Source organism: Romboutsia faecis, from assembly GCF_014323405.1.
In the GTDB taxonomy this organism is placed as follows: Bacteria; Bacillota; Clostridia; order Peptostreptococcales; family Peptostreptococcaceae; genus Romboutsia_E; species Romboutsia_E faecis.
The window spans coordinates 1-57,671 of the sequence record NZ_JACRWE010000010.1; the positions used below are offsets into that span (position 1 = coordinate 1).

A 57,671-nucleotide genomic window follows, 5' to 3' on the forward strand; every position below is an offset into this window, starting at 1 on the left:
GGTTACCCACGCGTTACTCACCCGTCCGCCGCTCTTTACCGAAGTAAATCGCTCGACTTGCATGTGTTAGGCACGCCGCCAGCGTTCATCCTGAGCCAGGATCAAACTCTCAAATAAAAGTTGATGGGCTCAGATACTGTTATATATCTGGCTTTGTTTGGTTGTTTCGAATAATTCTTATAAAGAATTAGTTATATAAATTAACCTACTGTTTAATTTTCAAAGTTCTTATTTTGTGCTGTTCTTGAGCACTTATTTATAATAACATCTATATATTATTTCGTCAACACTTTTTAAAAAGTTTTTTAGTTTTTTTATAATTACTTTAAAATAATAGCTTATATCAGCATATTTTCTCTGATATAAGCTATTATTTTCATTTTATTCATTTTTATACCCATCTTCACCAAAATATTTTTGTATCCCTGCATATATAGACCAAGCTATTTTTTCTTGATATTTTTCATCATTTAATAGTTTAGCTTCTTTTTCATTTGATAGAAAGCCACATTCAATTAGCACTGATGGCATTTTACAATTCTTCAATAAGTAAAGATTATTTCTTGGCTTTATTACTCTATTATTACTCTCATCTACAACTCTTTTCAATTCATCCTGTATATTCTTAGCCAACACTCTGCTATCTTCCATCCCCTCTGGATAAAAAGTTTGAGCTCCTGAATACTTAGATTCAGTAAAGTAATTAAGATGTATAGAAACAAACATATCGGCATTCGAATCATCTGCTATCTTCTTACGATTTTTCAAATTTTCATTATACTTTTGTCTTATCGTTTTATTCTCACTCTCCTCATATAAGCTACTATCATCATCTCTAGTTAATATAACTAATCCACCACTAGCTTCTATAAGCTCTTTTAATTTAAGAGTAATAGCTAAATTAACATCTTTTTCATATATAGTCTTGTCATCACTAGAAGTCCCTGAATCAATACCTCCATGTCCAGCATCTAATACAATAGTCTTATTAGTTATAGGCATATAACTAATCGTCTCTTCAGACACTTCTCTTATTTTTAATATGCAAACTACGGTTAAGATTAAGGCTATCACTCCAAAAACTATGTACTTTATGTATTTTCTCACAATATCACCCTGTACATTTATATTAAAAAAGACTTTGGAATATTCCAAAGTCTTTGTACAAGTATATGAATAAAATTATCTCTTTGAGAATTGTGGAGCTCTTCTTGCTGCCTTTAATCCATATTTCTTTCTTTCTTTCATTCTAGCATCTCTAGTTAAGAATCCTTCTTTCTTTAAAGCAGGTCTTAAATCAGTGTCAGCTTTTAATAAAGCTCTAGATATACCATGTCTTATAGCACCAGCTTGTCCAGTGAATCCTCCACCTTCAACTTTTACTATTACATCGTATTTAGCTTCATTATTAGTTAATACTAATGGTTGCTTAACATCTCTTATTAATGTTTCGTAGTTGAAGTATTCTTCAACATTTCTTCCATTTACTATTATATTTCCTTCACCTGCTACTAATCTAACTCTAGCAACAGAGCTTTTTCTTCTTCCAGTTCCGTAGTATTGAACGTTTGCCATGATAACTCCTCCTTTCACCCGTTAATTATTATTTAAAGTTTAAAACTTCTGGATTTTGAGCTGCATGATCATGGTTTGGTCCTGCGAATACTCTTAATCTAGTCATCATTCTGCTTCTTAATTTGTTCTTTGGTAACATTCCGCTTACAGCGTGAGCTACAACTTCTTCAGGCTTCTTAGCCATCATTTCTTTGTATGGTATTTCTACTAAACCACCTACATAACCAGTGTGGTATCTGTACATTTTTTGTTCTAATTTCTTTCCTGTTAAAACTACCTTCTCAGCGTTAACAACAACAACGAAGTCTCCTCCGTCAACGTGTGGTGTGAAAGTAACCTTATTTTTTCCTCTTAATACTGTCGCTATTTCAGTTGCTAAACGACCTAATGTTTTTCCTTCAGCGTCAACGATGTACCATTTTCTTTGTACATCAGCTGGCTTAGCTATATAACTTTTCATAGTTGTCCCTCCTTAACTTTTTTCCTTTAAAATTTTACCGTTTATGTCAAGTCCGGGGCAAGTGGACTTATTAACACACTCCTACTAATTTTAATATATGCATACTTGTGTGTCAAGCTAATAATCAACTTTTTTAAGAAATAATCCATGTGCCGGTGCTGTATGACCAGTTTTAGATCTACTCTTTGAGTTAATTATATCAGATAAATTCTCTTTTATCCTGCCTCTGCCTATATCTACTAACGTCCCTACTATTATTCTTACCATATTATATAAAAATCCATTACCTTCGATTTCTAAAATTATTAAATCTTCGTCTTTAGTTATCTCTATATCATATATAGTTCTAACTGTATCTACTACAGAAGATCCCGAACTCATAAAACCCTTGAAATCATGTCTTCCAACTAAATATTTAGCTTGTTCGCACATTTTATCAAAATCAAGTTCATATCTTACATGATATGATGTATCTTTATATATGGGACTTCTATAAGGACTATTATAAATTAAATATCTATACCTCTTACCTTTTGCACTATATCTAGAGTGAAACTCTTCTTCAACTTCCTTACAGCTAATTATAGCTATATCTTTAGGCAGTTTTGCATTTAGTGCATTTGGTATTCTGTCTGTAGGTATCTCAGAGTTTAGTTTAAAATTTGCCACTTGTCCTAATGCATGAACTCCTGCATCAGTTCTCCCAGAGCCAGTAATCTTTACTTCTTCCTTTGTTATTTCATAAATGGCCTTTTCTATTGTGCCTTGTATCCCTAAAGAGTCAGGTTGCTTTTGCCATCCACAATAGTTAGCCCCATTATACTGTATTTTTATCATTAAGTTTCTCATGTTGTACCTCATTTATATAAATCTAGTAACTATTATACTCCCTAAATACATAAATTGTAATACATAAGATACATAATCAGCTTTCGATAAAACAGATTCTTTCATCTTAGTTCTATTATATCCACCCCTATAGCATCTAGCTTCCATAGCTGTTCCTAATTCTTCTGCTCTTCTAAATGCACTTACAAATAAAGGGACTAATAGTGGAACTAAATTTTTAGCTCTATTTATAAGATTATTACTTTCAAAATCTGCCCCCCTAGACATTTGTGCCTTCATTATCTTATCAGTTTCATCCAATAATGTAGGAATAAATCTAAGAGCTATTGTCATCATCATAGCTAATTCATGCACAGGTAACCCTATGTTTTTAAAAGGATTTAGAAGCCTTTCTATGCCATCTGTAAGATCCATAGGAGATGTAGTTAGAGTTAATAACGATGTTCCTAATACAAGCAGTGTAAGCCTAATAGCCATAAATATAGCCTGACTTATACCTTCTTGAGTTACTCTTAAAAATCCAAATGACAATATAAGCTTTTCTCCCGGCAAGAAGAATATATTTATAACAAATGTAAATAATATAATCCATCTAAGAGGTTTAAGCCCCTTTAGAATGTATTTAAACGGTATATTAGATAACTTTATTATTTCTAATAAAGATACTATCACTATTGAGTATGGCCAAAATTTATTAATTATAAATAATGAAATCATAAATATAAATGTAGCTACAAGTTTTACTCTTGAATCTAATTTATGAACAATGGACTCTGTAGGGTAATGCTGACCAATAGTTATATCTTTTAACATTTTCCTTTTCCTCTCATAACTCTTAATATTTCTTCTTTAGCTTCATCTATAGTCAATATATCCTGACGTATATTAAAACCTCTTTCTCTAAGTTTTATAGCTAACTCTATAGTTTGAGGTATATCTAGACCTATTTCTTTTAACCTAATTGCATTAGAATTAAAAACTTCTCTTGGAGTACCCATAAACTCTATTTTACCATGATTCATAACTATTATAGTTTTAGCTAGTTTCGCCATATCATCCATACTGTGAGATGATAATATTATTGTTATATTATGTTCTCTATGAAGAGTTTTTATAAGCTCAAAGATTTCATCCCTTCCTCCTGGATCAAGACCTGCAGTTGGTTCATCTAAAATTAAAACTTCTGGGTTCATAGCTATAACCCCAGCTATTGCTACCCTACGTTTCTGACCGCCAGATAGTTCAAAAGGTGACTTTTCTTTATATTCTTCATATTTTAATCCTACAGCCTCCATAGAATCTTTTACTCTTTTTTTAACTTCAGCTTCATCTAAGCCTAAATTAGTCGGTCCAAACGCTATATCCTTTTCAACAGTTTCTTCAAAAAGTTGATATTCTGGGTATTGAAAAACAACCCCTACTCTCTTTCTTATCTCTGTTAGATTAAGTTCTGGATCAGTTATATTAAAATCATTTATATATATTTCTCCAGATGAAGGCTTTAGAAGACCATTTAAATGCTGTATTAATGTAGACTTACCTGAACCAGTATGACCAATTATACCTACAAAATCTCTATCTTGTATTTCAAAGCTAATATCATCTAACGCCTTACTTGCAAAAGGCATACCTTCATTATATATATATGTTAAATTCTTTATTACAATTGACATAATTTCATCACCATCTCATCTACTGTTAATATATCAGAGTCTATATTTAAACCTTCTTTATTTAGTTCTTTTGATAACTCCGTCATATAAGGCACATCTAAACCTATGTTTTTTAACATATCTATTTTAGAAAACACCTGTCTAGGTGTACCTTCCAATATTTTTTTACCTTTTTCCATAACTATAACTCTATCTGCATCCACTGCTTCTTCCATAAAATGCGTTATGTGTATTACACTGATATTTTCTTCTTTATTAAGTCTTTTTATTGTACTCATAACCTCTTTTCTACCTGATGGATCAAGCATAGCTGTTGCTTCATCAAATATTACGCATTTAGGCTTCATAGCTATTATACCCGCTATAGCAACTCTTTGCTTTTGTCCTCCAGATAGTAAATGTGGCTGTCTATCTCTTAGTTCATATATACCTACACTTTTAAGAGATTCATCTACCCTTTTTCTTATTTCTGCTGGCTCTATTCCTAGATTTTCAGGTCCGAAAGCTACATCTTCCTCAACTACTGTAGCAACAATTTGATTATCAGGATTTTGGAATACCATACCTGCAGTCTGTCTTATATCCCATAATTTTTCTTCATCTCTTGTATCCATATTATCTATAAGTATATTACCCTTTGTAGGCATAAGAATTGCATTCAAATTTTTAGATAATGTAGATTTACCTGATCCATTATGCCCTATTATCACTAAAAATTCACCTTTTTTTATATCTAAACTCAAATCTTCTATTGCTTTAAAGCTTTCTTCTTCTGTTATATATTCAAATGAAATATTGTTAACTTCTACTATATTACTCATTAAATCTACTCCTTTTCATTAGGTAGCAATATAAAACCATTTTAAGTAGTATTATATCATAACCATATAAAAAAAGATAATTCTTAATATACAAAATTTACTTCTTAAATATCGATGAAATATTCGACTTTTAATAAAAAATAGCATAAAAAAAGATTAAGCAAAAGCTTAATCTTTTTCTATACTATACTAATTCTATAAAAGCCATTTCAGCAGCGTCGCCTCTTCTTGGTCCTTTTTTGATTATTCTAGTGTATCCACCATTTCTCTCAGCATACTTTGGAGCTATATCAGTGAATAAGTTGTTAACTACAGTTTCATCCATAACGTAAGCTAAAACTTGTCTTCTAGCGTGAAGATCTCCTCTTTTAGCAAGAGTTATCATCTTTTCAGCCATTCTACGAGTTTCTTTTGCTCTTGTTACTGTAGTTTCTATTCTACCACTTCTTAGTAAGTCAGTTACTAAGTTTCTTAACATAAGGTTTCTGTGTGAAGTCACACGTCCTAATTTACGGTAATTAGCCATGCCAATCCCTCCTTTGCTCACTATTCTTCGCTTGGTTTAAGACCTAGTCCAAGTTCTTCTAACTTTTGGATAACTTCCTCAAGTGACTTTTTACCAAGGTTTCTAACCTTCATCATATCGTCCTCAGACTTATTAGCTAGTTCTTCAACTGTATTTATTCCCGCTCTCTTTAAACAGTTGTAAGATCTAACTGATAAATCTAATTCTTCTATAGTCATTTCAAGAACTTTTTCTTTTTGATCTTCTTCTTTTTCTACCATTATTTCAACATTGCTTACATGCTCTGTTAAATCAATGAATAGATTTAAATGTTCAACTAATACTTTAGCAGCTAAAGATATTCCTTCTTGAGGATTTATACTACCATTAGTTTGCACTTCAAGTATTAATTTATCATAATCTGTTTTTTGACCTACTCTTGTATTTTCAACATGGTAGCTCACTTTTTCAACAGGAGTATATATTGAATCTACAGGTAAAACACCTATAGGCATATTCTCTGTCTTATTTTCTTCAGCAGAAACATAGCCTCTACCTTTATCTATAGATATTTCCATATTAAGCTTAGCATTATCATCTAGCGTAGCTATTTGTAAATCCTTGCTTAATATTTCAACATCTGGAGGACATATAATATCTGATCCTTTGATAGAGCATGGTCCTTGTGCTTCTATTTTAAGAGTTCTACTTCCTTCTCCATCAATAGTAGCCGAAAGCTCTTTTAAAGATAATATTATTTCAGTAACATCTTCTTTAACACCTGGTATTGTTGAGAATTCGTGAAGAACTCCATCTATTTTTATAGAATTTACAGCAACACCTGGTAAAGATGATAATAATACTCTTCTTAAAGCATTTCCTATAGTTATACCATAACCTCTTTCTAGAGGTTCTATAACGAATTTTCCATATCTATAGTCTTCGCTAAGTTCTATTATATCTACTTTAGGTTTTTCTATTTCTATCATGGACAAAAACCCTCCTTCAATTTATTAATCCACTGAGGGTAAACAATTTTAAAAATTAATTTTAAAATTTGCTTATTACTTAGAGTAAAGCTCTACTATTAAGTGTTCAGCTATTTCAAGATCTATATCTTCTCTTGTTGGCATAGCAACAACTTTAGCAGACATTCCTTCTAAGTTTGCATCTAACCACTTAGGAGCTACTTTTGATGCATTAGCTTCTACTAAAGCTTTGAACTTAGCAGAAGTTTTAGAGTTTTCTTTAACTGCTATAACATCATCAGCTTTAACAGTTATAGATGGTATATCTACCTTGTTTCCATTTAAAGTGAAGTGACCGTGAGTTACTAATTGTCTAGCTTCTTTTCTAGATGAAGCTAATCCCATTCTGTAAACTACATTGTCTAATCTTCTTTCTAATAGGCTTAATAAATTTTCCCCTGTTATACCAGGCATTTTATCAGCACGTTCATATAAGTTTCTGAATTGAGTTTCTAAAACTCCGTATATTCTCTTAACTTTTTGTTTTTCTCTTAATTGTAAACCATAGTTAGAAACTTTCTTTCTTCCTTGTCCATGTTGTCCAGGAGCATAGTTTCTTTTTTCTATAGCACATTTATCTGTATGACATCTTTCGCCTTTAAGGAATAATTTCATTCCTTCTCTACGGCATTGTCTACAAGATGCACCTGTATATCTTGCCATGTCTTTACACCTCCTAATTAATTCTGTATATAATTACACTCTTCTTCTTTTTGGTGGTCTACATCCGTTGTGTGGGATTGGAGTAACGTCTTTTATCATAGTTACTTCTAGTCCAGTAGCTTGTAAAGCTCTTATAGCAGCTTCTCTTCCTGAACCAGGACCTTTTACGAATACTTCTACAGTTTTTAAACCGTGTTCCATTGCAGCTTTAGCAGCAGTTTCTGCAGCCATTTGAGATGCGAAAGGAGTAGCTTTTCTTGATCCTTTGAATCCTAATTGTCCAGAAGATGCCCAAGATATAGCATTCCCATGAACGTCAGTTAAAGTTATTATAGTATTGTTAAAAGTTGATTGTATATGCGCATGTCCACGTTCGATGTTTTTACGCTCTCTTCTTCTAACACGTGTAGCTTTCTTTTTTGGTTTAGCCATTGTCATTTCCCTCCTATCTACTTATTATTTTTTCTTCTTACGAGATACAGTTTTTCTAGGACCTTTTCTAGTTCTAGCATTAGTTTTAGTTCTTTGACCTCTTAAAGGAAGACCTTTAGCATGTCTTAAACCTCTGTAACATTTTATATCTCTTAATCTCTTTATGTTTAAAGCGATTTCTCTTCTTAAGTCACCTTCAACTAAGAAATCAGCATCTATTATTTTTCTTAATTCATTAACTTGATCGTCTGATAAATCCTTTATTCTTGTGTCAGGATTTATATCAGCTTTAGCTAATATTTCGTTAGCAGTAGCTTTTCCTATACCATATATATAAGTTAAGCCTATTTCTGCTCTTTTTTCTCTAGGTAAATCTACCCCAGCTATTCTTGCCATGATTCGCACCTCCTACACATGTTTTATTTAAATTGTTTTGACGTTTTTACGCCCTTTTGTTAACATCACAGTTTACTATTATACTATAAAAGTTAACAAATTACTAGTAATAATTTCTTATCCTTGCTTTTGCTTGTGCTTAGGATTTTCGCAGATAACCATTACTTTACCTTTTCTTTTTATAACCTTGCATTTTTCACACATTGGTTTTACTGATGGTCTTACTTTCATTATTAATCCCTCCTTAGACTACTAAATAAGATAGCCTACTTCTTACGCCAAGTGATTCTTCCTCTTGTAAGGTCATATGGAGAAAGTTCAACATTTACCTTATCACCTTCAAGAATTCTTATGAAGTTCATTCTTAGCTTTCCAGATAAATGGCATAATACCTCATGTCCATTTTCTAATCTTACTTTGAACATAGCATTAGGTAAGTTTTCAATAACTGTACCTTCTAATTCTATTACATCTTTTTTGGCCATTAAATAACCAGACCTCCATTCAACTAATCAAAGATCAACTCTTTTGATTTAGTAAGTTCAGCTCTTAAAAAAGCATCTGTTATCGTATCAGACGCTATTTTATTTTTAACTTTATCATTTAAAAAACTATAAACTTTTAAGTGCTTAACTTTTTTTAGCTTAGGTCTGTCAAGTTTTCTTTTTTTTCCATCAGCTATGAGAACATATTCATGGTCAACTATTTTTACTACGAAGAATAATTTTCCTGTTTCTCTACCTGATAAACCTTTTACAACTTGACCTACTCTTATTTTTTCTGATAGCACTTTTTTCACCTACCTTGAGACTAGAGCTTAGTTAATATAAGCGGTTCATCCTCAGTAATTGCTATCGTATGCTCATAATGAGCTGAGTTTTTACCGTCGATAGTGACGATCGTCCATCCATCCGATAGAGTCTTTACATGATAACGACCAGCGTTAATCATAGGCTCTATAGCAAGTACCATTCCTTCTTTAAGTCTTGGACCTTTTCCTGGAGGACCATAGTTAGGAATTTGAGGATCTTCATGAAGTTCTGTGCCTACTCCATGACCTACTAAATCTCTAACAACTGAGAAACCTTGTTTCTCTACGTGTGCTTGTATTGCGTGTGAGATATCCGAAAGTCTATATCCTAGTTTAGCAAATTTTATGCCTTCATAGAAGCTTTCTTTTGTTACTTCTATTAATTTCCTATTTTCTTCAGATATAATACCTACACCATGCGTTTTTGCAGAGTCGGCATGATATCCTTTATAATAGGCTCCTATATCTATACTAATAATGTCTCCCTCTTTAACTATCTGATTCCCTGGAATTCCATGTACAACTTGTTCATTTATAGATGCACATATAGTTCCCGGAAAACCACCATAGCCTTTAAAAGATGGGATAGCATTGTATTTTCTTATATTCTCTTCAGCTATTTTATCTAACTCTAAAGTAGATATTCCCGGAGTAATAGCTTCCTTTAATAGTTCATGAGTTTCAGCAACAATTTTGCCTGCTTCTCTCATGAATTCTATTTCTTTTTTTGATTTAATAATAATCATTATTTTTCACTTCCTAGAGCAGCAACTATATCTCCAAATACTTCATCTATAGATTGTTGACCATTTATGTTTGATAATATACCTACTTTAGCATAATAATCAGCTAATGGTTTAGTTTCGTCTAGATAAACTTGTATTCTCTTTGATACAGTTTCTTCATTATCATCCGCTCTTTGGTATAACTCCCCTTGGCATACATTACATACACCTTCAATTTTAGGAGGATTAAACTCAACATGATACGTAGCACCGCAAGATTTACAAATTCTTCTTCCAACTGCTCTTGAAACTAATATATTCTTATCAACTTCTATATTTATAACGTTGCTTAATTCTATATTATTTTCTTTTAAAAACGTATCTAATTGTTCAGCTTGAGATACATTTCTTGGGAATCCATCTAACATAAATCCATTTTCACAGTCAGCTTGAGTTATTCTATCAGTAACTAAACCTACAGTTAACTCATCTGGAACTAATAATCCTTGATCCATGTATTCTTTAGCTTTTTTTCCAAGATCTGTTCCTTCTTTTATATTCTTTCTGAATATATCTCCTGTTGATATATGAGGTATGTTATATTTTTCTACTATACCAGCCGCCTGAGTACCTTTACCAGCACCAGGAGGTCCAAGTAATATTATTCTCATATTATCATCTCCTTATTTTAAGAAACCTTGATAGCTTCTCATAACTAAGTTTGATTCTAATTGTCTCTTAAGTTCTAAAGCAACTCCAACAACTATTAGTAACGATGTACCTGCTAAATTTATTTGCACATTCATAAAATGTGTAACAAATGCTGGTATTAAAGATATAATAGCTAGGAATATAGCCCCTGCTAGAGTTAATCTTGATAATATTCTATTTAAATAATCTATAGTAGGTCTTCCTGGTCTAATACCTGGTATAAAACCACCGTTATTTTTCATGTTATTTGCTATATCTTCTGTATTAAATGATACAGTTGTATAGAAATAAGCAAAGAATACTATAAGCAGAACTTCAAGTGATCTAAATATCCAAAATCCTATGTCACTATTTGGACTTAAGTATGTTTGGACAAAGTTTTGAGCATCAGATCCCATAAACATAGCAATAGTTTGTGGAAAAGCTAAAAGTGAACTAGCAAAAATTACCGGAATAACTCCTGATTGGTTAACTTTCATTGGTATATGAGAACTTTGTCCTCCATATGTTTTTCTTCCAACAACTCTTTTAGCATATTGTACTGGTATCTTTCTAGTAGCCTCTTGTATATACGTAACTGCCATTATTGTAAGAAGTATTACTACTACTAACATTGCTGCAGCCCATATAGCTAACTTACCATTTTGCACTTTATTGATAGCACTCATAATATCAATTGGTACTCTTGAGATAATACCTACAAATATTATTATTGAACTACCATTACCTAAACCTTTTTCTGTAATCTTATCTCCTATCCACATTAATAACATACTAGCTGATACTAATGTTAAGATAATTGTTGAAATAAAGAATACATTATCAGCTTTAAGTGCTCCTAAGCCTTTGATAACACCTAGCGTGATACCAATAGCTTGTACAAGAGCTAGTGCTAATGCTGTATATTTAGTGTACTTATTGATTTTTTTCTTCCCTTCTTCACCTGATTTTTGAAGTTCATCCAGACTTTCAAAACCAATAGTTAGAAGTTGTAAAATAATCGAAGCAGTGATATATGGTCCTATCCCCAAAGCAAATAGTGTAAAGTTACTAAATGCTCCCCCTGTGAACATATTATACAGGGAAAGTAGGCTATTTTTACCTACCATCTCCTTTATAATACTTGTGTCCACTCCAGGAACAGGTATAGTCGCACCTATCCTAAATACTACAATCATCATTAAAGTAAATAATATTTTTTTTCTTACGTCTTTAATTTTCCAAGCTTGTTTTAACTGTGATAGCACGTTAACTCACCCCGCCTGTAGTGGTTTGGAGTTTGCAGATAGATTAAACTAATTCTGCTTTTCCACCAGCTTTTTCTATTTTTTCTTGAGCTGAAGCAGTAAACTTAGCAGCTTTAACAGTTACAGCTTTCTCTAAGTTTCCGTTTCCTAAAACTTTTATACCGTCTTTAGCTATTTTGCTTATAGCTCCAGTAGATTTTAAAACTTCTGCAGTTATTTCTGTTCCGTTTTCAAATCTGTTTAATAACTCAACGTTAACTTCAGTGTATTCTTTTCTGAATGGATTTTTGAAACCTCTCTTAGGAAGTCTTCTTGCAAGTGGCATTTGTCCACCTTCGAATCCAACTCTTACTCCACCACCTGAACGAGACTTTTGTCCTTTTTGTCCACGTCCTGCAGTTTTACCTTGTCCAGTTGCAGTACCTCTACCTAATCTCTTCTTAGATCTTACTGCACCTTCAGCAGGTCTTAATTCATGTAGTTTCATGGTCAGCACCTCCTTTTATTACTAGTCAATTATTATTCAGCTATTTCAGTTACTTCAACTAAATGCTTAACTTTGTTTATCATCCCTCTTGTTTGGGCATTATCTTCTTTAACAACTACTTGTTCTCTTTTTCTTAATCCTAACGCTTCTACGTTTTTTCTTTGGTTAGGAGTAGTTCCTATTGTACTTCTAACTAATTTTATTTGTAATTTAGCCATCTTACACTACCTCCTTACCCTAGAAGATCTTCAACTTTTTTACCTCTTAATTTAGCTATTTGTTCAGCTGTCTTAAGAGAGTTAAGTCCTTCTATTGTAGCATTTACCATATTTCTTGGGTTGTTAGATCCTAAAGATTTAGCTCTAACATCTTTTAATCCAGCTAATTCAAGTACAGCTCTAGCAGGTCCCCCAGCTATAACTCCTGTACCCTCTTGAGCAGGCATTATTAATATTTTTCCAGCACCAAAGTGTCCGTTAACTTGATGAGGAATTGTTGTACCAACCATTGGTACTTCTATAAGATTCTTTTTAGCATCTTCTACTGCTTTCTTTATAGCATCTGGAACTTCCATAGCTTTTCCAGTACCTACACCAACGTGTCCATTTTCGTCTCCAACAACAACTAAAGCTGCGAATCTGAAGTTTCTACCACCTTTAACAACTTTAGTAACACGTCTTACTTCAACAACTTTCTCTTGTAGGTCAAGTTGTCTTGCATCTATCGGCTTACGACGTAGCATGTGATTTCCCTCCTTTGTTTCTAATCTAATTAGAATTTAAGACCAGCTTCTCTAGCACCTTCAGCTAACTCTTGTATTCTTCCGTGATATAAGTATCCACCTCTGTCAAATACAACTTCAGTGATTCCTTTTTCTACAGCTTTCTTAGCGATCATTTGACCAACCATTTTAGCTGCTTCTTTATTTCCACCATGACTTACAGCGCTCTTAACTTCTGCTTCTAAAGAAGATGCAGAAACAAGAGTAACTCTGTTTGTATCATCTATTATTTGAGCATATATATTGTTTGAACTTCTAAATACACATAATCTTGGTCTTTGAGTAGTTCCAGATATTTTCTTACGAACTCTCTTATGTCTTTGAAGTCTTTTTGCGTTTTTATCAGCTTTCTTTAACATGAGATCACTCCTTTCTTAACGTTTAGGTTTGGTATTATTTCTTACCAGTTTTACCTTCTTTACGTCTTACAACTTCACCAGCGTATCTTATACCTTTACCTTTGTATGGCTCTGGCTTTCTCCAGTCTCTTATCTTAGCAGCGTAGTTTCCTACTAATTGCTTGTCTATACCTTTAACTATTAACTCAGTTTGGTTAGGAGCTTCAACAGTTATTCCTTCTGGATCTTCCATTTCTACTGGATGAGAGTATCCTAAGTTCATAACTAATTTCTTTCCTTGCTTTTGAGCTCTGTATCCAACACCAACTAATTCTAATTTCTTTTCGAATCCATTAGTAACACCAACTACCATATTATCTATTAACGTTCTTGTTAATCCGTGTAATGATCTATGTTGCTTGTTGTTAGTAGGTCTTTCAACAGTTATAGTATTTTCTTCTTGCTTTATTGTTAATGCACCATCAAATTGCTTGCTTAAAGTTCCCTTAGGTCCTTTAACAGTAACTAAGTTTTCAGCAGTTATAGTTACTTCAACACCAGCTGGTACAGTTATTGGCTTAACACCTATTCTTGACATAGTCGCACCTCCTTACACTGTTCGTTTATATTACCAAACGTAGCAGATTACTTCTCCACCAACATTTTCTTTTCTTGCTTGCTTGTCAGTTAATATACCTTTTGAAGTAGATATAACTGATATACCTAATCCATTTAATACTTTTGGTATTTCATGGTTAGCAGCGTAAACTCTCATACCTGGCTTAGATATTCTCTTAAGTCCTGATATAACTCTTTCGCCTGATTGTCCGTACTTTAATTGTATTCTTATTATTCCTTGCTTTCCATCTTCTATAACATCGTAACCTCTAACGAAACCTTCTTCTAATAAGATTCTAGCTAGTTCTTTCTTCATATTAGAAGCAGGAACGTCAACAGTTTCATGCTTAACAACGTTAGCATTTCTTATACGAGTAAGCATATCTGCAATTGGATCTGTCATTGTCATATTGAAAACCTCCTTCCATTTGTTAACTGGTTTCTACCAGCTTGCTTTTCTAACACCAGGTATTTGACCTTTATAAGCTAATTCTCTAAAGCATATACGGCATATACCGAATTTTCTTAATACTGAATGTGGTCTTCCACATATGCTACATCTAGTGTACTCTCTAGTAGCGTACTTTTGCTTCTTTTGTTGTTTAACAACCATTGCTTTTCTTGCCACTGGAATTCCCTCCTTTGATTTGCTTAGAAAATGTCATTTTCTAAGCTTACTTAGAAAACGGCATTCCTAATAATTTTAATAATTCACGAGCTTCTTCGTCTGTCTTAGCAGTTGTAACGAATATTATATCCATTCCTCTTACTTTATCTACTTTATCGTACTCTATTTCAGGGAATATTAATTGCTCTTTAACACCTAAAGCGTAGTTTCCTCTTCCATCAAATGCATTAGCATTAACTCCTCTGAAGTCTCTAACTCTTGGTAAAGATACAGATACTAATTTGTCCATGAAGTAGAACATTTTGTCTGCTCTTAAAGTAACTTTAGCACCTATTGGCATACCTTCTCTTAATTTGAAGTTTGCAACAGATTTTCTTGCTTTAGTTGTAACTGGTTTTTGACCAGATATTATTGCCATCTCTTCAACAGCTTTTTCTAAGCCTTTTGGATTTTCTCTAGCGTCACCTATACCCATGTTTATAACTATTTTATCTAACTTAGGTATTTCCATAACGTTCTTGTATCCAAATTTCTCCATTAAAGCAGGAGCAACTTCTTTCATATATTTTTCTTGTAATCTAGAAGCCATTTAAGGTCCCTCCTTTCAAGCTATATTATATTTCTTTTCCGCTCTTTACTGATACTCTTACTTTTTTGCCTTCTTTAACTTCAAATCTAACTCTTGTACCTTTTCCTGTTTCAGGATCTAATGGCATAACGTTAGATATATGAATTGGGGCTTCTTTATTTATTATTCCACCTTGTGGATTCATAGCACTTGGCTTTTGGTGTTTAGTTATTACGTTAACACCTTCAACTAATACTCTATTAGCTTTTGGCATTACCTTAACAACAGTACCTTTTTTACCTTTATCTTTTCCTGCTATTACTACAACAGTGTCGCCTTTTTTAACACGCATCATGTCCTATTGCACCTCCTTATTATAGTACTTCTGGAGCAAGAGAAACTATCTTCATGAAATCATTATCTCTTAACTCTCTAGCAACAGGCCCGAATATACGAGTTCCTACTGGAGTCTTATCATCTTTGATTATTACTGCAGCATTCTCATCGAAAGCTATATAACTTCCATCATTACGTCTGATGCCTTTTTTGCTTCTTACTATAACAGCTTTAACAACTTTACCTTTTTTTACAACTCCACCTGGTGTTGCACTTTTAACACTAGCAACTATTACGTCGCCTATGTTTCCATATCTTCTTTTACTTCCACCTAGTACACGAATACAAAGTATTTCTTTTGCACCAGAGTTATCCGCAACTTTTAAACGTGTCTCTTGTTGTACCATATCGTAATCCCTCCTTTTCCAAAAAACTACTTAACTTTTTCAACAACTTCTACTAGTCTGAATCTCTTATCCTTAGATAAAGGTCTAGTTTCCATTATTTTAACTCTATCTCCGATTCTACATACGTTGTTCTCATCATGAGCCTTGAACTTTTTAGTTCTCTTAACTGGCTTATTATATAATGGATGACGTACGAAATCTTCAACAGCAACAACTATAGTTTTGTCCATTTTGTCACTTACAACACGGCCTATTCTTACTTTTCTTCTTCCTCTTTCCATGTTAAAAAGCCTCCTTTCCAATTAAGCTCTAGTTTCGTTTAACTTTCTTTCAGCAAGGATAGTTTTTACTCTAGCTATATCCTTTTTCACAAACTTAATTCTTGCTGTGTTTTCTAATTGACCAGTAGCTAATTGGAATCTTAAGCTAAATAATTCACTTTTGAAGTCATTTAATCTATTCATTAGCTCTTCGCTTGTTAAATCTCTTAATTCTTTAGCTTTCATCCTATTCACCACCCTTTACTTCTAAATCTTCTTTCTTTACAAACTTACATTTAACAGGAAGTTTGTGCATTGCAAGTCTCATAGCTTCTCTTGCTTTAGCTTCATCTACACCAGCTAGTTCGAACATTACTCTTCCTGGCTTAACTACTGCTACCCAGTATTCTGGTGAACCTTTACCAGCACCCATACGAGTTTCAGCAGGTTTTCTTGTTACAGGCTTGTGAGGGAATATTTTTATCCAAACTTTCCCGCCTCTTTTTATATATCTAGTCATCGCGATTCTGGCAGCTTCTATTTGGTTAGAAGTTATCCAAGAAGCTTCCATAGCCATTAATCCGAATTCACCATAAGTAACTTTGTTACCTTTTTGAGCTTTACCAGCCATACTTCCTCTGTGAACTCTACGACGTTTTACTCTCTTTGGCATTAACATGAGAATTTCCTCCTTCCTTGAACCTTACTAATTTTAGTTTTCTTTGTTTTCAGTTCTTTGAGGTCTTTGAGGTCTTTGTCCTTGAGGTCTTTGCCCTCTGTTGTTTCCTCTGTCGTTTCCTCTAGAATTGTTTCTTCTATTATCGTTTCTTCTATCGTTTCTCTTGTTGTTTCTTCTATCGTTTCTTCTTTCTTCTCTTGGGTTTACTCCGTTTTTAGTTGGTAAAACTTCTCCGTTGCATACCCAAACTTTGATACCTATTTTTCCGTAAGTAGTATCAGCTTCAGCAAATCCGTAATCGATATCAGATCTTAATGTTTGTAAAGGCACGTTTCCTTCGCTGTATCCTTCAGTTCTAGCCATTTCAGCTCCACCTAATCTTCCAGATGCAGAAACTTTTATACCTTTAGCTCCTGATTTTAATGCTCTTTGTATAGCTTGTTTCATAGCTCTTCTGAAAGCTACCCTTCTTTCGATAGCTAATGCTATGTTTTCAGCTACTAATTGAGCGTTTTTATCGATGCTTCTTACTTCAACGATATTAACTATAACATTTTTCTTTGTCATTTTTTCTAATTCTGCTTTTAAAGCTTCTATACCAGCACCAGCTCTTCCTATAACTACACCTGGCTTAGCAACGTGTAAGTCTAATTTTAACTTGTTTGCTGATCTTTCTATTTCTATCTTAGCAACTCCAGCAGAGTATAATTTATTCTTTAAGAATTTACGTACATTGTGGTCTTCTAATATTAAGTTTCCGAACTCTTTTTTATCAGTTGTAAACCATCTTGAATCCCAATCTTTTATAACACCGACTCTCAGTCCGTGTGGGTTAACCTTTTGTCCCATTGTTTTCCCTCCTATCTATTTATTATTTTTTTTCTTTAACAACAACTTCTATGTGAGAAGTTCTTTTTCTTATCATAGTAGCTCTACCCATAGCTCTAGGCATAAATCTCTTTATTGTAGGTCCTTGGTTAGCAACTATTGAATCTATATATAATTTCTCAACGTCCATCTCGTGGTTATTTTCAGCGTTAGCTTTAGCAGATTTAACAACCTTAGCTATTATTGAAGCAGCTCCTCTTGGAGTATACTTTAATATTGCTAATGCTTCATCAACATTTTTTCCTCTTACAAGGTCACATACTTGACCTGCTTTTCTTGGAGATACACGTACAAATTTTGCAGTAGCTTTTGCTTCCATTGTGTTCTTCCTCCTTCCCTAGTCAAAATATATAATTATTTTCTTTTGTTAGATTTTTCGTCGTCCTTGTGTCCTTTGAAAGTTCTTGTAGAAACGAATTCACCTAATTTGTGTCCAACCATATCTTCTGTTATAAAAACAGGAACATGTCTTCTTCCATCATGTACAGCTATAGTATGCTCTACCATTTGAGGGAATATTGTTGAACTTCTTGACCAAGTTTTTATTACTTCTTTATTTCCGCTTTCATTCATAGCTTCAACCTTCTTTAAAAGTCTAGCATGTATAAAAGGTCCTTTTTTAGTTGATCTTGACATATAATATCCTCCTTTCCCGGGCAAATAAATTAAAATTTATTATTTAGTTCTTCTTGATACTATTAACTTATCAGAAGCTTTGTTTTTCTTTCTAGTTTTGTATCCAAGAGCTGGTTTACCCCATGGAGTAACTGGTGATGGTCTACCGATTGGAGATCTACCTTCACCACCACCGTGTGGATGGTCATTAGGGTTCATTACAGAACCTCTTACAGTAGGTCTTATACCCATATGTCTTTTTCTACCTGCTTTACCGATAACTACGTTACCATGCTCTATATTACCAACTTGTCCTATAGTAGCTTTACAGTTTATGCTTACATATCTCATTTCACCTGATGGTAATCTAAGTAATGCATGCTTTCCTTCTTTAGCCATTAATTGAGCTGAAACACCAGCAGATCTAACTAACTGAGCTCCTTTTCCTGGCTTTAATTCTATGTTGTGTACCACTGTACCAACTGGCATATCTTTTAATGCCATTGCATTTCCTGGTTTTATATCAGCAGTTGGTCCTGATAATACAGTATCTCCAACTTTTAATCCAACAGGAGCTAAGATATATCTTTTTTCACCATCTGCATAGTTTAATAAAGCTATGTTAGCAGTTCTGTTTGGATCGTATTCTATTGTAGCAACCTTCGCAGGTATACCATCTTTATTTCTCTTGAAATCTATTATTCTATATTTTCTTCTGTTTCCTCCACCTCTGTGACGAACAGTTATTTTCCCGTGTGCATTTCTACCAGAGTTTTTCTTTAATGAAACTAAAAGAGATTTTTCTGGTTCATTGCAAGTTATTTCATCAGAAACTAAAACTGTCATTTGTCTTAGGGCAGGAGAAGTTGGTTTAAACTTTTTTATAGCCATCTGTTTTCCCTCCTTTGTTAATTAGGGGTATTACATACCTTGGAAGAATTCTATTTCTTTGCTATCAGCAGCTAATTTAACTACTGCTTTTTTGAAGCTTGCAGTTCTTCCTTCAGATCTACCCATTCTTTTAACTTTTCCATCGTAGTTCATTGTGTTTACTTTTTCAACGTTAACTCCGAAAACTTTTTCTATAGCTTTCTTTATTTCAGTTTTGTTAGCAGACTTTGCCACTACAAAAGTATATTTTTTCTCAACCATGTCAGCCATACTTTGTTCAGTTACAACTGGCTTTATTATTATATCATGTGGATTAGTCATTATGCGTACACCTCCTCCACTTTTTTAACAGCGTCTGTTGTTATTATGAATGAATCATATTTTAATATATCATAAACGTTTATAGTGTTAACTGTAGCAGTTGCAACACCTTCTACGTTAGCAGCTGATTTTATAACGTTAGTGTTATTTTCAGCAGTTACTACTAAAGCTTTTTTAGCAGCATTTACATTCTTTAATATTTGAACGAATTCTTTAGTCTTAGGAGCTTCCATGTTGAAAGAATCTAATACTATTATTTCGTTGTTTTGTACTTTAGAAGTTAAAGCACTCTTCATAGCTAATCTTCTAACTTTTCTTGGTAAAGTATAGTTGTAGTTTCTTGGCTTTGGTGCGAAAGCAACTCCACCACCAACCCATTGTACAGCTCTTATAGAACCTTGTCTAGCTCTACCAGTTCCTTTTTGTTTCCAAGGTTTTCTTCCGCCACCTCTAACTTCTGCTCTAGTTTTAGCAGATTGAGTACCTTGTCTCTTGTTTGCTAATTGGTTTTTAACAACTTCGTATAAAACGTGTTCATTAACTTCTACGTTGAATATAGAATCAGCTAATTCTATTTCTCCAACATTTTGTCCATTAATATTTAATACATTTAATTTTGGCATTATGCTTCCTCCTTTCTTAGGTTAGTTATTATTTAGAAGCTTTAACTGCTTCTTTTATAGTTACTACTGAACCTTTAGCTCCTGGTATAGCACCTTTAACTAATATAAGGTTCTTTTCAGCATCTATTCTAACTACTTCTAAGTTTTGAACAGTAACTTTAACGCTACCCATGTGTCCAGCTAATTTTTTGTTTTTAAATACTCTACCAGGGAATGAACAAGCACCCATTGAACCTGGTCTTCTGTGATATCTAGAACCGTGAGATTCTGGTCCTCTAGATTGTCCATGTCTCTTTATTGGACCTTGGAATCCTTTACCTTTAGATATTCCAGTTACATCTATCATTTCTCCTGCAGCGAATAAGTCAGCTTTTATTTCTTGTCCAACAGTATATCCTTCTACAGAGTCAACTCTAAATTCTTTTAAGTGTTTCTTTAAAGTATTAGCAGCAGCTAAGTGTCCTTTTTGAGGCTTGTTTAAAGATTTCTCTTTAACATCTCCGAAACCAACTTGAACTGCATTGTATCCGTCTTTTTCAACAGTTTTTATTTGAGTTATAACAACAGGTCCTGCTTCAACAACTGTTACTGGCACTACTGCACCAACTTCAGTGAATATTTGAGTCATACCTATTTTTTTACCTAATATTCCTTTCATATTAGCACCTCCTATAATCTTACAGCGGATTACCATTTAGGTAATCATTCTAAGATAGTTACCTTATAGGATAAGTATCTTAGGTGTTTGTTCTTATAATTTTATTTCTATATCAACACCAGCTGGTAAGTCTAATCTCATTAATGAGTCAACTGTTTTAGGTGTTGGGTTAGCTATGTCTATTAATCTCTTGTGAGTTCTTATTTCGAATTGCTCTCTAGAGTCTTTGTATTTATGCACAGCTCTTAATATTGTCACTATTTGCTTTTCAGTTGGTAGTGGCACAGGTCCTGAAACTTGTGATCCAGCTTTTTTAGCAGTTTCTACTATTTTCCCAGCTGAAAAATCTAATAATTTGTGATCATATGACTTTAATCTTATTCTTATCTTTTCTTTAGCCATTTTATTTCCCTCCTTTTATAGAACTTTTTTGATTCTTAAGTTTTTAACTCGCCGATACCGATACACACCTCCGGGTGTGTTGTGTTTATGAAAACTAATATCAACTCATTTTCTACCAAGATTCATTATAAGTTTTTCGTTTCTCTCAAGCACACTATTATATTTTATATTATTATTTACATTTTTTCAAGTTTTTTTTATCATTTTACCAATATTATTTTATCACATAAAATTTTTTTACAAACTTGATTTAATTTCTCTAACAAAGCACTTACTTAGTATATATCTTTTAATTAATATTGTCAACAACATATGTATACTATATACTTCCTTTTATTACAAATCAAAAAAAGAGGAGGTATACCCCCCTCTTTTATATATAAATAATTTCTTAATAAGAGATTATTCCATTATAGAAGCAACAACACCTGATGCTACTGTTCTTCCACCTTCTCTTATTGCGAATCTTAATCCTTCTTCAACACATATAGAGTTTATTAAATCAACTTCTATAGTTACGTTATCTCCAGGCATTACCATTTCTATTCCTTCTGGTAATTTACAAGCACCTGTTACGTCAGTTGTTCTGAAGTAGAATTGTGGTCTGTATCCATCGAAGAATGGAGTATGTCTTCCACCTTCTTCTTTTTTAAGAACGTATATTTCTGCCATGAATTTAGTGTGAGCTTTAACTGTTCCTGGCTTAGCTAATACTTGTCCTCTTTCTATATCAGTTCTTTGAACACCTCTTAATAATGCTCCTATGTTATCTCCAGCTTCTGCTTGATCTAGTAATTTTCTGAACATTTCTACTCCAGTAACTACTATCTTTCTTGGCTCTTCAGTTAATCCAACTACTTCTACTTCGTCTTGAACTTTTAAGATACCTCTTTCAACTCTACCTGTAGCAACTGTTCCTCTACCTGTTATAGAGAATACGTCTTCTACTGGCATTAAGAAGTCTTTATCAACATCTCTTTCTGGAGCTGGTATATATTCGTCTATTATTTCGAATAATTCTACTATTTTATCTCCCCAAGCTGAAGTTGGATCTTCTAAAGCCATTAAAGCTGATCCTCTTACTATTGGAGTGTCATCTCCTGGGAATTCGTACTCATTTAATAAGTCTCTTATTTCCATTTCAACTAACTCTAATAATTCTTCATCGTCTACCATATCACATTTGTTTAAGAATACTACTATGTATGGTACACCAACTTGTCTTGATAATAATATATGCTCTCTTGTTTGAGGCATTGGTCCATCAGTTGCTGAACAAACTAATATAGCACCGTCCATTTGAGCAGCACCTGTTATCATGTTCTTAACGTAGTCAGCATGTCCTGGACAGTCAACGTGAGCATAGTGTCTGTTTGGAGTTTCATACTCAACGTGAGCAGTTGATATTGTGATACCTCTTTCTCTTTCTTCTGGAGCTTTATCTATGTTAGCAAAGTCTACAGCTTCTCCTAATTGGTATCTTTCGTGTAAAGTTTTTGTTATAGCAGCTGTTAATGTAGTTTTACCGTGGTCAACGTGACCTATAGTTCCTATATTAACGTGTGGTTTACTTCTTTCAAATTTAGCTTTAGCCATTTTGAAATACCTCCCTAATATATTTTTATGTAAGGTGAGAACTAACCCACCTTACTGTTTTTAAAATTTATATAATTAACTTTATAAAAAGTTATTATTTACCTTCAGCTATTTTCTTAGCAACTGAAGCTGGAACTTGCTCATAGTGGTCGAATATCATAGTGTATGTTGCACGACCTTGAGTAGTTGATCTTAACTCAGTAGAGTATCCGAACATTTCTGAAAGTGGAACGAATGCATTTATAACTTGTGCACCATTTCTAGCTTCCATACCTTGTATTAAACCTCTCTTAGAGTTTAATCCACCCATAACGTCTCCCATGTATTCTTCTGGAGTAACAACTTCAACTTTGAAGAATGGCTCAAGTAATACAGAGTTACCTTTCTTAAGAGCGTCCTTCATAGCCATTGATCCTGCCATTTTGAATGCCATTTCTGATGAATCGACTTCATGGTAAGAACCATCGTATAATTCAACAGCAACGTCAACAACTGGGTATCCAGCAACTATACCAGCTGCCATAGCACCTTGTATACCTGCATCTGTCGGTCCAACGTATTCTTTTGGAACAGATCCACCAACAGTTTTGTTTTCAAACTTGTATCCTGAACCTGGCTCTTGAGGATTAACTCTGATCTTAACGTGACCATATTGTCCTCTACCACCTGATTGCTTAGAGTACTTGTATTCAACATCAACTGGTTGAGTTATAGTTTCTCTGTAAGCAACTTGTGGAGCACCAACGTTAGCTTCAACTTTGAATTCTCTTAATAATCTATCAACGATTATTTCTAAGTGTAATTCACCCATACCTGAGATTATAGTTTGTCCTGTTTCTTCATCAGTCTTAACTACGAAAGTTGGATCTTCCTCAGCTAATTTTTGAAGAGCTATACCCATTTTTTCTTGAGCAGCCTTAGATTTAGGCTCTATAGCAACAGATATAACTGGTTCAGGGAATTCCATTGATTCAAGTATTATTGGGTTAGCTGGATCACATAAAGTATCTCCAGTAGTAGTATCTTTTAAACCTACTGCTGCAGCTATATCTCCAGCGTATACTTCAGTTATTTCTTCTCTTGTATTAGCATGCATTTGAAGGATACGACCTATTCTTTCTCTCTTACCTTTAGTAGAGTTAAGAACATAAGATCCACCTTGCATTATTCCAGAGTAAACTCTGAAGAATGCTAACTTACCAACGAATGGGTCAGTCATTATTTTGAATGCTAAAGCTGAGAATGGTTCTTCATCAGATGAATGTCTTTCAGACTCTTCTCCATTTTCTAATACACCTTTTATAGCTGGTATATCAGTTGGAGCTGGTAAGTAATCAACAACACCATCTAATAATAACTGAACACCTTTATTTCTGTATGCAGAACCACAGAATACTGGGTTCATTTCACATGCTATAGTAGCTTTTCTTATAGCAGCTTTTATTTCTTCTACAGTGAACTCTTCACCTTCAAGATACTTCATCATTAACTCTTCATCAGTTTCAGCTACAGCTTCAACTAATTTTTCTCTCCACTCAGCAGCTAATTCTTTCATATCTTCTGGTATTTCAGTTTTTTCTATTTCTTTTCCTAAGTCATCTTTGTATATGTGAGCACACATTTCTACTAAGTCAACTTCACCTTGTAACCAATCTTCTTTACCTATTGGTAATTGAACTGGTACAGCATTTGCATTTAATCTGTCTTTCATCATTTGTACAACATTGTAGAAATCTGCACCCATGATATCCATCTTATTTACGAATGCCATTCTAGGTACTCCGTAGTTATCAGCTTGTCTCCATACGTTCTCAGATTGAGGCTCAACCCCACCTTTAGCACAGAATACTGCAACTGATCCGTCAAGAACTCTTAAAGATCTTTCAACCTCAACTGTGAAATCGACGTGTCCTGGAGTATCTATTATATTTATTCTATGACCGTTCCATTGAGCAGTTGTAGCAGCAGAAGTTATTGTTATACCTCTCTCCTTTTCTTGCTCCATCCAGTCCATTTGAGAAGCTCCTTCGTGAGTTTCTCCTATTTTATGAGTTTGCCCAGTATAGAACAGGATTCTTTCTGTAGTAGTAGTTTTCCCTGCATCTATATGAGCCATGATTCCTATATTTCTAGTTTTCTCTAAAGGAAACTTTCTAGTCATGGTTATCCTCCTTATGATATCCTATTCTCTTAAGGTTATCAGTCTGTTCTATTTATTAGAATCTGTAGTGAGCAAATGCTTTATTAGCTTCTGCCATCTTATGAGTATCTTCTTTCTTCTTAACAGAAGCTCCTGTGTTGTTAGCAGCATCCATTATTTCTTTAGCAAGCTTTTCAACCATACCTTTTTCTCCACGAGCTCTAGTATAGTTTACTAACCATCTTAAACCTAAAGTTTGTCTTCTTTCAGGTCTAACTTCAACTGGTACTTGGTAGTTAGCTCCACCAACTCTTCTTGCTTTAACTTCTAAAACAGGCATTATGTTTTCCATAGCAGTATTGAATACTTCTAAAGCATCTTCTCCTGTTTTTTCAGCTATCATAGCGAAAGCATCATAAACTATTGTTTGAGCTTTCCCTTTTTTCCCATCTATCATTAAGTTGTTTATTAACTTAGTTACTACCTTACTTCCATACATTGGATCTGGTAAAACTTCTCTTTTTGGAACATTACCTTTTCTTGGCATTTTGCTTCCCTCCTTAATTATTTAATCTTAAATCATAGGTACTCGACATTTTATAATGCCGTGATGCCATAAATATGTCTATATATTTAAAGCACCGCACTATAATCAATTGTTAATTTTTATTATTTCTTTGCAGCTTTAGGTCTCTTAGCACCGTACTTAGATCTAGCTTGCATTCTCTTATCAACACCTGCAGTATCTAAAGTACCTCTTAGTATGTGGTATCTAACCCCTGGAAGGTCTTTTACTCTTCCTCCTCTTATAAGAACAACACTATGTTCTTGTAAGTTGTGTCCTTCTCCTGGTATATAAGCAGAAACTTCTATACCATTAGTTAATCTAACTCTGGCAACTTTTCTTAAAGCTGAGTTAGGTTTCTTAGGAGTAACTGTTTTTACTGAAGTACAAACTCCTCTTTTTTGTGGAGCACTTGCATCAGTAGTTTTTTTGTTTAAAGAATTGTATCCTTTTTGTAATGCTGGAGCAGTAGATTTCTTCTCTATTGCCTTTCTACTTTTACGAACTAATTGGTTAATTGTTGGCATTCATCCGCACCTCCTCTTTTAATAATTTTCGATCTTAATGACCGCCAACTTGCAAGTAATACGTTCAATATTACTTATAATACACAATTAAATGTCTATTAACACACATAAAATGTGGTTTTAGCACTTCTTAGCTTGGTGCTGCTAGTTCTTTGTATATTTAAAAGTCCATTTAAAAGTTACTAAGGATCAAGAATCCTTAGTAATCTTTCAAATTTCATACTTTTACATTTTATCACCAGACACAATTACTGTCAAGATTTCTTTATCTTTATCAGTTCTTAGTCTTGTATTTTTTCAACAGCTATGTTTTTATATCTCTTCATACCTGTTCCTGCTGGTATTAATTTACCTAATATTACATTTTCCTTTAGACCTATAAGTCTATCTTCCTTACCTTTTATAGCAGCTTCTGTTAAAACTCTAGTTGTTTCTTGGAATGATGCTGCAGATAAGAATGACTCTGTAGCAAGAGATGCTTTTGTTATACCAAGTAAACTTCTCTTAGCCGTTGCCGGTCTTAATCCATTAGCTATAGCTTCTTCATTACATTTATTGAATGTTAATACATCCTCATAACCACCTGGTAATAAATCTGTATCTCCTGGATCTTCAACTTTAACTTTAGATAGCATTTGTCTAACTATAACTTCTATATGCTTATCGTTAACGTCAACCCCTTGCATTCTATAAACTCTTTGAACTTCTTTAACTATATACTCTTGAACTCCACCTATACCTTGAACTCTTACGATATCATGCGGATTTATAGACCCTTGAGTTAACGGATCTCCTGCTTCTACCATTTGTCCTTGTTTTACTCTTATTCTAGAACCGTATGGTATTGCATAAACTTGGTTTTCACCAGATTCTGGTACTATAACTACTTCTTTTCTCTTACCAGTTTCATCTATTTCAACTCTACCAGATATTTCAGTTATTATAGCTAAACCTTTCGGCTTTCTAGCTTCGAATAATTCTTCAACCCTTGGAAGACCTTGAGTTATATCTCCTCCGGCAACCCCACCTGTATGGAATGTACGCATTGTAAGCTGAGTACCTGGTTCACCGATAGATTGAGCAGCTATTATACCAACAGCTTCACCTATATTAACTTCTTTACCTGTAGCTAAGTTTCTTCCGTAACACTTAGAACATACTCCATGAGTAGTTTTACAGTTAAGAACTGTTCTTATTTCTACTTTTTCAATTCCTGCTGCTATTATCTTATCAGCATCATCTTCAAGTATCATAGCGTCAGCTTCAACTAAAACTTCTCCAGTTTGTGGATTAACTATAGCATCTATAGTATATCTACCAACTATTCTGTCGTATAATTCTTCTATTACTTCATTTCCATCTTTTATTGCAACTATTTCAGTAGTATCTATTGTACCACAATCAATTTCTCTAACTATAACATCTTGACTGACATCAACAAGTCTTCTTGTTAAGTAACCTGAATCGGCAGTACGTAGCGCTGTATCGGCAAGACCTTTTCTAGCACCGTGTGATGATGTGAAGTATTCCATTACTGATAATCCTTCACGGAAGTTAGATTTAACTGGAACCTCAACTGTTTTACCAGATGCATTAGCCATCAGACCACGCATACCAGCTAACTGTCTTATCTGGTTCTTAGAACCTCTGGCACCTGAATGAGCCATTATATATATGTTGTTTAATCTTTCTAGACCTTCCATAAGAGCATCTGTTACTTTATCAGTTGTTTCTGACCAAGTTTCTATAACTCTCTCATATCTTTCTTCATTAGAGATTAAACCTCTTCTATATGCTCTTTCATATTTATCTACTTTTTCTTCTGCTTCTTTTAAGTATCCAGCTTTTGCATCAGGAACTTTCATATCAGCTACAGCAACTGTTATACCACCTCTAGTTGAGAATCTAAATCCTAGAGCTTTTATGTGATCTAATAATATTGCTGTTTCTGTATTTCCATGTTTTCTGAAACACTTATCTATTATCTTACCTAGAGATTTCTTGTCAACTAAGAAGTCAACTTCTAATCCAAATGGATCTACTTCTCTATCTACAAAACCTAAGTTTTGAGGTATATTTTCATTGAATATAAATCTACCTACTGTACTTTCAACAAGAGATTTTCTACCATCTGGTAATACTACTCTCATTTTTACTAATGCATGTAATTCAACTGCACCAGTTTGGTAAGCAAGTAACATTTCATTGTAATCTTTGAATATTATACCTGTTCCTTTTTCTCCACCTTGAGCTTCTATTGTTAAGTAGTAACATCCTAAAACCATATCCTGAGAAGGAGTAGTTATTGGAGTACCATCTTTAGGAGCAAGTATATTATTCACAGAAAGCATTAAGAATCTCGCTTCTGCTTGTGCTTCAACTGATAAAGGTACGTGTACCGCCATTTGGTCACCATCGAAGTCGGCATTGTATGCAGTACATACAAGTGGGTGAAGCTTTATAGCTTTACCTTCAACTAAGATAGGTTCAAATGCTTGGATACCAAGTCTGTGTAGAGTAGGGGCACGGTTTAAAAGAACTGGATGGCTCTTTATAACATCTTCAAGTACATCCCATACTTCAGGCTTAACCTTTTCAACTATAGATTTAGCACTTTTTATATTGTGTGCGTATCCTTCTTTAACTAATTTATCCATTACAAATGGCTTGAATAATTCAAGAGCCATTTTCTTTGGAAGACCACATTGATAGAATTTAAGTTCTGGTCCAACAACTATAACAGAACGCCCTGAGTAGTCAACACGCTTACCAAGTAAGTTCTGACGGAAACGTCCTTGCTTACCTTTTAACATGTCTGATAAAGACTTAAGCGGTCTATTACCAGGTCCTGTTACAGGTCTACCTCTTCTACCATTGTCGATTAAAGCATCTACAGCTTCTTGAAGCATTCTCTTTTCATTTCTAACTATGATATCAGGTGCTCCAAGCTCTAATAATCTCTTTAATCTGTTATTTCTATTTATAACTCTTCTATATAAGTCATTTAAATCAGAAGTGGCAAATCTTCCACCATCTAATTGAACCATAGGTCTTAAATCCGGTGGTATTACTGGTATAGCATCTAATATCATCCACTCTGGTTTATTTCCAGATTTTTTGAATGCCTCTACCACTTCTAATCTTCTTATTGTTCTAACTCTTTTTTGTCCAGTGCTGTCTTTTAAGTCAGCTCTTAATTCTTTACTTTCTCTTTCTAAATCTATATTTCTAAGTAGTTCTTTGACTGCTTCTGCACCCATTCCTACTTCGAAAGAGTTGTATCCGTATTTTTCAACGGCACTTCTATATTCTTTTTCAGTTAATAGTTGTTTAGCATTTAATCCAGTTTCCCCTGGGTTAATTACAACATATGAAGCAAAGTATAGTATTTTCTCTAAAGATCTAGGAGACATATCAAGTAAAAGACCCATTCTACTTGGTATACCTTTGAAGTACCAGATATGAGACATAGGAGCTGCTAGCTCTATATGTCCCATTCTTTCTCTTCTTACTTTTGCTTTAGTAACTTCTACTCCACATCTATCACAAACTACACCTTTGTATCTAACTCTTCTATACTTACCACAGTGACATTCCCAGTCCTTTTGTGGTCCAAATATTCTTTCACAGAATAAACCGTCTTTTTCTGGTTTTAAAGTACGGTAGTTTATAGTTTCAGGTTTTTTTACTTCTCCTCTTGACCATTCTCTAATTTTTTCTGGAGAAGCTAAGGCTATTTTTATCGACTCAAAATTGTTTAATTCAAACAAGGAGTTCTCTCCCTTCTATTTGATATTTGCACTAATTAAAAACTATATATCAAAATCTTCACTTTCATAATCTAAATCGTCATAATTCATATCTTCCTCAAGATCTAAATCATCTATATCAGCATCCGTTTCATCAACTAATTCATCATCTATCTCTTCGATTATGTGAGTATCTTCTACTTCTTGCATATCGTCTATTAGACTTATTTCAAAGTTTCCATCTGTATCATCCATATCAACAGATTCTCTTACTTCTATTTCTTTATCCTCATCAGTTAATACCTTAACATCTAAGCATAAACTTTGAAGTTCTTTTATAAGAACCTTAAATGATTCAGGGATTCCTGGCTCAGGAATATTTTCTCCCTTAACTATTGCTTCGTAAGTTCTAACACGTCCTACAACGTCATCAGACTTAACTGTAAGTATTTCTTGAAGTATATGAGCAGCTCCGTATGCTTCTAATGCCCAAACCTCCATCTCACCAAATCTTTGTCCACCAAATTGTGCTTTACCACCTAGTGGTTGTTGAGTTACTAGTGAGTATGGTCCTGTACTTCTTGCATGTAACTTATCATCAACTAAGTGATGCAGTTTAAGCATATACATGTATCCTACAGTTATCCTATTATCAAATGTTTCACCTGTTCTACCATCATATAATGTTAATTTACCATCTTCAGGGTATCCAGCTTCTCTAAGAGCATTTCTTATGTCACTTTCTTTCGCACCATCGAATACAGATGTAGCAACATGCCATCCTAAAGCCTTAGCAGCAAGACCTAAATGAACTTCAAGTACCTGACCGATGTTCATACGTGATGGTACCCCTTGTGGGTTAAGAACTATATCAAGTGGAGTTCCATCAGCCATAAACGGCATATCTTCTTCAGGTAATACTCTAGATATAACCCCTTTGTTACCATGACGTCCGGCCATCTTATCTCCAACTTTTATTTTTCTCTTCTTAGCTATATAACATCTAACTAATTCATTAACACCTGGAGATAAATCATCTCCATTTTCTCTAGTGAACACTTTTACATCAACTATTATTCCAGATTCTCCATGAGGAACTTTAAGTGAAGTATCTCTAACTTCTCTTGCTTTTTCTCCGAAGATTGCACGAAGTAATCTTTCTTCAGCAGTAAGTTCAGTTTCTCCTTTTGGAGTTACTTTACCAACTAATATATCTCCTGAATCTACCTCAGCACCTATTCTGATTATACCTCTATCATCTAAGTTCTTTATAGCACTTTCAGATACATTAGGTATATCTCTAGTTATTTCTTCTGGTCCTAGCTTAGTATCTCTAGCTTCACATTCATATTCTTCTATATGAATTGTTGATAATCTATCTTCTTTAACTAATCTTTCATTTATTAAGATGGCATCTTCGTAGTTGTAACCTTCCCAAGTCATGAATGCTATGAAACAGTTTCTTCCTAGAGCTACTTCACCTAAGTCAGTAGCTGGTCCATCTGCTATAACATCTCCAGCTTGTATTACATCATTTTTACTGATGATCGGAGTTTGGTTTATACAAGTACCTGAGTTTGAACGTTTAAATTTAAGTAATTTATATCTGTCCTTACTTCCATCTTCTTTTCTTATTATTATTTCATCTGCAGTAACTCTTTCTGCTATACCTGAGTTTTTAGCAACTACAACAGCTCCAGAGTCTTTAGCTGCTCTATATTCTACCCCTGTACCTATTACTGGTGCTTCTCTTCTAACTAGAGGCACGGCTTGACGCTGCATGTTTGATCCCATTAGGGCACGGTTGGCATCGTCATTTTCTAAGAATGGTATCATAGCTGTAGCTATAGAAACAACTTGCTTAGGAGATATATCCATATAATCTACTCTACTTGCAGGAACTAGTTCAACTGCACCGTTTACAGTTCTACAAACAACTCTGTTGTTTACGAACTCATTGTTGTCAGTTAAAGGTTCATTTGCTTGAGCTCTTACGAATAAATCTTCTTCATCAGCAGTTAAATAATGTATTTCATTTGTTATTCTTCCAGCTTCCTTATCATATTTTCTGTAAGGAGACTCAATGAATCCATATTCATTTATCTTAGCATAAGTTCCTAATGAGTTTATAAGACCGATGTTTGGCCCTTCTGGAGTCTCTATTGGACACATTCTTCCGTAGTGTGAATGATGAACGTCACGAACTTCGAATCCAGCTCTTTCTCTTGAAAGTCCTCCTGGTCCTAATGCTGATAATCTTCTCTTATGTGTTAACTCAGATAATGGGTTCGTTTGATCCATGAACTGAGATAGCTGAGAACTACCAAAGAATTCTTTTATCGCAGCAGAAACAGGTCTTATGTTTACTAATGCTTGCGGAGTTATTGATTCCATGTCTTGAACAGTCATTCTTTCTTTTATAACTCTTTCCATTCTTGAAAGACCAATTCTGACTTGATTTTGTAGTAATTCTCCTACTGATCTTATTCTTCTATTTCCTAGGTGATCTATATCATCTATATTACCTATTTCATAGAATAAGTTAAATTCATAACTTATTGAAGCTATTATATCATCTAATAATATGTGCTTTGGTACAAGCTCTTTCATTCTTATCTTTATAGCTTCTTTTATTTCTTCTTCGTCACTATACTCATCTAATATTTCTTTTAATGTTGGATAGTGAACTTTTTCTTTTATATTTAATTCATCTATGTCAAAATTAATATGAGACTTGATGTCTACAAAGTTGTTTCCTATTACTTTAACTGTAGTATCCTCATCAACAAGTACATTTACTACGTTTATACCTGAGTTTTGGATATCTTTAGCTATTTCATAAGATATTTTATCTCCAGCTTTAACAAACACTTCTCCTGTTTCAGGATTTATTATATCTTCAGCTGAAACTTTATTCATTATTCTGTAGCATAAAGCAAGTTTCTTATTAAATTTATATCTTCCTACTTTAGCTAAATCGTACCTTTTTGGATCAAAGAATAAAGCATTTAATAGCGATGAAGCACTTTCAACTGTTGGTGGTTCACCTGGTCTTAACTTTTTGTAGATTTCTACTAATCCTTCTTCAACAGTCTTAGTATTATCTTTCTCTAAAGTAGCACTTAATCTTTCATCTTCACCTAAAAGTTCGATTATCTCAGCATCTGTTCCTATACCCAATGCTCTAAGTAAAACAGTTACTGGTTGCTTTCTAGTTCTATCAACTCTTACAGATATAACATCATTAGAATCTGTTTCATATTCTAACCATGCACCTCTGTTAGGTATAACTGTAGAAGATATTAATCTCTTACCTGTTTTGTCTCTCTCTTCAGCATAATAAACACCTGGAGATCTAACTAATTGACTTACTATAACTCTTTCCGCACCATTTATTACGAAAGTTCCTCTTTCTGTCATAAGTGGGAAATCGCCCATAAATACTTCTTGTTCTTTTATTTCCCCAGTTTCTTTATTTATAAGTCTTACTTTAACTTTTAGAGGCGCACAGTATGTAGCATCTCTTTCTTTACATTCTTCTATATCGTATTTCGGCTTATCATCTAAAGAGTAATCAACAAATTCTAATATAAGATTACCTGTATAATCTTCTATTGGAGAAATATCTTCAAATACTTCTTTTAACCCTTCTTCTAAAAACCACTTATATGAATCAACTTGTAATTCTATAAGATTTGGTAAATCAGCTATTTCTTTTATCTTAGAAAAGCTCATTCTAGTTCTCTTACCTATCGTGACAGGATGTGGCATTCACTTTTCACCTCTCAATAATTAAAAATAAAACCATAGTCATTCTAACGCATCTAATAATTTTACCATAAGAATTATTATTTTTCAATATGTATATTAATAACTATTACACAATCTGTGCATAATTATTCAACCTCACAAAATATGCATTATTTATTATGCACAAAATGCCAATCTATAATTCTAATTTTTCCGTATATTTTATATTTTTTATATAGATATAAAAAAAAGATGCCAAAAGGCATCTTTTCTGTTTTTTTATAAAAACTACTTAACTTCTACAGTAGCTCCAGCAGCTTCTAATTTAGCTTTCATTTCTTCAGCTTCTTCTTTAGAAACTCCTTCTTTAACAGTCTTAGGAGCGTTGTCAACTACTTCTTTAGCTTCTTTTAATCCTAATCCAGTTATTTCTCTAACAGCTTTTATAACTCCAACTTTTGAAGATCCAGCTCCTGCTAATACTACGTCGAATTCAGTTTTTTCTTCAGCAGCTCCACCAGCAACTGCACCAGCCATCATAACTGGAGCTGAAGCAGATACACCGAATTTTTCTTCAGCAGCTTTAACTAATTCATTTAATTCTAAAACTTTCATGTTTTCTATAGCTTCTAATATTTGTTCTATTGTCATTTTTAGCACCTCCGAATATTTTTCTTAAATTATTTTTATTATGATAATATCACTATGCAACATTATCTATTTTTTCAAAATTGACAATTAAGCTTCTTGTCCTTCTTCTTTCTTTATCATTGCATCTATTAAGTATGCGAAGTTTGACATTGGAGCCTTTAAGCTTCCAAGTAACTTAGCAAGAAGAACTTCTCTTGATGGTATATTAGCGAACTCAACTATTTGAGATTCGTTGTAGAATTCTCCTTCTACTACACCCATTTTTAATTGCATTTTTGGATGAGCATCCATGAATTCTTTTAATATTCTAGCTGGAGCAACAGGATCTTCGTATCCGAATGCTATTGCATTAGTCCCAACTAATAGCTCATCGTTGAATTGTTCTACACCAACTTCTTTAGCAGCTCTTCTTACTAAAGTGTTTTTGTATACCTTATATTCAACACCAGCTTCTCTCATTTTCTTTCTTAATTCAGTTACTTCCTCAACTGTTAATCCTCTGTAGTCAACTACGATTGCAGAAGAAGATTTTTGTAACTTTTCAACTATTTCACTAACAACTTGTGATTTAAGTTCTATAGCTTGTCTCATCTAAACGTGCACCTCCTTCACCTGATAGGTTTGTTTACGCCGTATATCTCATTAAAAAAAGCTTTTGTATCAATTAGTAGACACACAAAGCTTTAGTAATTCAATCCATCTAAAACCTCGGTAGGATATTTAAGCAACCGCCCCTACTGTCTACGGCAAAACTATTATTTTTTATATCAACAAATGTTATATTAACATTTTTGTTTATCTGTGTCAACAGGATAATTATTCTGCTATTTTAGCTGGATTCACTTTCACTCCAGGTCCCATAGTAGAAGCAACTGATATACTTCTTAAGTATTGTCCTTTAGCAGCAGCTGGCTTAGCTTTAACTACAGCATCCATTAATGCAGCAAAGTTTTCAGCTAATTTTTCTCCACCGAAAGATACTTTACCTACAGTAACGTGTATTATGTTAGTCTTGTCTAATCTATACTCAACTTTACCTGCTTTTATTTCGTCTATAGCTTTAGCTACATCAAATGTAACTGTTCCTGATTTAGGGTTTGGCATTAAACCTTTAGGTCCTAATACTCTACCTAATCTACCAACTACACCCATCATATCTGGAGTAGCAACAACTATATCGAATTCGAACCAGTTTTCACCTTGTATTTTTTGAACTAAATCTTCAGCTCCTACAAAGTCTGCTCCTGCATTCTTAGCTTCTTCAGCTTTTGCACCTTTAGCGAAAACTAAAACTCTTTTAGTTTTACCAGTACCGTGTGGTAATACAACCGCACCTCTAACTTGTTGATCAGCATGTCTTGAGTCAACACCTAATTTGATGTGAGCTTCTACAGTCTCATCGAATTTAGCATTAGCTATTTCAGAAACTAAAGTTAATGCTTCTTTAGCATCGTACATTCTAGTTCTATCAACTCTGCTTAATGCTTCTACGTATTTTTTACTTTTATTAGCCATTTTTATTCCTCCTAGTGGTATTTTTCGGTTTAAAACCTCCCACTTCTATACGAAGTGTCTAATTTGAAATTAGTCTTCTACAACGATACCCATACTTCTTGCAGTACCAGCTATCATGCTCATAGCAGCTTCAACTGATGCAGCGTTTAAGTCAGGCATTTTTAATTCAGCTATTTTTCTAACTTCATCAGATGATAAAGTAGCAACCTTCTTCTTGTTTGGTTCTCCTGAAGCTGAATCTAAACCAGCAGCTTTCTTTAATAATACTGCAGCTGGTGGAGTTTTTGTTATGAAACTGAATGATCTATCTTGATATACAGTTATAACAACTGGTATTATCATCCCAGCTTGATCTGCAGTTTTAGCATTGAATTCCTTTGTGAATCCCATTATGTTAACACCGTGTTGTCCTAATGCTGGACCAACTGGTGGTGCTGGAGTAGCCTTTCCTGCAGGTATTTGTAATTTTATTTGACCTATAACTTTTTTAGCCATTTTTATCGCACCTCCTCAGATTATTTACATATAAAAATTATATTCTTTCTATACTATCAATGTCCATTTCAAATGGAGTCTTTTTATTAAAAGCATCCAAGCAAACAGTAACAGTTTTGTTTTCCATGTTGATTTTTTCTATAGTCCCTATTTTTCCGCTGAATGGACCATTTTTGATTTGAACGTTGTCTCCAACTTCTAAATCAGTTTCTCCATTAACAACTTTATTAGACTCTAAATCAATACCCATAGCAATAACTTCATCATCACTTAATGGTACTGGCTTTGAACCAGGTCCAACAAATCCTGTAACTCCCTTAGTATTTCTTACGATATACCAAGATTCATCTGTAATAATCATCTTAATTAATACATAACTTGGGTATACTTTTCTTTGTCTAGTTTTTTCCTTACCTGTTTTAGTAGTTTCAACTACATCTTCAGTAGGAACAACAACTTGAGTTATGCAATCTTCCATACCTCTAGTCTTTACAGCTTTTTCTATAGTAGCTTTAACCTTGTTCTCATGTCCTGAATAGGTATGAACTACATACCATCTTGCTTCTTGTAATTCTGACATTGTCTTTCTCCTTTTTATCTATTTTAGTATAAATGCTAGCGCACCAGATAAAGCAGTGTCTAATAGCCATACTAATATAGTGAACGAAATAACTACAGTTAAAACTATTCCTGTATTTTTCAGTAATTCCTTTTTTGTCGGCCACGTAACTCTTTTTAACTCTTGCTTAGTTTCTTTTATATAAGTTACTAAACTAAATCTTTTCTTTTTAGGCATTATGCCATTTTTTACCTGAGTAGCCATACTACACTCACATCCTTAATTAAAAACTATTTTGTTTCTTTATGAGTAGTGTGTTTCTTACAGAATCTACAATATTTTTGTAATTCTATTCTATCTGGGTTGTTTTTCTTGTTTTTAGTAGTGTTATAGTTTCTTTGCTTACATTCTGTACATGCTAAAGTTACTTTTACTCTCATCTGCTACACCTCCAACTTTTTGTAAGTAAATATATTAAATAATATAATACTTTAATTCTTTTAATTGAAGTATTATTACCTTCCAAATCATTACCTTGTATAAGTTATCACAAATTAATATGACTGTCAATGTTTTTGTCTTTTCATTCTTAAAAAAAAGAGGAGTAAATTCCCCCTCTTTTTTTGGCTATTTCTTATTCAGAAATTATTCCATTATAGAAGCAACAACACCTGATGCTACTGTTCTTCCACCTTCTCTTATTGCGAATCTTAATCCTTCTTCAACACATATAGAGTTTATTAAATCAACTTCTATAGTTACGTTATCTCCAGGCATTACCATTTCTATTCCTTCTGGTAATTTACAAGCACCTGTTACGTCAGTTGTTCTGAAGTAGAATTGTGGTCTGTATCCATCGAAGAATGGAGTATGTCTTCCACCTTCTTCTTTTTTAAGAACGTATATTTCTGCCATGAATTTAGTGTGAGCTTTAACTGTTCCTGGCTTAGCTAATACTTGTCCTCTTTCTATATCAGTTCTTTGAACACCTCTTAATAATGCTCCTATGTTATCTCCAGCTTCTGCTTGATCTAGTAATTTTCTGAACATTTCTACTCCAGTAACTACTATCTTTCTTGGCTCTTCAGTTAATCCAACTACTTCTACTTCGTCTTGAACTTTTAAGATACCTCTTTCAACTCTACCTGTAGCAACTGTTCCTCTACCTGTTATAGAGAATACGTCTTCTACTGGCATTAAGAAGTCTTTATCAACATCTCTTTCTGGAGCTGGTATATATTCGTCTATTATTTCGAATAATTCTACTATTTTATCTCCCCAAGCTGAAGTTGGATCTTCTAAAGCCATTAAAGCTGATCCTCTTACTATTGGAGTGTCATCTCCTGGGAATTCGTACTCATTTAATAAGTCTCTTATTTCCATTTCAACTAACTCTAATAATTCTTCATCGTCTACCATATCACATTTGTTTAAGAATACTACTATGTATGGTACACCAACTTGTCTTGATAATAATATATGCTCTCTTGTTTGAGGCATTGGTCCATCAGTTGCTGAACAAACTAATATAGCACCGTCCATTTGAGCAGCACCTGTTATCATGTTCTTAACGTAGTCAGCATGTCCTGGACAGTCAACGTGAGCGTAGTGTCTGTTTGGAGTTTCATACTCAACGTGAGCAGTTGATATTGTGATACCTCTTTCTCTTTCTTCTGGAGCTTTATCTATGTTAGCAAAGTCTACAGCTTCTCCTAATTGATATCTTTCGTGTAAAGTTTTTGTTATAGCAGCTGTTAATGTAGTTTTACCGTGGTCAACGTGACCTATAGTTCCTATATTAACATGTGGTTTACTTCTTTCAAATTTAGCTTTAGCCATTTTGAAATACCTCCTATTGTTATGTTATATAATTTTGCTTATAATAAGCTTATGGTAAGTATTTTACTATTAATCATTTCTGTTTTCAAGATGTTTTTCCAATTTTCTCTTAACCCTTTGAAGAGCATTATCTATTGACTTTACATCTCTATTTAGTCTATCTGCTATGTACTGATATGACTTGCCATTTAAATATAGTTCTAATACTTCCAATTCTAAATCACTTAACAGTTCATCCATCTTTGATTGGATACGTTTTAACTCTTCTTTACTTATTATTAGCTCTTCTGGGTCTGTAACTATACTAGTAGCTATAATATCTAAAAGAGTTCTATCTGATTCCTCATCATATATTGGCTTATTCAAAGATACATACGAATTTAACGGTATATGTTTTTGTCTAGTAGCCGTCTTTATTGCAGTTATTATTTGTCTCGTTATGCATATTTCTGCGAAACATTTAAATGAGTTTGTTTTACTTCCATCAAAATCTCTTACTGCTTTATAAAGTCCTATCATTCCTTCTTGTATAATATCTTCTTTATCTGCTCCTACCAAAAAATATGACTTAGCTTTTGCTTTAACAAAATTTCTATACTTTGTAATAATATACTCTAAAGCTAGTTTATCCCCATTACTTGCTTTTAATACTATATTATACTCATCTTGTTGATTATTATCTAAAAATTCATATTCTTTATCATTCGCTATTCCCATTAATAATTCCCCCATTACTATCAATTTCATAGGTATATTATAGTCTAATAAAGTTAGCTACTTCAACGGTTTCTACGAATGTTCTCAAGTTTCGACAATGTTTCTTTATCTAATCTGTCTTCCAAGAAATTTCTCTGTATTTTTTTATATTGACTACTAGTTCTTTCTCTGATTTTTTCCTTAGCTGCTTCTAAGTCTAATTTAAGTTCTCTAGCTGATATTCTACTAGCGCCCTTACCTAAAACAATCTGTTGCTCTGCGTAATCATTTGTAGCTACCTTTACTTCATCATACTTCGATAAGGTACTTATAAATTTTTCTATATAACTATCTGCTGTTTGATACTCTTTTGTATAGATGATAGTTATATGTTTTCTTTTTTCTATTTTTTCTTTAGAATTCTTTATGTTGTAAGCATCAAATACTATTATAGCTTTCTTCCCTGTAAACTCAGAATAATCTATCATGTAGTGTATTAATTTTTCTCTAGAATCTTCTAAGCTATATTTAGATATCTCTTTTAAATCATCCCATGCATTTATAATGTTGTAACCATCTATTACTAAATACGAATTTAATTTTCTTCTCATTACCCTACTTTTTGCCTGTTCTTTGTCTAAATATTTCGTACAGAAGTATTCCTCCTGCTACTGAAGCATTTAGAGATGTAACATTCCCTATCATAGGCATCTTTACTGTAAAATCACAATTTTGTTTTACTAACCTAGATATTCCAAAACCTTCACTGCCTATAACCAATCCAATTGGACCTGTAAGATTTTGTTCATAGAATGGTTGTCCATCCATGTCTGCTGCAGCTATCCATAGACCTTCTTCTTTTAGTTTTTTGATTGTATTTACTATATTGGTTACTTTACATACTGGTACATATTCCACCGCTCCAGCTGATGCTTTAGCAACAGTAGGAGTTATATGTACAGATCTTCTCTTTGGTATTATTACACCATGTGCACCAACTGCATCCGCTGTTCTTATAATTGTTCCAAGATTATGAGGGTCTGTTATCTCATCTAATATTATAAAAAATGGACTTTCTGATTTTTCTTTTGCAGACTTAATTAATTCATCTAATTCATAGTATTTATATTCACTAACCTGAGCTATTACACCTTGATGTGCATGACTTGTACTTATTTCATCTAATTTATTTTTATCTACATATTGTAATACTATATTTTTTTCTTTTGCCATACCTATAATCTTTTTTATAGATCCTTCCTTTGCTGAGTTAGATATCATTATTTTATCTATCTCTCTTTCACTCTTTATAGCCTCTATAACAGGGTTTCTTCCTTCTATATTTGCCAATTCTTTCACCGCCTATTTTTCTTTGTTATAATAAATAATGGTATATATTATAATGTTTTATTTATAACTACTATTATACATCATTTATAAAAAAAAGCATTGTCATTTAATTAAGACAATACTTTTTTAAAGTTAATTTTATTTCATGCTCTCTTCTATAATATCGATTCCTTTTGATATTATATAATTTAATCTATCACTTTCATTATTTAAATGTAAGTATCCTATTAATGCTTCAAAACCCGTTGCATGCTTATAGTCAATAATATCTGCATTTTTAGGAGAAGTATGAGATTTTTGATTTCTTCCTCTTTTGTAGACTCTCTCTTCATCTTCTGTTAATTCATCCTCTATTGCATGTATTACTGTTGCTTGAGCCTTTGCATTAACATACTTTATTGCTGACTTATGAAGATCATTAACCTTTTTATTTATATTCTTTTTGATTAAGTACTCTCTTACATAAGACTCATAAACTGTATCACCTAAGTATGCTAGTACTAATGGTGATATTGTAAGTAATTCTGATCTATCCATGATTATATCCTTTTCCACTTAACACCTTGTCTTGTGTCTTCTAAGACAATTCCTTTATCTAATAATTCTTGTCTTATCTCATCAGCTAATTGATATTCTTTATTCTTCTTAGCTTCTGTTCTTTTTTGTATTAAGCTTTCTATTTCTTCATCTAGTATATCATCTTTTTTCTTATTTACTATATTTAAAACTGAAGTTAATTCATTAAATTCATCTAAACACTTTTTAGCAAATTCTAGAGATGATTTTTCACTTACATTAGAGTTTATAAATTTAGCTAATTCAAATATAACGCTTATAGCATCTGCTGTATTAACATCATCATCCATAGCTGCTATAAATTTAGCTCTATAGCTATCTAACTCTGATGCTAAACTAGATTCTTCTTCTGTTATGCTAGACTCATTTAAATTACTAATAGTAAATTCTAATTTTTCCTTAGTATTGTATAATCTTTCAAGACCAGCTTTTGCTTGGTTTAACATTTCATCACTGAAGTTCACTGGATTTCTATAATGTGCTGATAGCATGAAAAATCTTACTATTTCTAAATCATATAACTTAGATATATCTCTTACTGTAAAGAAATTACCTTTTGATTTACTCATTTTTTCATTGTTGATATTTATATATCCATTATGTATCCAATAATTAGCAAAAGTTTTTCCACTTCTAGCTTCACTTTGTGCTATTTCATTTTCATGATGTGGGAAAGTTAAGTCCTGACCACCTGCATGAATATCTATAGTCTCTCCTAGATATCTATTGGACATAACTGAACACTCTATATGCCATCCTGGTCTACCTTCACCCCAAGGACTTGACCATCCTGGTTCTCCTTCTTTTTTTGCCTTCCAAAGAACAAAATCCATTGGATGTCTTTTTTGATCATTTACTTCTATTCTTGCACCTGCTTCTAACTCATCTTGCTTTTGTTTTGAAAGCTTTCCGTATCCTTCAAATTTTTTAGTATCAAAGTAAACATCTCCATTTACTTCATATGCATATCCTTTATCTTCTAACTCTTTTACAAAAGCTATTATTTGCTCTATATTATCTGTAACTTGAGGATGTACAGTCGCTCTTTTTATTCCTAAACCATCAGAATCTACAAAGTATTCATTTATATATTTACTTGCAACTTCTTCTGGCGATATTCCTTCTTCATGACCTCTTTTTATGATTTTATCATCTACATCAGTAAAGTTTTGGACATAAGTTACATCATATCCTCTATATTCTAAGTATCTTCTTAATGTATCGAATATTATGAAAGGTCTTGCATTACCTATATGTATGTAGTTATAAACTGTCGGACCGCAAACATACATCTTTACCTTTCCTTGCTCTATTGGAACAAACTCTTCTTTCTGTCTAGTCATTGTATTATATAATTTCACACTCATCACCTCACTGTATTGTAATAAATTGCCATAACATAATAATTATATAATCTATTATAATTGAAAAACTTTACAATTAATAGTATTACTATTATATCCTTATACGCTATAAAAAAATCTTTCCGTTATGTATATTATTTATCTAGAAATAAAATTTTACTTTCAACACAATTATCAAAAGTATCTTCACTTATTATTTTTTTATTTTTTAAATCTTTTAAAACTGCTATGTACTCTTCACAAAGTTGCTCTAATTCATTTTTAACATCCTCTATATTATTATACATAATTACCCCCTCGTTCATAAACAAACCATTTAATTTAATATTTTATAACTATAAAAACCTATTTACGTTTAATCTTTCTAACTATTTTCATAAATTATAATATTAAATTTAAATAACGAAACTCCTCTACACTTAAGGGGAAATCTTTCCTCCAAATAATTACATATAAAAAAGCCCACATTGAAATAGTGGACTTTTTTAACTATAATATATTATTTTTTACATAAGATACTCTATTTAAACAAGTTTCTTTTCCTAAAACTTCCATAGTTTTTGGTAAATCTGGTCCATGCATTTGTCCTGTTAAAGTTATTCTTGATCCCATGAATAAATTTTTACCTTTTATACCATGTTCTTTTTGTATTTCTTTGAACATAGCTTTAACAAAAGCTTCATCTAAAACTTCTGCGTTTCCTATTTTTTCTTCTAATGCATTTACTAATGTTGGTATATGCTCTAAATTTAAGAATTCTCTACATTCTTCAGTTTCTAATTCAACCTTATCTCCAAAGAATATTGAAGCATGGTCAGTTACTTCTTTTACATATTGTAATTTTTCTTTAAGAACTGATATCATTCCTTTTAAGAAGTCATACTTAGTTTTAGCCTCATCTTCAGTTATGAACCCAGCTTCTATTAAGAATGGTATAGCTAAGTCTGTTAAGTAGTTATCATCTGCATCTTTTATATAATGTTGGTTAACCCAATTTAATTTTTCAGTGTCAAATACTCCACCACTCTTCGAAACTCTTTCTACAGAGAATGCTTTTTCTAATTCTTCCATAGTGAATAATTCTTGGTTATCTTCTGGAGACCATCCAACTAATGCAACATAGTTGATTAGTCCCTCTGGTAAGTATCCTTTTTTCTTGAAATCTTCAACTGCAACATCACCATGTCTCTTACTTAACTTTTTCTTTTCTTTATTAAGTATATTTGGTAAATGTACAAATGTTGGAGCTTCCCATCCAAATGCTTCATATAAGTAAACATGCTTTGGAGTTGAAGAAACCCATTCTTCTCCTCTTATTACATGAGTTATTTTCATTAAATGGTCATCAACTACAACTGCAAAGTGATAAGTTGGGAACCCATCAGTTTTTATTAAAACTTGATCATCTAAATCGTTAGTGTTGAATTCAGTTTCTCCTCTAACTAAATCAGTAAATCTTATTACATGATTTTCTGGTAATCTTAATCTTATTACATATGGTTCTCCTGCTGCTATTTTAGCTTCTATTTCTTCTTTAGATAAATCTCTACAGTGACCATCATATCTTGGAGTTTCTCCAGCTTCTTTTTGCTTTTCTCTTACTTCATCTAATCTCTCTTTAGTACAGAAGCAGTAGTAAGCTTTTTTACTATCTAGTAATTGTTGTATATACTCTTTGTATATATCTAATCTTTCAGATTGTATATATGGACCATATTCACCTTTTTGAACTATGTTTCCACTCTCATCTAACATAACACCTTCACTGTGGTTAACTCCACCCCAGCTCATAGCATTTAACATGTTTTCTATAGCACCTTCAACTAATCTAGTTTGGTCAGTATCTTCTACTCTTAATATGTATTCTCCGCCCATTTTCTTTGCAAATAAGTAGTTATATAAAGCAGTTCTTAAACTACCTATATGTACAAATCCAGTTGGACTTGGAGCAAATCTTACTCTTACGCTCATCTTTTTACCTCCTGTTTATTTTCATACATCTTTTATCATATCAAAAAATATCTATAATTGTAATTTTATTTTATCCAAATAAATAAAAAGGAATCCTACTTATAGTGTTAGTAGCTGTGGATAATCTTATTTCTAACTAATTTAAAATAGTATATATATCCACATATACATATAATTATTAACATATCCAGTGGATTATATATACTATTTTATTGTTTACTATCCTAATTTAACGTTATTCTTTTCAAATTCAGATTCTATCTTAGATTTTATTTCATCCAATCCTATTACTTCTTTATCTGCACTATTTCTTAACTTAAATTCTACTTTTCCATCTACTATATCTTTACCTACAGTAATTCTCATTGGTATACCTATTAATTCAGAATCCTTAAACTTAACTCCAGCTCTTTCATCTCTATCATCTAATAGTACTTCTACACCCATAGCTTTTAATTCTTCATATATCTTTTCAGCATTTTCTCTATGTTCATCTTTTTTGATATTTACAGGTACTACTACTACATGATATGGAGCTATAGCTAAAGGCCATATTATTCCATTTTCATCGTGGTGTTGTTCTATTACAGCAGCTGCTGTTCTTTCTACACCTATTCCGTAGCATCCCATTACTATTGGTTGAGATTTACCATTGTTATCTAAGAAAGTAGCTCCCATAGATTCTGAGTACTTAGTTCCTAACTTGAATATATGTCCAACTTCTACTCCTCTAGCAACTTCTAAAGAACTTCCACACTTAGTACACTTATCTCCTTCAGCAACATTTCTAAAGTCTCCAACTGTACCTTCGAAATCTCTTCCGTAATTAGCATTTTCTATATGGTATTCAGTTTTGTTAGCTCCTATTACTACATTTCTTTGATCTACTACTTCTTGATCTATTAATATATAATCAGTTTTTATTCCTATTGGTCCAGCAAATCCAACTTCTGCACCAGTAACTTCTTTTATAGTTGATTCACTAGCTAACTCGAATTCTACTGCTCCACCTATAGCATTAGCAACCTTAGTTTCGTTAACATCTCTGTCTCCTCTTACTACTACTGCTACAGTTTTTCCATCTGCATAATATATTAAAGTTTTTGCAAACTTACCTGCATCTTCTTTAAAGAATTCAACTAATTCTTTTATAGTATGAACTCCAGGAGTATGAACTTCTTTCATTTCCTTCATTTCTTCAGTTGAAGGTTCATGATTTACTGAAGTAGCTTTTTCTATGTTAGCTGCATAATCACACCCTGTACAAAATACTATTTCATCTTCTCCAACTTCTGATTTAACCATAAACTCAGCTGAAGCTGAACCACCCATAGCTCCTGAATCTGCTTGAACTGGGCTATTTTCTAATTCACATCTAGCAAATATATTTGTATATGCTTCAAACATATCTTGGTATGACTTATCTAATCCTTCTTGATCAACATCGAAGCTGTAAGCGTCCTTCATTGTGAAAGTTTTAGTTCTCATAACGCCAAATCTTGGTCTTCTCTCATCTCTATATTTTACTTGTATTTGGTATAAGTTTAATGGAAGTTGCTTATAAGAAGTAACCTCTTGTCTTATTATATCTGTAAAAACTTCTTCATGAGTTGGTCCCATGCAGTAGCTTCTTTCATTTCTATCCTTTAATCTGAACATTTCTGGTCCCATTACATCCCATCTTCCAGACTCTTTCCATAACTCAGATGGTATTAATCCTGAACATAATATCTCTTGAGCACCTTTAGCATTCATTTCTTCTCTTATTATGTTTTGTATTTTGTTGAAAACTCTTATACCCATAGGTAATTGGTTATAAACTCCTGAAGCCATCTTTCTTATCATACCTGCTCTAAGCATTAACTGATGACTTGTTATCTCTGCATCAGATGGAACTTCTTTTAATGTTGGCATTAACATTTTTGACATTCTCATTTTGATTTTCCTCCTTGTATTTTATATTCAATTTATTTCTGTATAAATAAAAAAACCTTCCGTCTCTATATAAATATAGAGACGGAAGGTTAACTTTCCGCGGTACCACTCTAATTAGCCATAAGGCTCCCTCAAGTAGGATATAACGCTCCCAAACGTAAGAACTTTTTACCGTCCTTATGCTAGAAAATTGGTTCAAAAACTTCCTCTTAGAAACTCTCAGCTATGTTTCCTCTCTGTAAAGATTTCACTTTTTACTATTTTTTCATTTTTGCAATTTATCTTATTAATTATATTATTTATATATTATTATAGTCTATTCATAATAATATATTATTTAATATTACTTGTCAACTTTTACAACAGTGCATACGCTTTGAGCTGCAATTCCTTCTTTTGAACCTGTAAAACCAAGACCTTCTTCTGTCGTTGCTTTTACATTTATATTATCTATATTTGTATCTAAAGCTTTAGCAAAATTTTCTCTCATTTTTGCTATGTGTGGTGCCATCTTTGGACTTTGTGCAATTATAGTACAGTCTATATTATTGATTTTATATCCTTTGTCTTTTATTAAATGATTTACATATTCTAATAATTTTATACTATCAGCACCCTTATATTTTTCATCAGTATCAGGGAAATGTTTCCCAATATCACCTAAAGCTAATGCTCCTAATATAGAGTCCATCACAGCATGAGTTAAAACATCCGCGTCAGAATGTCCTAATAAACCTTTTTCATGTGGAACATTTACCCCACCTATAATTAAATCTCTATTTTCTACTAATTTATGAACATCATATCCTGTACCAATTCTCATATTATCACTCCTATTCCAATTATAACTTTAAATTTATATCTATTTTCTTAACCTTAAAATTTGCTCTCCAATACTTATATCTTCAGGACTAGTAATTTTTATATTATCATAAGATCCCATTATCATGGTTACTTCTTGACCTATATTTTCTACTAACATAGAATCATCTGTTCCATAATAATTATTTTCATATGCTTCTTCGTAAGCTTTTGTTATTAATTTGTATTCAAAAACTTGTGGTGTTTGAGCTGCCCATAAATTAACTCTGTTAGGAGTATCCTTTATACTTCCATTAAGAACAACCTTAATAGTATCTTTTACAGGTGTACCTACAACAACTGCTCTTTTTTCCTTTGCAACCTCAATAGACTCATTTATTATTCTATCATCAACAAATGGTCTTGCTCCATCATGAATCAAAACAATATCACATTTATTATCTAAACATTTCAATCCATTATATATAGAATCCTGTCTTTCCTTTCCACCGTAAGCAATTTTTATATTATTGAATTTATACTTATTTATTATTTTATCTTTAAATAGTTCTTCCTCTTCTCTCTTTATACAAACTATTATTTCATCTATGTTATCATTTTTGTAAAAAGCATCTATTGTATGAGCTACTATTTCCTTTTTATTTAACTTTATAAATTGTTTATTTATATCCATATTCATTCGTTTACCACTTCCAGCAGCCACGATTATTACACTATTCATTATCCCACCTCTTTATATTTTACTTATAAAATATATTGCTTAATTTATTATATATCAATTAACCTTGCCTTTGAAAGATACTCTTACTGTGTTTTATTATTTATTTTTCCATAAAAAAAGAGTCCTTTAAAATGTGATTAGTTAATATACGAGTATTAACTAATCATCACTCTAAAACACTCCCTGAAAATCTAATTAGTTTTTGGGCTTTCCAAATATCATTCTTCCTGCTGGTGTTTGTAATACAGATGTAACTAGTACTCTTATTGTCTCACCCATATGTTTTCTTCCACCATCTACAACTATCATTGTTCCATCATCTAAGTATGCTATACCTTGATTAGCTTCCTTACCTTCTTTTACAACTTGTGCAACCATTTCTTCTCCTGGTATTGCAACAGGCTTTATTGCATTAGCTAACTCATTTATATTTAATACTTCTACACCTTGGAACTGTGCAACTTTATTTAAATTATAATCATTAGTAACTACCTTACCATTTAAAACTTGTGCAAGCTTTAATAATTTACTATCAACCTCGGGAATATCATCGAAATCCATTTCACTTATTTCAACTTCAATATCTAATTCTTTTTGAATTATATTTAATATATCAAGGCCTCTTCTTCCTCTAACTCTTTTTAAGTCATCTGAAGAATCTGCTATATGTTGTAACTCATTTAAAACAAATTTAGGTATTATTAGCTTCCCTTCTATAAAACCAGTTTTACAGATATCCGCTATTCTTCCATCAATAATTACACTAGTATCTAAAATTTTCGAAGGTATACCCTTTTCAATCTCTTTTTTACTTCCTTTTTCTTTTATGCTAGTTGATAATCTACTTAATTTACTTATATTAAATAGATCATCTCTACTTTTAAGGGATATTCTTATTCCGAAATAACCCATAAATATATATGTTATCAATGACAAGATTCCACTTATTAAAGGTATTCTAACTATTGTGCTTATTAGACCACTTATTAAATAAGCTATAACTAATCCTACAATAAGTCCTATTGAACCCAATAATATATCTGTTTGAGGATATTTTGCCATTTCTGTATCTAATATTTTAACTAATTCTTTAGTTTTATTTACAACCCACGGTTCTAGTTTATATAATACAAAGGCTAAAACTATTCCTAATCCTATTGAGATTACAAATCCTCTTATATCACTTCCAAATGTCAGAAAATTATAATCTCTCATTAACGTCAAGTATGTAGTAAATCCTAATACAAAACCAGCTATTCCAATGAACGCTCTTATTATTTTTCGTATCAAAATTTCACCCCCTAGTTATCTATTTAATATTTTTATTATATTCATATTTTTCGTTACAATCAACAACAAAGTTGTAACACACTTTATATATGCCTATCTAATAATACTAATTGTTGCATTTTTATAAGTCCATTTTTTATATAAGTTGCTCTTATTTCTCCTATACCTTCCACTTCATCAAGTTCTTCTATGGATGCTCTAACTATTGATTGGAAGTTATCAAAATAATTAACTAAATTTTCTATTATAGTTGCAGGCAATCTATGTATTTTGTTAAGTATTCTATAACCTCTAGGCCTTATAGCCATATCCATACTCTCAGAAAATCCACTATAACCTAATATTCTTGCCATATTAGCTAAATCTATTAATTCTTCATCACTTAAGCTTCTCATTTTTTGATTAAAATCTTTAATACCTAGATCTTCTCTTTTGTAATCTTTAAAAATTAATTTTTGATCAATTCTAGCTGTACCCATTAACTCTTCTAGCTGCATACTAACTAAGTTACCTTCTACTCCTAGTTCTATCACGTAATTTTCTATTATGTTGGTAATCCTCATTACCATTTCCATTTTTTGTATAACCAAAGCAACATCATAAATAGTAACTAAATCTTTAAATTCTAATGCATTAAGATTTATTACAGCCTGATCTAAAACAGCTTTATACTTTTCTAAAGTCTGTATAGCTTGATTGGCTTTCGTAAAAATCTTTGATATTTCTTCTATTACATATTTATATTGTCCCTGATATACGGTTATTATGTTTCTTCTTTGTGATATAGCTATAACAATAGCTCCTGTTTGTATAGCTACTCTTTCTGCAGTCCTGTGTCTAGTACCTGTTTCTGAAGTAGGAATAGAATAGTCTGGTATAAGTTGCGCATTTGCATATAATATTTTTTTAGTATCTCCGCTTATAACTATTGCTCCATCCATTTTTGCTAATTCATATACATAAGCTGGTGAGTATTCTGCATTTATTGCAAATCCACCATCTACTACATCCATTATTTCTTCGTTTGTAGCAATTACTATAAGCCCTCCTGTTTTAGCCTTTAATACATTATCTAATCCCTGTCTTAATTGAGTTCCTGGAGATATCATTTTTAAAGCCTGTAATAATTCTTTATTGCTTAGGAAATTATCCATTACTTATTTATTACCCCCTAGCACTATATTTATAGCCTGTCTTAAATTATCTACTGGAATAATATCTATTCCTTTAATATCTTTTACTGCCTCATAGTTATTTTTAGGAATGACTATTTTTTTAAAACCTAATTTTTTGCATTCAGCTATTCTTTTTTCTATAAAACTAACTGCTCTTACTTCTCCAGTTAGTCCAACTTCACCTGTAACAACTACATGTTCTGATACTGGTATATTTCTAAAACTTGATGCTACTGCAATTATTATCCCCATGTCTATAGAAGGTTCATTAATCTTTATTCCACCTACTACATTGATGTAAACATCTTGATTTTGTATCTGTAATCCTACACGCTTTTCTAATACAGCTAAAAGTAATGCAACTCTATTAAAGTCTACTCCTGTTGCCGTTCGCTTAGCTATACCAAAACTTGTAGGTGATACTAGAGCTTGAAGCTCAAGTAACATTGGTCTAGTACCTTCAACAGTAGATATTATTACTGACCCAGCTACATCCTTTGGTTTTTCTGATATAAGTACTTTTGAAGGATTATCTAGTTCAACTAAGCCCATATCTCTCATCTCAAACACACCTAATTCATTAGTTGACCCAAATCTATTTTTTACAGCTCTAACTAATCTGTATGTATTATATCTTTCTCCTTCAAAGTAAATAACAGTATCAACCATGTGCTCTAATAGCTTGGGACCTGCTAAAGAACCTTCTTTTGTTACATGTCCAACTACAAACGTAGATATACCCATTTTCTTAGAAATTTTCATGAACTTGGATGTACCTTCTTTAATTTGACTTACGGTACCTGGAGCAGATGCTATTTCAGGACTATACACAGTCTGAATTGAGTCTACTATTATAAGTTCTGGGTTTATGCTATCTAGATTAGCTTCTATTAAGCTTAAGTTATTTTCTGCAAATATATATAAATTATCGGAATTAATTCCTAATCTTTTAGCTCTCATTTTTATTTGAGATTCTGATTCTTCTCCTGAAATGTATAAAACTTTTCTACCTGCGTTTGCCACATTGCTTGATACTTGTATTAAAAGAGTTGATTTCCCTATACCAGGATCCCCTCCTACAAGAACTAACGAGCCTTTTACAATTCCTCCACCAAGAACTCTATCTAATTCTGCTATTTCTGTAGAAAATCTTTCTTCTTCCTTTGTTTCTATAGAATTTATATTCATTGGTCTTGATGAAGATTTATCTATAATAAAAACTTCTTTTTTTGAATTTTTTTGTTCTATCTCTTCTACAAATGTATTCCACTTTGTACATTCTGGACATTTTCCAAGCCATTTACTTGTCTCATATCCACATTCTTGACATACATATTTTGTTCTAATTTTTGCCATTGTTTAAATCACCCTTAATTTATTATTGTACTATATAATCTTAACATTTGCATGGAATAATATGTAAATGTAATAATTTTTTAATATAATATAGTTTGAAATCTAAATTTTCATAAAAAATAGAGGAGTATAACTCCTCTTATTATATTACTACTCTTTTGTTACAAAAACTACTTTATTATTTTTAATTTTTGCTACTATAGAGCTTCCTTTCTTTACGTCACCTCTTAATATAGCTTCAGACAATTCATCTTCTAATTCTTTTTGAATTGCTCTCTTTAGAGGTCTCGCTCCATATTCTAAATCTATTCCAGATTTAGCTATCAATTTTATAGCATCTTCATCCATCTCTAATTTTATATCCATTTCTTTTAATCGTTTAACTACCTGTTCTGTCATTAAAATTACGATTTGAGATATATGCTCTTCATTTAAAGCATGGAACACTATTATATCATCAATTCTATTTAAAAACTCAGGTCTAAATTGTTTCTTCAATTCAGACATTATGCACTCTTTCATTTTTTCATATTCATCAGCTTCTTTTTCTTCATCACTTATAGTTGTAAAACCTAAAGTTTTTTCTTGTTTTATTTTAGTTGCACCTACATTTGAAGTCATTATTATAATAGTATTTTTAAAATCCACAGATCTTCCTTTAGAGTCTGTTAACCTACCTTCATCTAATATTTGTAGTAATATATTAAAAACATCAGGATGAGCCTTTTCTATTTCGTCAAATAGTACCACTGAATATGGCTGTTTTCTTACTTTTTCTGTTAACTGACCGCCATCATCATGACCTATATACCCTGGAGGAGATCCTATCATTCTTGATACTGAGTGTTTTTCCATATATTCAGACATATCTATTCTTATAATATGATTTTCATCTCCAAAATGAGCTTCTGCTAGAGCTTTACTTAATTCAGTTTTCCCTACTCCTGTTGGCCCTAAGAATAAGAATGACCCTATAGGTCTATTCGGATCTTTAAGACCTGCTCTAGATCTTCTTATTGCTTTAGAAATAGAATCAACAGCTTCATTTTGACCTACAACTCTTTCATGAAGTACTTCTTCTAAGTTTAGTAACTTTTCAGCTTCTTCTTCTACTATTTTATTTACAGGTACTCCAGTCCATAAACTTACAACCTCTGCTACTGCATCAGCATCTACCAAATCATAGTATTTAGAAGAAGATGTTCTCCATTCATTTTTAACGGTTTCTAGTTTTCTCTTTAATTTACCTTGTTCATCGCGTACTTTTGCAGCCTTTTCAAAATCCTGCCCTCTTATAGCCTCTTCTTTTTCTTTATCTATGCAATTTATTTTTTCCTCTAATTCCTTTATACTCATTGGTGGAGTATTTTCTTTAAGTCTAACCTTTGATGCTGCTTCGTCTATTAAGTCTATTGCTTTATCTGGTAAAAATCGGTCTGTTATATATCTAATTGATAGGTCTACTGCAGCAACGATTGCCTCGTCACTTATTTTCACTTTATGATGTGCTTCATATTTGTCTCTTAATCCTTCTAAAATATTTATTGTGTCATCTTTACTCGGTTCATTTACCACAATAGGTTGAAATCTTCTCTCCAATGCTGCGTCCTTTTCTACATGTTTTCTATATTCCTCTATAGTTGTTGCACCTATAATCTGAATATCACCTCTAGATAGCGTTGGCTTTAATATATTTGAAGCATCTATTGATCCTTCTCCTGTTGCTCCTGCACCTATCATAGTATGCATTTCATCTATAAATAATATTATATTTCCATTTTTGATTACTTCATCTACTACTTGCTTTACTCTTTCTTCAAACTCACCTCTATATTTTGCACCTGCTAACAATGTTCCCATATCTAAAGTATACAATAACTTATTTCTTAAATTTTCAGGTACATTACCTTGTGATATATCAATAGCTAATCCTTCTACTATAGCTGTTTTACCTACACCAGGATCTCCTATAAGAACAGGGTTATTTTTTGTCCTTCTACTTAATATTTGAATTATTCTTTGTATTTCTTTCTCTCTACCTATAACAGGGTCTAGTTTATTCTGCTTTGCAAATAAAGTTAAATTTCTTCCGTATTTATCTAATAACTTTGATGATGCAACCTCTTGGTTGCCTGTGAAACTGCTATCATTACTTACTTGTACTGTATATGACTCTATACCCATCATTTCTATTATTAATTGAACTATATCTCTTTGATTTATTCCTGAATAATTTAGTATTTTTATCCCTATACCTTCTCCTTCTTGAGCTATTGCTAATAATATATGTTCTGTTCCGATATAATTTGTTTTTAATTTGTTAGCAAATACTCCTGAAAGTTCTAGTATTTGTTTTGTTCTTGGGCTTAAGGTTACATCTTCTGATATTATTTCATTTTTACCTTCTAATTCAATTATTTTAGATTCTAAATACTCTTCTGTAACCCCCAATTTTGCAAGTACCTTTGCTGCGATACCTTCCTGTTCTTTAAGAAGGCCTAAAAGTATATGCTCACTTCCTACTACCTTATGACCTAGTCTCTTTGCTGAGTCTACCCCCAAATCTATAGCTGCTTTAGCTCTTTGAGTAAATCTATTGAAGTACATATATTTCTACCTCCTTCTATAATTAAATTTAAATATACTTATAGTATATGCAACGTATTCTATTTTTCTGTTTGTACAATAAATTAATATTATTTTAACAAATATCTATTATCTTAATTTCGACATAAATATTAAAAATAATTAAAGCTCCAGACTTGATTTCCAGAGCTTTAATCTATATTTATTGATTTGAACTTTCTATGATTTTTTTAGCTATTGCATTTGGAACTTCTTCATATTTTTCTAACTCCATCTCAAAATATCCTCTACCTTGAGTCATAGATCTTAAATCTATAGCATATTTAAATGTTTCGGCTTGTGGGGCTTCTGCATATATAATTTGTTTACCTCTAGAATCTGGCTCCATTCCTAATATCTTACCTCTTCTTTTATTTATGTCTCCCATTACATCTCCCATATATTCATCTGGGATAGTTATTTTAAGCTTCATTATTGGCTCTAGTAAAATAGGTTGTGCTTCTTCCATACCCTTTTTAAATGCTATATTAGCTGCCATTTTAAAAGCCATTTCTGAAGAATCTACATCATGGTAAGATCCATCATAAAGTGTTGCCTTAATATTAGTTACTGGAAAACCTGCTAAAACACCTTTCGTCATGGAGTCTCTTAATCCTTTTTCAACAGCAGGTATATATTGTTTAGGTACAGATCCTCCGAAAATCTCCTCTCCAAATTCAAATCCATCTGAACATCTTTCAAATTTGATTCTTACATCACCATACTGGCCATGACCTCCAGATTGTTTCTTATGCTTACCTTGAACATCTGCAAAACCTTTAATTGTCTCTCTATAAGCAACCTTTAAATCATCTAGTTCAACATCTACTCCAAATTTACTTTTTATTTTGTTTTTAACAGTATTTATATGTAACTCTCCTTGACCTCCTATAAGAGCTTGCTTTGTTTCAGAATTTCTATACCAACTTATAGTTGGATCTTCTTCGACTATCTTATTTAATGCTGCACTTATTTTTTCTTCATCCCCTTTGTTTTTAGGCAGTATAGCATAGTATATTTGAGGTTTTGGTAAACTAATACCTTCTAGTGGCGATTCATTCTTATTTACAGATAAAGTATCTCCCGTTTGCAATGAATTAATTTTTGTAAGAACTACAATATCTCCACACTCTGCTTTTTCTACTTCCTCTAATTCTCCATTTTTCACTGTATATAAATTATCTACTTTTTCTTTAATTGATTTATTTATATTATATAATTCAGTATCTTTATTTATTTCGCCTTGAGTTATTTTTAAATATGATATCTTCCCTTTAAATGGATCTACTTTAGTTTTAAATACTAATCCTTTAAATTCACTATGACTATCTTTATATTTAGGATCTAAGTATGAAGATACAGTTTCCAATATTTCTTTAGTCCCGATATTATTTATAGTAGAACCACATATTACAGGAATTATATCTCCATTTTGCATACCTATAGTTATACCTTTTTGTATTTCTGTAGAAGTTAATTCCTCTCCACTAAAATATTTGTCTAGCATTATATCATCAGTTTCAGCTATAAGTTCCATTAAAGCTTCCTTTACTGTTGACGCCTCTGTTTTAAATTCTCCGTCTAAATCATCCATATTTTCAAAAATATTATGCAATTTAACAAATTTCTTATCTTTATATATAGGTATTATCATAGGCACTACTTTATTCCCATACTTTTCCCTTAACATTGCTATTGCATCTTTGTATCGTGCTTTTTCATTATCTATCTTATTAATAAACATTATTTTAGGAATATTTTCTGTTAATTCTAATGATTTTTCTGTTCCAACTTGAATAGGTGTTGTTGCATCAATTACTATTACTGCTGCATCACTAGCTCTAAGAGATGATATAACTTCACCAGCAAAGTCAAAATAACCTGGAGTATCTAATAAGTTGAATTTATAATTATCATACTCAACTGGCATCAAGTTCATGCTGTAAGTCATATTAGTTTTATCAGTTAGATTTGGTATCTTTTTAGTTAGATTTGATGTATAGGCTATTGCTTCAATTAGATTTGTTTTACCACAACCACTGTGACCTAATATTGCTATGTTTCTTAACATGTTACTATCATAAACTTTCATATAAGCACCTACCTTTTAATTTTTATACAAAATTTTCTTCGTAAATAATTTAAAACTTTTGTATTTGCAGGTGGTGAATTTACTTAAATGATATAACATTCCCACTATACGCTTTAACTTTAGCTTAAGTAAGTCAATCTCATCTCTTTTTATGTGCTTCTCATTTTAATAAATTTTCCATTAAAATACTTACTTGGATATTTATTTACCTATAAAGTATTATTACCTCATATGATATATTTATCCTTCCTACTTAGTTATTTAACGTAAAGCTTGATAATTATTCTATTATTTCCTGAGCAATAAATATAATAAATGCTAATTAAATTCTTTTTACTATTTCTACATTATATTATACTTTTCCTTTATTTATAAATAAAAACTCTATATAAGCTTTCATTTTATCTATATAGAGTTTTTATACTCAATTACTATTCCATTACAATTAAAAGTTGAGAGTCACCAACTACATCATTTTCACTTACTTTAATTGATTTTATTTTTCCAGATACTTTAGATACTATATTAGTTTCCATTTTCATGGCCTCTATAACTATTAATGCTTCATGCTCTTGTACTTCATCACCTTCTTCAACTAATATCTTTATAACCTTACCTGGAATACTTGCTCCTATTTGTAATGGATTATCCATATCTGCTTTTACTACTTGACTTACTTTTCCAGAGAAATTATTATCTTTTATTTCTATTCTCCTAGACATTCCATTTAATTCAAATACTACTGTTCTATATCCATTTTCTTTTACATTTCCAATTCCAATTAACTTTATAGTTAATACTTTTCCATCTTCTATTTCTACATCACATTCTTCTCCCTTATTTAAACCATGGAAAAATACTTCACTATCTAACTTAGATATATCACTATATTCTTGAAAATGTCTTAGATAATCTT

69 protein-coding genes, 1 rRNA gene and 2 other annotated features (1 of these 72 running past the window's edge) are annotated in these 57,671 nt (G+C 32.3%); all 70 genes read right to left on the reverse strand.

The genetic code is table 11. The features are described 5' to 3' along the window. Window positions 1–117 (reverse strand): 16S ribosomal RNA (locus tag H8923_RS15005); the annotation flags it as partial. 264 nt (window positions 118–381) lie between these two features. After that, window positions 382–1,107: an N-acetylmuramoyl-L-alanine amidase CwlD gene (gene cwlD / locus H8923_RS15010; RefSeq protein WP_187127973.1), complete on the reverse strand. Its 726-nt coding sequence runs from the start codon at window positions 1,105–1,107 to the stop codon at window positions 382–384. Window positions 1,108–1,182: 75 nt separating this feature from the next. Continuing rightward, window positions 1,183–1,575, reverse strand: a complete 393-nt coding sequence (rpsI, locus tag H8923_RS15015) for a 30S ribosomal protein S9 (RefSeq protein WP_153973117.1) — start codon at window positions 1,573–1,575, stop codon at window positions 1,183–1,185. Between the two features lie 28 nt (window positions 1,576–1,603). Next, entirely contained in the window at window positions 1,604–2,035 is a 432-nt protein-coding gene (gene rplM, locus H8923_RS15020; protein ID WP_153973116.1) for a 50S ribosomal protein L13, read from the reverse strand. A 117-nt stretch (window positions 2,036–2,152) separates the two neighbouring features. Continuing rightward, window positions 2,153–2,884 (reverse strand): tRNA pseudouridine(38-40) synthase TruA, encoded by a 732-nt coding sequence (gene truA, locus H8923_RS15025; RefSeq protein ID WP_153973115.1) that lies wholly within the window; start codon window positions 2,882–2,884, stop codon window positions 2,153–2,155. Between the two features lie 12 nt (window positions 2,885–2,896). Continuing rightward, entirely contained in the window at window positions 2,897–3,697 is an 801-nt protein-coding gene (locus H8923_RS15030; RefSeq protein ID WP_153973114.1) for an energy-coupling factor transporter transmembrane component T family protein, read from the reverse strand. Further along, the gene (locus H8923_RS15035) at window positions 3,691–4,557 is read right to left on the reverse strand and encodes an energy-coupling factor transporter ATPase (RefSeq protein ID WP_153973113.1); all 867 of its coding nucleotides are present in this window, start codon (window positions 4,555–4,557) and stop codon (window positions 3,691–3,693) included. Before H8923_RS15035 ends, H8923_RS15030 begins: the two co-directional genes overlap by 7 nt. Then, the gene (locus H8923_RS15040) at window positions 4,545–5,378 is read right to left on the reverse strand and encodes an energy-coupling factor transporter ATPase (RefSeq protein ID WP_153973112.1); all 834 of its coding nucleotides are present in this window, start codon (window positions 5,376–5,378) and stop codon (window positions 4,545–4,547) included. The genes H8923_RS15035 and H8923_RS15040 overlap by 13 nt, the downstream gene beginning before the upstream one ends. 184 nt (window positions 5,379–5,562) lie before the next feature. Further along, window positions 5,563–5,904 carry a 50S ribosomal protein L17 gene (rplQ, locus tag H8923_RS15045; protein ID WP_147541909.1) on the reverse strand — a complete coding sequence of 114 codons (342 nt, stop codon included), beginning with the start codon at window positions 5,902–5,904 and terminating at the stop codon, window positions 5,563–5,565. Between the two features lie 20 nt (window positions 5,905–5,924). After that, entirely contained in the window at window positions 5,925–6,872 is a 948-nt protein-coding gene (locus tag H8923_RS15050) for a DNA-directed RNA polymerase subunit alpha (RefSeq protein ID WP_147541910.1), read from the reverse strand. Between the two features lie 75 nt (window positions 6,873–6,947). Then, entirely contained in the window at window positions 6,948–7,574 is a 627-nt protein-coding gene (rpsD, locus tag H8923_RS15055) for a 30S ribosomal protein S4 (protein WP_147541911.1), read from the reverse strand. A 33-nt stretch (window positions 7,575–7,607) separates the two neighbouring features. Continuing rightward, entirely contained in the window at window positions 7,608–8,006 is a 399-nt protein-coding gene (gene rpsK, locus H8923_RS15060; protein ID WP_147541912.1) for a 30S ribosomal protein S11, read from the reverse strand. Window positions 8,007–8,030: 24 nt separating this feature from the next. Next, the gene (gene rpsM, locus H8923_RS15065) at window positions 8,031–8,402 is read right to left on the reverse strand and encodes a 30S ribosomal protein S13 (RefSeq protein WP_122641156.1); all 372 of its coding nucleotides are present in this window, start codon (window positions 8,400–8,402) and stop codon (window positions 8,031–8,033) included. Window positions 8,403–8,519: 117 nt separating this feature from the next. Then, window positions 8,520–8,633, reverse strand: coding sequence for a 50S ribosomal protein L36 (rpmJ, locus tag H8923_RS15070; RefSeq protein WP_017753001.1), 114 nt, complete (start codon window positions 8,631–8,633; stop codon window positions 8,520–8,522). Between the two features lie 35 nt (window positions 8,634–8,668). Further along, the gene (gene infA / locus H8923_RS15075; protein ID WP_122641155.1) at window positions 8,669–8,887 is read right to left on the reverse strand and encodes a translation initiation factor IF-1; all 219 of its coding nucleotides are present in this window, start codon (window positions 8,885–8,887) and stop codon (window positions 8,669–8,671) included. Between the two features lie 23 nt (window positions 8,888–8,910). Continuing rightward, a complete protein-coding gene (locus H8923_RS15080; RefSeq protein ID WP_187127974.1) occupies window positions 8,911–9,192 on the reverse strand; it encodes a KOW domain-containing RNA-binding protein in 282 nt (93 codons plus the stop codon). Between the two features lie 20 nt (window positions 9,193–9,212). Then, window positions 9,213–9,959 (reverse strand): type I methionyl aminopeptidase, encoded by a 747-nt coding sequence (gene map / locus H8923_RS15085; protein WP_153973111.1) that lies wholly within the window; start codon window positions 9,957–9,959, stop codon window positions 9,213–9,215. Then, window positions 9,959–10,609 (reverse strand): adenylate kinase, encoded by a 651-nt coding sequence (locus H8923_RS15090; protein ID WP_153973110.1) that lies wholly within the window; start codon window positions 10,607–10,609, stop codon window positions 9,959–9,961. Before H8923_RS15090 ends, map begins: the two co-directional genes overlap by 1 nt. Before the next feature lie 12 nt (window positions 10,610–10,621). Next, window positions 10,622–11,896, reverse strand: a complete 1,275-nt coding sequence (secY, locus tag H8923_RS15095; protein WP_187127975.1) for a preprotein translocase subunit SecY — start codon at window positions 11,894–11,896, stop codon at window positions 10,622–10,624. A gap of 43 nt (window positions 11,897–11,939) precedes the next feature. Next, on the reverse strand, window positions 11,940–12,383 hold the full coding sequence (rplO, locus tag H8923_RS15100; protein WP_153973109.1) for a 50S ribosomal protein L15: 444 nt from the start codon (window positions 12,381–12,383) through the stop codon (window positions 11,940–11,942). Between the two features lie 32 nt (window positions 12,384–12,415). Then, entirely contained in the window at window positions 12,416–12,601 is a 186-nt protein-coding gene (gene rpmD, locus H8923_RS15105; RefSeq protein WP_095406309.1) for a 50S ribosomal protein L30, read from the reverse strand. A gap of 14 nt (window positions 12,602–12,615) precedes the next feature. Then, window positions 12,616–13,125 carry a 30S ribosomal protein S5 gene (rpsE, locus tag H8923_RS15110; RefSeq protein ID WP_153973108.1) on the reverse strand — a complete coding sequence of 170 codons (510 nt, stop codon included), beginning with the start codon at window positions 13,123–13,125 and terminating at the stop codon, window positions 12,616–12,618. Between the two features lie 29 nt (window positions 13,126–13,154). Next, a complete protein-coding gene (rplR, locus tag H8923_RS15115) occupies window positions 13,155–13,523 on the reverse strand; it encodes a 50S ribosomal protein L18 (protein WP_147541919.1) in 369 nt (122 codons plus the stop codon). 34 nt (window positions 13,524–13,557) lie between these two features. Continuing rightward, window positions 13,558–14,100, reverse strand: coding sequence for a 50S ribosomal protein L6 (gene rplF, locus H8923_RS15120; protein WP_153973107.1), 543 nt, complete (start codon window positions 14,098–14,100; stop codon window positions 13,558–13,560). A gap of 30 nt (window positions 14,101–14,130) precedes the next feature. After that, window positions 14,131–14,529 carry a 30S ribosomal protein S8 gene (rpsH, locus tag H8923_RS15125; RefSeq protein ID WP_122641146.1) on the reverse strand — a complete coding sequence of 133 codons (399 nt, stop codon included), beginning with the start codon at window positions 14,527–14,529 and terminating at the stop codon, window positions 14,131–14,133. Window positions 14,530–14,562: 33 nt separating this feature from the next. Further along, a complete protein-coding gene (locus H8923_RS15130; protein WP_147541921.1) occupies window positions 14,563–14,748 on the reverse strand; it encodes a type Z 30S ribosomal protein S14 in 186 nt (61 codons plus the stop codon). A 46-nt stretch (window positions 14,749–14,794) separates the two neighbouring features. After that, complete coding sequence (gene rplE / locus H8923_RS15135) at window positions 14,795–15,337, reverse strand: 50S ribosomal protein L5 (RefSeq protein ID WP_153973106.1); 543 nt, start codon at window positions 15,335–15,337, stop codon at window positions 14,795–14,797. A 25-nt stretch (window positions 15,338–15,362) separates the two neighbouring features. Further along, window positions 15,363–15,668 carry a 50S ribosomal protein L24 gene (rplX, locus tag H8923_RS15140; RefSeq protein ID WP_153973119.1) on the reverse strand — a complete coding sequence of 102 codons (306 nt, stop codon included), beginning with the start codon at window positions 15,666–15,668 and terminating at the stop codon, window positions 15,363–15,365. A 22-nt stretch (window positions 15,669–15,690) separates the two neighbouring features. Next, entirely contained in the window at window positions 15,691–16,059 is a 369-nt protein-coding gene (rplN, locus tag H8923_RS15145) for a 50S ribosomal protein L14 (RefSeq protein ID WP_153973105.1), read from the reverse strand. Window positions 16,060–16,085: 26 nt separating this feature from the next. Continuing rightward, entirely contained in the window at window positions 16,086–16,340 is a 255-nt protein-coding gene (gene rpsQ / locus H8923_RS15150) for a 30S ribosomal protein S17 (protein WP_147541923.1), read from the reverse strand. 21 nt (window positions 16,341–16,361) lie between these two features. Further along, complete coding sequence (gene rpmC, locus H8923_RS15155) at window positions 16,362–16,565, reverse strand: 50S ribosomal protein L29 (RefSeq protein WP_092921808.1); 204 nt, start codon at window positions 16,563–16,565, stop codon at window positions 16,362–16,364. A 1-nt stretch (window position 16,566) separates the two neighbouring features. Further along, window positions 16,567–16,998: a 50S ribosomal protein L16 gene (gene rplP, locus H8923_RS15160; protein WP_122641140.1), complete on the reverse strand. Its 432-nt coding sequence runs from the start codon at window positions 16,996–16,998 to the stop codon at window positions 16,567–16,569. A 33-nt stretch (window positions 16,999–17,031) separates the two neighbouring features. Further along, window positions 17,032–17,847 (reverse strand): 30S ribosomal protein S3, encoded by an 816-nt coding sequence (gene rpsC / locus H8923_RS15165; RefSeq protein ID WP_153973104.1) that lies wholly within the window; start codon window positions 17,845–17,847, stop codon window positions 17,032–17,034. Between the two features lie 22 nt (window positions 17,848–17,869). Next, complete coding sequence (gene rplV, locus H8923_RS15170) at window positions 17,870–18,205, reverse strand: 50S ribosomal protein L22 (protein ID WP_147516909.1); 336 nt, start codon at window positions 18,203–18,205, stop codon at window positions 17,870–17,872. A 35-nt stretch (window positions 18,206–18,240) separates the two neighbouring features. Then, window positions 18,241–18,522: a 30S ribosomal protein S19 gene (gene rpsS / locus H8923_RS15175; protein WP_147541925.1), complete on the reverse strand. Its 282-nt coding sequence runs from the start codon at window positions 18,520–18,522 to the stop codon at window positions 18,241–18,243. Between the two features lie 39 nt (window positions 18,523–18,561). Continuing rightward, window positions 18,562–19,392: a 50S ribosomal protein L2 gene (rplB, locus tag H8923_RS15180; protein WP_153973103.1), complete on the reverse strand. Its 831-nt coding sequence runs from the start codon at window positions 19,390–19,392 to the stop codon at window positions 18,562–18,564. Window positions 19,393–19,422: 30 nt separating this feature from the next. Next, on the reverse strand, window positions 19,423–19,713 hold the full coding sequence (gene rplW, locus H8923_RS15185; protein ID WP_153973102.1) for a 50S ribosomal protein L23: 291 nt from the start codon (window positions 19,711–19,713) through the stop codon (window positions 19,423–19,425). Continuing rightward, entirely contained in the window at window positions 19,713–20,336 is a 624-nt protein-coding gene (gene rplD, locus H8923_RS15190; RefSeq protein WP_153973101.1) for a 50S ribosomal protein L4, read from the reverse strand. The genes rplW and rplD overlap by 1 nt, the downstream gene beginning before the upstream one ends. 28 nt (window positions 20,337–20,364) lie before the next feature. Further along, on the reverse strand, window positions 20,365–20,994 hold the full coding sequence (gene rplC / locus H8923_RS15195; RefSeq protein WP_153973100.1) for a 50S ribosomal protein L3: 630 nt from the start codon (window positions 20,992–20,994) through the stop codon (window positions 20,365–20,367). 93 nt (window positions 20,995–21,087) lie between these two features. After that, window positions 21,088–21,396 carry a 30S ribosomal protein S10 gene (gene rpsJ / locus H8923_RS15200; RefSeq protein ID WP_122641132.1) on the reverse strand — a complete coding sequence of 103 codons (309 nt, stop codon included), beginning with the start codon at window positions 21,394–21,396 and terminating at the stop codon, window positions 21,088–21,090. Window positions 21,397–21,798: 402 nt separating this feature from the next. Continuing rightward, the gene (tuf, locus tag H8923_RS15205; protein WP_187127976.1) at window positions 21,799–22,992 is read right to left on the reverse strand and encodes an elongation factor Tu; all 1,194 of its coding nucleotides are present in this window, start codon (window positions 22,990–22,992) and stop codon (window positions 21,799–21,801) included. Between the two features lie 94 nt (window positions 22,993–23,086). After that, complete coding sequence (gene fusA, locus H8923_RS15210; protein ID WP_153973140.1) at window positions 23,087–25,153, reverse strand: elongation factor G; 2,067 nt, start codon at window positions 25,151–25,153, stop codon at window positions 23,087–23,089. Window positions 25,154–25,208: 55 nt separating this feature from the next. Continuing rightward, on the reverse strand, window positions 25,209–25,679 hold the full coding sequence (gene rpsG, locus H8923_RS15215) for a 30S ribosomal protein S7 (protein ID WP_122641130.1): 471 nt from the start codon (window positions 25,677–25,679) through the stop codon (window positions 25,209–25,211). Between the two features lie 122 nt (window positions 25,680–25,801). After that, the gene (gene rpsL / locus H8923_RS15220; protein ID WP_122641129.1) at window positions 25,802–26,224 is read right to left on the reverse strand and encodes a 30S ribosomal protein S12; all 423 of its coding nucleotides are present in this window, start codon (window positions 26,222–26,224) and stop codon (window positions 25,802–25,804) included. A gap of 281 nt (window positions 26,225–26,505) precedes the next feature. Further along, window positions 26,506–29,994, reverse strand: a complete 3,489-nt coding sequence (gene rpoC, locus H8923_RS15225) for a DNA-directed RNA polymerase subunit beta' (protein WP_153973139.1) — start codon at window positions 29,992–29,994, stop codon at window positions 26,506–26,508. A 42-nt stretch (window positions 29,995–30,036) separates the two neighbouring features. Beyond that, window positions 30,037–33,744 carry a DNA-directed RNA polymerase subunit beta gene (gene rpoB, locus H8923_RS15230; protein WP_153973138.1) on the reverse strand — a complete coding sequence of 1,236 codons (3,708 nt, stop codon included), beginning with the start codon at window positions 33,742–33,744 and terminating at the stop codon, window positions 30,037–30,039. A 267-nt stretch (window positions 33,745–34,011) separates the two neighbouring features. Next, the gene (rplL, locus tag H8923_RS15235; RefSeq protein WP_122641126.1) at window positions 34,012–34,374 is read right to left on the reverse strand and encodes a 50S ribosomal protein L7/L12; all 363 of its coding nucleotides are present in this window, start codon (window positions 34,372–34,374) and stop codon (window positions 34,012–34,014) included. Between the two features lie 87 nt (window positions 34,375–34,461). Further along, window positions 34,462–34,965 (reverse strand): 50S ribosomal protein L10, encoded by a 504-nt coding sequence (gene rplJ, locus H8923_RS15240; protein ID WP_153973137.1) that lies wholly within the window; start codon window positions 34,963–34,965, stop codon window positions 34,462–34,464. Window positions 34,966–35,010: 45 nt separating this feature from the next. Continuing rightward, window positions 35,011–35,139, reverse strand: a sequence feature (ribosomal protein L10 leader region). 51 nt (window positions 35,140–35,190) lie between these two features. Further along, complete coding sequence (rplA, locus tag H8923_RS15245) at window positions 35,191–35,889, reverse strand: 50S ribosomal protein L1 (protein ID WP_153973136.1); 699 nt, start codon at window positions 35,887–35,889, stop codon at window positions 35,191–35,193. 69 nt (window positions 35,890–35,958) lie between these two features. Further along, window positions 35,959–36,384 carry a 50S ribosomal protein L11 gene (gene rplK / locus H8923_RS15250; protein WP_147541806.1) on the reverse strand — a complete coding sequence of 142 codons (426 nt, stop codon included), beginning with the start codon at window positions 36,382–36,384 and terminating at the stop codon, window positions 35,959–35,961. Between the two features lie 37 nt (window positions 36,385–36,421). Next, window positions 36,422–36,964 (reverse strand): transcription termination/antitermination protein NusG, encoded by a 543-nt coding sequence (gene nusG / locus H8923_RS15255; protein WP_153973135.1) that lies wholly within the window; start codon window positions 36,962–36,964, stop codon window positions 36,422–36,424. 18 nt (window positions 36,965–36,982) lie between these two features. Beyond that, a complete protein-coding gene (gene secE, locus H8923_RS15260; protein ID WP_172976771.1) occupies window positions 36,983–37,207 on the reverse strand; it encodes a preprotein translocase subunit SecE in 225 nt (74 codons plus the stop codon). A gap of 26 nt (window positions 37,208–37,233) precedes the next feature. Beyond that, on the reverse strand, window positions 37,234–37,383 hold the full coding sequence (rpmG, locus tag H8923_RS15265; protein ID WP_003421192.1) for a 50S ribosomal protein L33: 150 nt from the start codon (window positions 37,381–37,383) through the stop codon (window positions 37,234–37,236). A gap of 205 nt (window positions 37,384–37,588) precedes the next feature. Next, window positions 37,589–38,782, reverse strand: coding sequence for an elongation factor Tu (gene tuf, locus H8923_RS15270; protein WP_187127976.1), 1,194 nt, complete (start codon window positions 38,780–38,782; stop codon window positions 37,589–37,591). A 69-nt stretch (window positions 38,783–38,851) separates the two neighbouring features. Beyond that, the gene (gene sigH, locus H8923_RS15275) at window positions 38,852–39,499 is read right to left on the reverse strand and encodes an RNA polymerase sporulation sigma factor SigH (RefSeq protein WP_172976768.1); all 648 of its coding nucleotides are present in this window, start codon (window positions 39,497–39,499) and stop codon (window positions 38,852–38,854) included. 62 nt (window positions 39,500–39,561) lie between these two features. Then, window positions 39,562–40,089 (reverse strand): NYN domain-containing protein, encoded by a 528-nt coding sequence (locus H8923_RS15280; RefSeq protein WP_153973097.1) that lies wholly within the window; start codon window positions 40,087–40,089, stop codon window positions 39,562–39,564. A 4-nt stretch (window positions 40,090–40,093) separates the two neighbouring features. Further along, a complete protein-coding gene (rlmB, locus tag H8923_RS15285) occupies window positions 40,094–40,828 on the reverse strand; it encodes a 23S rRNA (guanosine(2251)-2'-O)-methyltransferase RlmB (protein WP_153973096.1) in 735 nt (244 codons plus the stop codon). 138 nt (window positions 40,829–40,966) lie between these two features. Next, window positions 40,967–41,365 (reverse strand): Mini-ribonuclease 3, encoded by a 399-nt coding sequence (locus H8923_RS15290; protein WP_153973095.1) that lies wholly within the window; start codon window positions 41,363–41,365, stop codon window positions 40,967–40,969. 2 nt (window positions 41,366–41,367) lie between these two features. After that, complete coding sequence (gene cysS, locus H8923_RS15295; RefSeq protein WP_317982889.1) at window positions 41,368–42,765, reverse strand: cysteine--tRNA ligase; 1,398 nt, start codon at window positions 42,763–42,765, stop codon at window positions 41,368–41,370. A gap of 137 nt (window positions 42,766–42,902) precedes the next feature. Next, on the reverse strand, window positions 42,903–43,055 hold the full coding sequence (locus H8923_RS15300; RefSeq protein WP_172976767.1) for a hypothetical protein: 153 nt from the start codon (window positions 43,053–43,055) through the stop codon (window positions 42,903–42,905). A 202-nt stretch (window positions 43,056–43,257) separates the two neighbouring features. Next, window positions 43,258–44,739 (reverse strand): glutamate--tRNA ligase, encoded by a 1,482-nt coding sequence (gltX, locus tag H8923_RS15305; RefSeq protein WP_153973093.1) that lies wholly within the window; start codon window positions 44,737–44,739, stop codon window positions 43,258–43,260. A 219-nt stretch (window positions 44,740–44,958) separates the two neighbouring features. Beyond that, complete coding sequence (locus H8923_RS15310) at window positions 44,959–46,674, reverse strand: proline--tRNA ligase (protein ID WP_153973092.1); 1,716 nt, start codon at window positions 46,672–46,674, stop codon at window positions 44,959–44,961. Between the two features lie 74 nt (window positions 46,675–46,748). Next, window positions 46,749–46,955: a binding site (T-box leader), on the reverse strand. Window positions 46,956–47,017: 62 nt separating this feature from the next. Then, complete coding sequence (gene ispF, locus H8923_RS15315; protein ID WP_153973091.1) at window positions 47,018–47,497, reverse strand: 2-C-methyl-D-erythritol 2,4-cyclodiphosphate synthase; 480 nt, start codon at window positions 47,495–47,497, stop codon at window positions 47,018–47,020. A gap of 39 nt (window positions 47,498–47,536) precedes the next feature. Then, entirely contained in the window at window positions 47,537–48,217 is a 681-nt protein-coding gene (gene ispD, locus H8923_RS15320) for a 2-C-methyl-D-erythritol 4-phosphate cytidylyltransferase (protein WP_153973090.1), read from the reverse strand. Window positions 48,218–48,412: 195 nt separating this feature from the next. Beyond that, the gene (locus tag H8923_RS15325) at window positions 48,413–49,507 is read right to left on the reverse strand and encodes a PIN/TRAM domain-containing protein (protein WP_153973089.1); all 1,095 of its coding nucleotides are present in this window, start codon (window positions 49,505–49,507) and stop codon (window positions 48,413–48,415) included. Window positions 49,508–49,590: 83 nt separating this feature from the next. Then, the gene (gene disA / locus H8923_RS15330; RefSeq protein WP_153973088.1) at window positions 49,591–50,661 is read right to left on the reverse strand and encodes a DNA integrity scanning diadenylate cyclase DisA; all 1,071 of its coding nucleotides are present in this window, start codon (window positions 50,659–50,661) and stop codon (window positions 49,591–49,593) included. A 3-nt stretch (window positions 50,662–50,664) separates the two neighbouring features. Next, complete coding sequence (radA, locus tag H8923_RS15335) at window positions 50,665–52,038, reverse strand: DNA repair protein RadA (protein WP_153973087.1); 1,374 nt, start codon at window positions 52,036–52,038, stop codon at window positions 50,665–50,667. 150 nt (window positions 52,039–52,188) lie between these two features. Next, window positions 52,189–54,645 (reverse strand): ATP-dependent Clp protease ATP-binding subunit, encoded by a 2,457-nt coding sequence (locus H8923_RS15340; RefSeq protein ID WP_153973086.1) that lies wholly within the window; start codon window positions 54,643–54,645, stop codon window positions 52,189–52,191. Between the two features lie 181 nt (window positions 54,646–54,826). After that, a complete protein-coding gene (locus tag H8923_RS15345) occupies window positions 54,827–56,755 on the reverse strand; it encodes an elongation factor G (RefSeq protein ID WP_153973085.1) in 1,929 nt (642 codons plus the stop codon). 431 nt (window positions 56,756–57,186) lie between these two features. Beyond that, window positions 57,187–57,671, reverse strand: partial view of a pyruvate carboxylase gene (locus H8923_RS15350; protein WP_153973084.1) — the 3' end only. 2,947 nt of this gene lie beyond the right edge of the window; 485 of the gene's 3,432 nt are visible here — the last part of the coding sequence; its start codon lies off the right edge, out of view; the stop codon is at window positions 57,187–57,189.

Coding starts and splice junctions, on each gene's coding strand:
- rpsI (WP_153973117.1), bottom strand. CDS start 1,575: ATGGCAAACGTTCAATACTACGGAACTGGAAGAAGAAAAAGCTCTGTT.
- rplM (WP_153973116.1), bottom strand. CDS start 2,035: ATGAAAAGTTATATAGCTAAGCCAGCTGATGTACAAAGAAAATGGTAC.
- truA (WP_153973115.1), bottom strand. CDS start 2,884: ATGAGAAACTTAATGATAAAAATACAGTATAATGGGGCTAACTATTGT.
- H8923_RS15030 (WP_153973114.1), bottom strand. CDS start 3,697: ATGTTAAAAGATATAACTATTGGTCAGCATTACCCTACAGAGTCCATT.
- H8923_RS15035 (WP_153973113.1), bottom strand. CDS start 4,557: ATGTCAATTGTAATAAAGAATTTAACATATATATATAATGAAGGTATG.
- H8923_RS15040 (WP_153973112.1), bottom strand. CDS start 5,378: ATGAGTAATATAGTAGAAGTTAACAATATTTCATTTGAATATATAACA.
- rplQ (WP_147541909.1), bottom strand. CDS start 5,904: ATGGCTAATTACCGTAAATTAGGACGTGTGACTTCACACAGAAACCTT.
- H8923_RS15050 (WP_147541910.1), bottom strand. CDS start 6,872: ATGATAGAAATAGAAAAACCTAAAGTAGATATAATAGAACTTAGCGAA.
- rpsD (WP_147541911.1), bottom strand. CDS start 7,574: ATGGCAAGATATACAGGTGCATCTTGTAGACAATGCCGTAGAGAAGGA.
- rpsK (WP_147541912.1), bottom strand. CDS start 8,006: ATGGCTAAACCAAAAAAGAAAGCTACACGTGTTAGAAGAAGAGAGCGT.
- rpsM (WP_122641156.1), bottom strand. CDS start 8,402: ATGGCAAGAATAGCTGGGGTAGATTTACCTAGAGAAAAAAGAGCAGAA.
- rpmJ (WP_017753001.1), bottom strand. CDS start 8,633: ATGAAAGTAAGACCATCAGTAAAACCAATGTGTGAAAAATGCAAGGTT.
- infA (WP_122641155.1), bottom strand. CDS start 8,887: ATGGCCAAAAAAGATGTAATAGAATTAGAAGGTACAGTTATTGAAAAC.
- map (WP_153973111.1), bottom strand. CDS start 9,959: ATGATTATTATTAAATCAAAAAAAGAAATAGAATTCATGAGAGAAGCA.
- H8923_RS15090 (WP_153973110.1), bottom strand. CDS start 10,609: ATGAGAATAATATTACTTGGACCTCCTGGTGCTGGTAAAGGTACTCAG.
- rplO (WP_153973109.1), bottom strand. CDS start 12,383: ATGAAACTACATGAATTAAGACCTGCTGAAGGTGCAGTAAGATCTAAG.
- rpmD (WP_095406309.1), bottom strand. CDS start 12,601: ATGGCTAAATTACAAATAAAATTAGTTAGAAGTACAATAGGAACTACT.
- rpsE (WP_153973108.1), bottom strand. CDS start 13,125: ATGCTACGTCGTAAGCCGATAGATGCAAGACAACTTGACCTACAAGAG.
- rplR (WP_147541919.1), bottom strand. CDS start 13,523: ATGTTAAAGAAAGCTGATAAAAACGCAAAAAGACTTCAAAGACATAAG.
- rplF (WP_153973107.1), bottom strand. CDS start 14,100: ATGTCAAGAATAGGTGTTAAGCCAATAACTGTACCAGCTGGTGTTGAA.
- rpsH (WP_122641146.1), bottom strand. CDS start 14,529: ATGACAATGACAGATCCAATTGCAGATATGCTTACTCGTATAAGAAAT.
- rplE (WP_153973106.1), bottom strand. CDS start 15,337: ATGGCTTCTAGATTACAAGAAAAATATATGAAAGAAGTTGCTCCTGCT.
- rplX (WP_153973119.1), bottom strand. CDS start 15,668: ATGCGTGTTAAAAAAGGCGACACTGTTGTAGTAATAGCAGGAAAAGAT.
- rplN (WP_153973105.1), bottom strand. CDS start 16,059: ATGGTACAACAAGAGACACGTTTAAAAGTTGCGGATAACTCTGGTGCA.
- rpsQ (WP_147541923.1), bottom strand. CDS start 16,340: ATGGAAAGAGGAAGAAGAAAAGTAAGAATAGGCCGTGTTGTAAGTGAC.
- rpmC (WP_092921808.1), bottom strand. CDS start 16,565: ATGAAAGCTAAAGAATTAAGAGATTTAACAAGCGAAGAGCTAATGAAT.
- rplP (WP_122641140.1), bottom strand. CDS start 16,998: ATGTTAATGCCAAAGAGAGTAAAACGTCGTAGAGTTCACAGAGGAAGT.
- rpsC (WP_153973104.1), bottom strand. CDS start 17,847: ATGGGACAAAAGGTTAACCCACACGGACTGAGAGTCGGTGTTATAAAA.
- rplV (WP_147516909.1), bottom strand. CDS start 18,205: ATGGAAGCAAAAGCTACTGCAAAATTTGTACGTGTATCTCCAAGAAAA.
- rpsS (WP_147541925.1), bottom strand. CDS start 18,522: ATGTCAAGATCAACTAAAAAAGGACCTTTTATACATGCTAGACTTTTA.
- rplB (WP_153973103.1), bottom strand. CDS start 19,392: ATGGCTATAAAAAAGTTTAAACCAACTTCTCCTGCCCTAAGACAAATG.
- rplW (WP_153973102.1), bottom strand. CDS start 19,713: ATGACTAATCCACATGATATAATAATAAAGCCAGTTGTAACTGAACAA.
- rplD (WP_153973101.1), bottom strand. CDS start 20,336: ATGCCAAAATTAAATGTATTAAATATTAATGGACAAAATGTTGGAGAA.
- rplC (WP_153973100.1), bottom strand. CDS start 20,994: ATGAAAGGAATATTAGGTAAAAAAATAGGTATGACTCAAATATTCACT.
- rpsJ (WP_122641132.1), bottom strand. CDS start 21,396: ATGGCTAAAGAAAAGATAAGAATAAGATTAAAGTCATATGATCACAAA.
- tuf (WP_187127976.1), bottom strand. CDS start 22,992: ATGGCTAAAGCTAAATTTGAAAGAAGTAAACCACACGTTAATATAGGA.
- fusA (WP_153973140.1), bottom strand. CDS start 25,153: ATGACTAGAAAGTTTCCTTTAGAGAAAACTAGAAATATAGGAATCATG.
- rpsG (WP_122641130.1), bottom strand. CDS start 25,679: ATGCCAAGAAAAGGTAATGTTCCAAAAAGAGAAGTTTTACCAGATCCA.
- rpsL (WP_122641129.1), bottom strand. CDS start 26,224: ATGCCAACAATTAACCAATTAGTTCGTAAAAGTAGAAAGGCAATAGAG.
- rpoB (WP_153973138.1), bottom strand. CDS start 33,744: ATGCCACATCCTGTCACGATAGGTAAGAGAACTAGAATGAGCTTTTCT.
- rplL (WP_122641126.1), bottom strand. CDS start 34,374: ATGACAATAGAACAAATATTAGAAGCTATAGAAAACATGAAAGTTTTA.
- rplJ (WP_153973137.1), bottom strand. CDS start 34,965: ATGAGACAAGCTATAGAACTTAAATCACAAGTTGTTAGTGAAATAGTT.
- rplA (WP_153973136.1), bottom strand. CDS start 35,889: ATGGCTAATAAAAGTAAAAAATACGTAGAAGCATTAAGCAGAGTTGAT.
- rplK (WP_147541806.1), bottom strand. CDS start 36,384: ATGGCTAAAAAAGTTATAGGTCAAATAAAATTACAAATACCTGCAGGA.
- nusG (WP_153973135.1), bottom strand. CDS start 36,964: ATGTCAGAATTACAAGAAGCAAGATGGTATGTAGTTCATACCTATTCA.
- secE (WP_172976771.1), bottom strand. CDS start 37,207: ATGGCTACTCAGGTAAAAAATGGCATAATGCCTAAAAAGAAAAGATTT.
- rpmG (WP_003421192.1), bottom strand. CDS start 37,383: ATGAGAGTAAAAGTAACTTTAGCATGTACAGAATGTAAGCAAAGAAAC.
- tuf (WP_187127976.1), bottom strand. CDS start 38,782: ATGGCTAAAGCTAAATTTGAAAGAAGTAAACCACATGTTAATATAGGA.
- sigH (WP_172976768.1), bottom strand. CDS start 39,499: ATGGGAATAGCGAATGATAAAGAATATGAATTTTTAGATAATAATCAA.
- H8923_RS15280 (WP_153973097.1), bottom strand. CDS start 40,089: ATGAGAAGAAAATTAAATTCGTATTTAGTAATAGATGGTTACAACATT.
- H8923_RS15290 (WP_153973095.1), bottom strand. CDS start 41,365: ATGGATAGATCAGAATTACTTACAATATCACCATTAGTACTAGCATAC.
- H8923_RS15300 (WP_172976767.1), bottom strand. CDS start 43,055: ATGTATAATAATATAGAGGATGTTAAAAATGAATTAGAGCAACTTTGT.
- gltX (WP_153973093.1), bottom strand. CDS start 44,739: ATGAGCGTAAGAGTAAGATTTGCTCCAAGTCCAACTGGATTTGTACAT.
- H8923_RS15310 (WP_153973092.1), bottom strand. CDS start 46,674: ATGAGAATGTCAAAAATGTTAATGCCAACATTAAAAGAAGTTCCATCT.
- ispF (WP_153973091.1), bottom strand. CDS start 47,497: ATGAGAATTGGTACAGGATATGATGTTCATAAATTAGTAGAAAATAGA.
- ispD (WP_153973090.1), bottom strand. CDS start 48,217: ATGAATAGTGTAATAATCGTGGCTGCTGGAAGTGGTAAACGAATGAAT.
- disA (WP_153973088.1), bottom strand. CDS start 50,661: ATGGATAATTTCCTAAGCAATAAAGAATTATTACAGGCTTTAAAAATG.
- radA (WP_153973087.1), bottom strand. CDS start 52,038: ATGGCAAAAATTAGAACAAAATATGTATGTCAAGAATGTGGATATGAG.
- H8923_RS15340 (WP_153973086.1), bottom strand. CDS start 54,645: ATGTACTTCAATAGATTTACTCAAAGAGCTAAAGCAGCTATAGATTTG.
- H8923_RS15345 (WP_153973085.1), bottom strand. CDS start 56,755: ATGAAAGTTTATGATAGTAACATGTTAAGAAACATAGCAATATTAGGT.